This is a genomic window from Amycolatopsis sp. A133 (assembly GCF_031082405.1).
Classification (GTDB): domain Bacteria; phylum Actinomycetota; class Actinomycetes; order Mycobacteriales; family Pseudonocardiaceae; genus Amycolatopsis.
The window spans coordinates 133561-191231 of sequence record NZ_JAVHJU010000036.1; the positions used below are offsets into that span (position 1 = coordinate 133561).

The window sequence follows — 57671 nt, forward strand, 5'->3', positions numbered from 1 at the left end:
AACATCGCGCTGAACAGGAACATCGACCCGAGTCCCCAGGCGCCGGCGACGAGCGCGGGCTTCCACCACGGCTCGCTGTACCAGCCCTGCGGCACCGGACGGCCCGCGACGCGGCCACCCGGGTAGTAGTACGGCGTGTCCTGGCCCGCGTCGGGGGAGGCGGCGTAGTGCTGGCCCTCGACGTCGACCTCGCGGCGCTCGGTGACCTTGCCGGCGCGCTCGCGCTCGGCCTCCTCGGGCAGCTGCGGGCCGGGGTCCATGCCCATCGCGACGCGCGCGGCGCGGACGTAGTAGAGGCCCTCGATGGCGGTCTCCTTGACCAGCCGGGCCTGTTCGATCGTGCGGGCCTGCTCCATCTGCGAGCCGGCCGCGTTGTAGCGCTCGGCGGCGTCGGCCATCGCCTGCTGCGACGCGGTGTCCGTGCCGTTGATGTTGAGGACCTGGCCGCCGAGCCGTTCGAGCAGGCGCCGGGCGTCGGCCTTGGCGTCGTCGAGCTCCCGCTGCCGGGCCGCGGCGCGCTGCCGCGAGAAATAGAGGCCGCCACCGACGATCACGACGACGAGCACGATCAGGAAGATCGCGGTGCCCATGGACCACTCCCAGAAGATTCGGGGCTCGGTGACCGGTGGTCACCTTTGATTCGGACAACGCGGACGCTACGCGGGAGGTTCCCGCCGAGTGATCGGGCCCACCGCGAGACCTGGCCGAAGAAATTAGAACACGTTATAGTTCGTCTCCATGAAGTTCACCCTGTCGATCGCGATGAACCCCCTCGATCAGCTGGGCGAGCTCGCCCGGGCCGCCGAAGAGGCCGGCTTCGCCTCCATTGCCCTGCCCGACTCGCTCTTCTACGCCGAAACGGTGGACACGGACTACCCGTACACCCCCGACGGCAGCCGGTTCTGGACCGCGGAGACGCCCTGGGTGGACCCGCTCGTCGCGACCGCGTCGATGGGCGCGGTCACCAGCCGGATCCGCTTCTACACCTCCGTGCTCAAGCTCGGCTCGCGCAACCCCGTGCTGCTGGCCCGCCAGGTCGGCTCGGCGGCCGTGCTCACCGGCGGGCGGTTCGGCCTCGGGCTCGGCGTCGGCTGGCTGCCGCAGGAGTTCGAGTACTGCGGTGTGCCGTTCGAGCGGCGCGGCAAGCGCGTCGACGAAGCCATCGACGTGCTGCGGCTCATCCTCGACGGCGGCATGGTCGAGTACCACGGCGAGTTCTACGACTTCGACAAGCTGCAGATGAGCCCGGCGCCGCCGAGCCGGGTGCCGTTCTACATCGGCGGCCACACCGAGGTCGCGCTGAAGCGCGCCGCGCGGGTGGCCGACGGCTGGTCGTCGGCGATGATGAAGCTCGAGGAGCTGCGCGGCACCATCGCCCGGCTCAAGGAGCTGCTGGCCGAGCGCGGCCGCGCCGATGACCCGTTCGAGTACCAGGCGGTCTGCATCGACGCCTTCGGCCTGGACGGCTACCGCGCGCAGGCCGAAGCGGGCGTCACCGACGTCATCACCATGCCGTGGGTGTTCGACGGCGTCGGGTTCGACGCGCCGGTCGGGCCGAAGCTCGAAGCGATCCACAAGTTCGGGGCCGAGATCATCGCCAAGTTCGAGGAGTGACTCCCATGGGCGTGCAGGTCAGCTGGGACACCGGGCAGGAGCAGCCGCCCGCGCGGCGCGCGGCGTTCGCGTCGATGACCGCGGTGACGGCGGGGGACAAGGAGGCCTGGCTCGCGCTGTTCGCCCCGGACGCCGTCGTCGAGGACCCGGTCGGGCCCTCGATGTTCGACGCCGAGGGCAAGGGCCACCACGGCCGTGACGGCATCGGCGCGTTCTGGGACATGACGATCGCCAACGTCGAGCGCTTCGAGTTCACCATCCGCGACTCCCACGCCGGCGGCGACGAGGTGGCCAACGTCGGGACGATCACGACGTTCCTGCCGGGCGGCTACCGCGTCGACACCGACGGGGTGTTCGTCTACCGCGTCGGCGACGACGGGCTGATCAAGTCGGTGCGGGCGTTCTGGGAGACCGAGCGCGCGATGGCGACCGCGCGCCAGGTGGAGGGCTAGCTCCCCGCCCCGCGAAGGCCACCCCGCACCCGGGGTGGCCTTCTTCGTGTCCGGAAGACGGTGCGGTGATCGACACATACCGCAACCGGGACGTTGCGGAAAGAGCGCATTCTGGCGATTGTTTGCTCAGCCGTGCTACTTTTTGCTCGTGCAAGCAAAAACGTTCACCGAGAACGCCCGGCGGGCGCAGATCGTCCGCGCGGCGATCGAGACCATCGGTGAACTGGGGTACGCGAAGGCTTCGTTCGGGCAGATCGCGAAACGTGCCGGGCTGAGCAGCACCGGCATGATCTCCTACCACTTCGACGGCAAGGCCGACCTGATCGCCGAAGTCGTCCGGGACGTGCTGGCCACGAGCCTCGCCTACATGCGGGAGCGGATCGACGCGGTGCGGGGACCGGCGGCGGAGCTGCGGGCCTACATCGAGTCGAACCTGGCGTTCATCGCCGAGCACCCGGTCGAACTCGCCGCGCTGCTCGATTGCCTGCGGCACGGCGGTGGCGGCGCCACCACCGCGGGCAGCGACGACTGGTACCACGGCGCCGTCGACATCCTGGAATCCTGCCTGCGCGAGGGGCAGCGCACCGGCGACTTCGGCCGGTTCGACCCGCGCGTCATGGCGATCACCGTCCGCCAGGCGATCGACGGCATCCACACCGAACTGATCCGGCGTCCCGGCACCGACGTCGACGCCTATGCGGCCGAGCTTGTCGCCATCGTCGAACGGGCCACCGCGCACGACTGAACTGGGGAAACCATGGCCACCACGAACACCTCCGCCCGCGTGCTGCGGCCGGTGATCGTCCTGCTCTACCTGAACCTGCTGATCAGCGTCGCGTTCGCGGTGCTCACGTTCCTGAACAAGGAGGGCATCCTCGACTACCAGGTGCTGCACTGGGAGTCGACGGGCCAGGCCAACCCGGCCGACCGGGCGGAGACGCGCTCCTCCCTGGAGAGCGTGCTGTGGATCCGCCCGGTGTCCGTGCTGGTGATCGCGATCGTCTACGTCCGGCTGGCGGGACGGCTCAAGCTCGGCCGCCGCAGCACCTACGTCCGGCTGATGGTGATCACCGTCCTGGGGCTGGCCGGGCTGGTGTACCTCGTCGTCGCCGCCGAATTCCCGGACTGGATGCGGGCCGGCCAGGCCGGGCAGGCGCTGGTGCTGCTCGTGCTGTTCGTGCTGCTGTGCACCAAGAGCGTGCGCGGGTACTTCTCGAAGCAGGGCCGGGTCCGCGAGAAGGTGTGACCCCCGGTCCCGATTCTCGTTCACATTGTGTTCGCCGGGACTTATTTTGGAAGAATCCGGAATACGGGTGACCTCGGAGTAAACGTTACGCAACGGCAAACTGCCTGCGCTCCGCTCACTCGAATGCCCGAACGCGCCCGCGGCGGCTTCCACGGTGAGTGGAAAACCGCCTGCGGGCGTCGCGGGGACCCCTCTTTGGTCGTGCTTTGGCGAACGGGACCAATCGGACATCGGGGTCCGGGTGAACCCCCGTCGTGGCTCGTTGCGGCACGTAGGGGCAGGTGGTAGCTTCTGATCGTTATCTCCTTGCGGCGAACCGGGCGATCAGGGCAGTAATCGCCCAAGCGGGAACCGTGAGGATCTGGGGTCTGGGGAAAGGTTGTCCGATGCACGTTTACCGCGGTCCGTCATAAGGGACGCCGAATAACACTTCACCGCCGGCTCGTGCGCGAGCTGCCGGAACTTTGTCATCACCAGGTGACCGTTGGGGAGCGGCGGGCCCGGTCGATCGACCGTTAAGCATTGCGTGCGGCGGCGATTTGTCCGCCGCGCACGCTGCTGTGCTGGTGATCCACGGAAAAAAGCCGAGTTGGGCCCGTCTGGGGTGGCCGCAACGCGGGCGTGGATCAGACGAATCCAACACGCAACGAATTTCTGGGGGAAGTTCCCGCCATGCTCATCGAACGTGATTTCGAAACGGCGACACTGAGTCAGATGCTCGCCGACACCCACTCCGGCGCCGGCGGTGTCGGCCTGGTCCTCGGCCCGGTCGCCAGCGGCAAGACCGCGCTGCTGGAAGCCTTCGGCAGGCAGGCCGCGGGCACCGGCGCGGTCGTGCTGTCCGCGTCCGGCGCCCGGTCGGAAACCGCCGTCGGGCTCGGCGTCGTCTCGCAGCTGGTCCACACGCCGGGCGTCCGCGCGGACATCGCGGAGCAGGTTTCGGCGTACGTGGAGGACGCCGAGGCCGACGCGACGCTGCTGGACAGCCGGTTCCTGCACCGCCTCTCCGGCGCCGTGATCGGCTGGTCGGCCGAGAGCCCGCTGGTGATCTGCGTCGACGACGCCCACCACGCCGACCCCGCGTCGCTGCAGTTCCTGCAGCACATGGCCCGGCGCATCCGGCCGGCCCGGGTGCTCGTCCTGCTCGCCGAACGGGCGGACCCGGGCGAACGGCGCCCGGTGCGCCACGTCGACCTCATGCGGCGGCCGCACTGCCGCCAGCTGCGGCTGGCGCCGTTGTCCCGCAACGGCGTCGGCGTCCTGCTGGCCGGCAAGCTCGACGAGGGCACGGCCCGCGCGCTGGCCGCGGAGTGCTTCGCGGTCAGCGGCGGCAACCCGCTGCTGGCCACCGCGCTGGTGCACGACACCCGGATCGCCGGCACGGGCGAGGTCGTCGCCGGGGCCGCCTACCGGCACGCGGTGCTCAGCTGCCTGCACTCCAGCGAGCCGCGGGCGCTCGAGCTCGCCCGGGCGCTCGCCGTCCTCGGCGACGACGAGCAGTCGCAGATCTCGCTGGCCGGCGGCATGGTCTCCTTCGCGCCGGCCACCACCGAGCCGGTGCGCCGGGCGCTGGAATCCGCCGGCGTCCTCGACGGGCACCGGTTCCGGCACGCCGAGGCCCGCGTCGCGGTGCTCGACGAGCTCGACCCCGGCGTCCGGTCGGCCCTGCACGGCCAGGCCGCCCGGCTGCTGTTCGACCAGGGCGCCCGCCCGACCGCCATCGCCGCCCACGTGGTGGCGGGGAACGTCGACGAACCGTGGACCGAGCACCTGCTGTCCGAGGCCTCGGAGGCGGCGCTGCTCGAGGACGACGTCGAACTGGCCCGCGCCTGCATCGCGATGGCCGGCCGCTGCTGCACCGACGACCGCGACCGGGCGATCGCCAAGGCGTCCCTGGCGGACATCGAATGGCGGACCACCCCGGCGAAGGCGATGCGCCGGCTGCCGGAGCTGGTGCACGCGACCCGCGCCGGTCACCTGCCCGGCATCCGGGTCGTCGGCATCTTCGAGTTCCTGCTCTGGTTCGGCCGGGTCGACGAAGCCGTCGAGATCGCGAACGCGTTCGGCGACCTCGTCGACGGCCGCGACCGCCGCACCCGCGGCGAGCTGCTGACGTTGGCGTCGTGGCTGACCAGCTCGGTGCCGGGGATGCGGCACCTGGTCGAGCCGATGCTCGCCACGATCACCGGCGACACGACGGCACCGCAGCTCGGGCTCGCGGTGAACTCGCAGCTGAAGGCGATCGACGCGCTGACCAGCGCGGTCCGCGAAGGCCCGTCCGAGGCCGCCGTGCTCGACGCCGAGCAGGTGCTGGAAGGCACCCGGATGACCGACATCACGCTGCGGCACCTGGTGTTCGCGGCGACGGTGCTGATCTACGCCGAACGCCTCGACAAGGCCGCCACCTGGGCCGAGCACCTGGTGGCGCAGGCCGCCGGCCGTCCGGCCCCGACCTGGCAGGCGTCGCTGGCGGAACTGCGCGCGGAAGTCGCCTTGCGGCAGGGCGACCTGCCGCTCGCGGCCCGCAACGCGGAGATCGCGCTGACGAAGATGACGCCGGAGGCGTGGGGCATCGGGGTCGGGGCACCGCTGGCGACCCTGCTGGCGGCGCTGACCGAGATGGGCCGCTTCGACGAAGCGGCGGAGCTGCTCAACCAGCCGGTGCCCGACGCGCTCGGCGAGACCCGGTTCGGCCTGCACTACCTGCACGCGCGTGGCCACTACTACCTCGCGACGGGCCGGCTGCCGACGGCGCTGAACGACTTCCTCGCCTGCGGGGAGCAGATGGCGCGCTGGGACCTGGACCAGCCGTCGCTGGTGCCGTGGCGCTCCAGCGCGGCGGAGGTCCACCTGAAGCTGGGTGACCGCGAGAAGGCCCGGGTGCTGGCCGAGGAGCAGGCCGCGAAGCTCGGCCCGGACTGCGGCGACCGCACCCGCGGCATCACGCTGCGGACGCTGGCGCTCGTGGCCGACCCGGCCCGGCGGCCGAAGCTGATGCAGGAAGCGGTGGACGTGCTCGAGAAGTCCGGCGCCAAGCTGGAGCTGGCCCGGACGCTGGCCGAGCTGAGCCGGGCATGCCAGGCGGGCGGGGACGCCGCCACGGCTCGCACGGCGAGCCGCGACGCCCGGGTGCTGGCCAAGGAGTGCGGGGCGGAGCTGCTGCGGAAGACGCTGCTCGACGGCGGGGACGACGACGTCGTGGTCTCCCTCCGCGGTGCGGTGGCCCCCGCCGACGTCAAGCTGCTGACCGACGCCGAACAACGCGTCGGCTGGCTGGCCGCGCGCGGGCACACCAACCGGGAGATCGCCAGCCAGCTCTACATCACCGTCAGCACGGTGGAGCAGCACCTGACGCGGGTGTACCGCAAGCTGAGCGTCAGCCGGCGGCGCGACCTGGCGGCGGAACCGCAGCTGCGGGTACCGGAGCAGCAGGAGCGCCTGCCGGGGATGGCCCGGCAGGTCGCGGTCAACCACCGGGCGCCGGCGCCCCCGGTGCGCCGTCCACTGAGGCCGGTGCCGCCGGTTCGCTGACCGGGCTGGGGAAAAGGAGCCGGGATCCCGCGCGGGGTCCCGGCTCCTTCCGTTGCCGGGGCCCCTAGGCGCGCCCCTAGGTTTCCCCGCGGGGCCACTGACTTGGCGCCGGATTCATTGACAAAGAACCGGCGCCCCGCAAGCGTGGACCTTGTTGCCGGGCACCGGATTCGGCGCCCACAGCGCGATTTCGCGGCGGCAGGGTTGACCGGAGCTGCTCGCAAGGCGGCCGGACGACGCCACGGCGGGAGCTGCATTCGTGGCAAGGAAGGCACTTTCATGGCGAAGCGGGCGTTGATCACGGGTATCACCGGGCAGGACGGGTCGTACCTGGCCGAGCACCTCCTGGCCGAGGGCTACCAGGTGTGGGGCCTGGTCCGCGGCCAGGCGAATCCGCGCAAGTCGCGGATCAGCAGGCTGGTCTCCGATCTCCACTTCGTGGAGGGGGACCTGATGGACCAGGTCAGTCTCGTGTCCGCGGTGGACATCGTGCAGCCGGACGAGGTGTACAACCTGGCGGCCATCTCGTTCGTGCCGATGTCGTGGCAGCAGCCCGAACTCACCACCGAGGTGAACGGCATGGGCGTGCTGCGGGTGCTCGAAGCGGTCCGGATGGTGTGCGGGCTGGACAAGTCCCGCCCCACGGGCGGCGGCGGGATCCGGTTCTACCAGGCGTCGTCGTCGGAGATGTACGGCAAGGTCGCCGAGACCCCGCAGAACGAGCAGACCATCTTCCACCCCCGCAGCCCCTACGGGGTCGCGAAGACCTACGGGCACTTCATCACCAAGAACTACCGCGAATCCTTCGGCATGTTCGGCGTTTCGGGCATCCTGTTCAACCACGAGTCGCCGCGCCGCGGCGCCGAGTTCGTCACCCGCAAGATCACCATCGCCGTGGCGGAGATCAAACTGGGCCTGCGCGAAAAGCTCTACCTCGGCAACCTCGACGCGGTGCGCGACTGGGGCTTCGCCGGCGACTACGTCCGCGCGATGCACCTGATGCTGCAGCAGGACACGGCGACCGACTACGTGGTGGGCACCGGCCGGATGCACTCGGTCCGCGACGCCGTGGAAATCGCCTTCGACACGGTGGACCTGAACTGGCGCGACCACGTTGTCGTCGACCCGGCCCTGGTGCGGCCCGCGGAGGTCGAGACCCTCTGCGCCGACCCGGAAAAGGCCCGTGCCGAGCTCGGCTGGAAGCAGTCGGTCGACTTCGAGGAGCTCATGCGCATGATGGTCGAGGCCGACCTGCGGAAGGCGTCGAACGAGCACAAGTACAGCGAGCTGATGCTCGCCGGGAGCTGGTGACGGCCGTGGCGCCCATCCTGTTCGCGTCGATCGCCGACGCCGGCATGATCAACCCGCTGCTCGTCATCGCCGGCGAGCTCGCCCGCCGTGGCGTGCCGGACCTGTACTTCGCGTCCACTGAGGACCGCCGGGCCGACGTCGAGGCGATTTCCGCCGACAACCCCGTCCGGTTCGTGTCGTTCGGGGAGCGGCTCGAGCGCCCGCCGGGCGAGTGGGACCCGGACCTCTACGCCGCGGCGACGCGGCCCGCGAAACCCGGCAGCCGCACCGCGCGGCCGCAGAACGTGATCGCCTACCTGAGCGGCGTCACCGACGCGAGCATCATGGTGACGATGTACCAGCGGGCGCTGGCCGTCGTCGACGAGGTGCAGCCGGCGCTGATGGTCATCGACTCCTCGAGCGTCTACCCCACGGACGCGGCGATCGCCCGGGGCATCCCGTACGTCTACAGCGTGCCGATCTCGGTGAGCGAGATCTTCGCCGAGCGCCTGCCGCTGAGCTACCCGAGCCCGAACACCGGATTGCCGCGCGAGCTTTCCGGGCGCCAGAAGCTGGCGAACCTCTGGTTCCGGCTGCGGCTGCTGCACGGCATGCTGACGAAGGTGCCGGCGGTGCAGTTCACCAAGGCCCGCAAGGAAGCCGGCATCCTGAACGCCACCGCGGGCCAGTCCGGCTACGCCGACCGCGCCCAGGCCATCCTGGGCTACTCGGTGTTCGGCATGGAGTACCCGTTCGACGCGGCGCCGTCGCACCTGCGCATGGTGGGCCCGGTCGTGCCGCCGCTGCCCGAAGCGGTGGAGCCGGACCCGGCCCTGTCGGCCTGGCTGGACGAGCACGAGTCGGTGGTGTACCTGGCGTTCGGCACCCACATGCGGCTGACGGCCCGGCAGGTGTCGGCGATCGCCGAGGCGGTGCGGCGGATCGGGCCCGAGCACCACGTGCTGTGGAAGCTGCCGAAGGCCCAGCGCGTCCACCTGCCGGCGGACCTGCCGCCGAACGTGCGCCTGGAGCACTGGGTGCCGTCGCAGTTCGACGTGCTGGCCCACCCGCACGTGCGCGCCTACTACCACCACGGCGGCGGCAACAGCGCGTACGAAGGCATCTACTTCGGCAAGCCGGGGCTGGTGCAGCCGTTCTGGATGGACTGCCACGACCACGCGGCCCGGGTCCTCGACAGCGGGTGCGGGCTGGTGCTCTCGTACGAGGAGACGATCTCCGCGGACGCCATCGTCGCCAAGCTGCGCCGGGTGCTGGAGGAGAAGGAATTCACCGCGCACGCCGAAGAGTGGGCGGACCGCTTCCGCTCGGCGGGCGGCGCCGGCGCCGCTGCCGACACCGTGCTGGCCGCGCTCTGAAGGGAAACGGAATGTCCGTCAAGTATCCGGTCTCGCAGCCGTACCTGAACGGCGACGAGCTGGCGAACGTCACCGACGCCGTCACGAGCGGCTGGATCTCTTCGCAGGGCCCGTACGTGGAGCGCTTCGAGTCGGCGTTCGCGTCGTACAACGGAGTTTCGCACGGGGTGGCGTGTTCGTCCGGCACCACGGCGCTGACGCTGGCCCTGCGGGCGCTGGGCATCGGCCCGGGCGACGAGGTGATCGTCCCGGAGTTCACCATGATCGCGTCGGCGTGGGCGGTGACGTACACGGGCGCGACGCCGGTGTTCGTCGACTGCGGCGACGACCTCAACGTCGACGTGTCGCTGATCGAAGCGAAGATCACCCCGCGGACCAAGGCGATCATGCCGGTGCACGTCTACGGCCGCCGCTGTGACATGGACACGATCATGGAGCTGGCGTACGAGTACAACTTGCGCGTGGTGGAGGATTCCGCCGAGGCGCACGGGGTGCGGCCGGTGGGGGACATCGCGTGCTTTTCGCTGTTCGCCAACAAGATCATCGCTTCGGGTGAGGGCGGCATCTGCCTGACGTCGGACGCGCGGCTGGCTTCGCAGATGAAGCACCTGCGGGGAATGGCGTTCAACCGGGACCACACGTTCCTGCACAAGAAGCTCGGGTACAACTTCCGCATGACGAACCTGCAGGCCGCGGTGGCCACGGCGCAGGTGGCCCAGCTGGACGAGATCCTGGAGCTGCGGGCGGCGATCGAGGCTCGTTACGACGCCGGGTTGCGGGACGTCGCCGGTGTCACGCTCATGCCTCGGCGGGATGTGCTGTGGATGTACGACCTCCGGTGTGAGCGCCGGGACGAGCTGAAGGACTTCCTCGCGTCGGAGGGGATCGAGACGCGGGTGTTCTTCAAGCCGATGAGCCGGCAGCCGATGTACCTCGATCCGGTGTGGACCTCCCTGAAGGCGAACCGCTTCGCCGAGGAGGGGTTGTACCTGCCGACGTACACGTCGTTGACCGAGGCCGATCAGGAGTACATCACTTCGCGGGTGCGGAAGTTCTACGGGTAAGCGCCTTCACCGCTTGAACACGGGGCAGGCCCGTAGCCGGACGGCTACGGGCCTGCACCCCTATCCCTGTCGTACCTTGCTGCTCAGGTAGGTCAGCACCGCCAGCACCCGCCGGTTGTCGTCCTCGTGCTGGGCCAGGTCCAGCTTCGTGAAGATGCTCGCCGTGTGCTTGCCCACCGCGGCCTCGCTGATCGTCATCCGCTGGGCGATCGCCGCGTTCGAGCGGCCCTCGGCCATCAGCTCCAGCACCTGGCGCTCCCGGGGCGTCAACGCGTCCAGCGGGTCGCGGCGGGAACGGCTCGCCAGGAGCTTCGTGATGACCTCGGGATCCATCGCCGTGCCTCCCGCCGCCACCATGCGGAGCGCGTCGACGAACTGGTCCGCGTTCAGCACCCGGTCCTTCAGCAGGTAACCGATCGCGCCCGCGCCGTCCGCCAGCAGCTCCCGCGCGTACGTCTGCTCCACGTGCTGGGACAGCACCAGCACCGGCAAGCCCGGTCGCCGCCGGCGGGCCTCCAGTGCCGCGCGGATGCCCTCGTCGCTGAACTTCGGCGGCAGCCGGACGTCCACCACCGCGATGTCCGGTGCGTGGTCCTCGACGGCCTTCAGCAGCTCCGTCGCGTTGCCGACCGCGGCCACGACGGTGAACCCGTGTGCTTCGAGCAGCCTCGTCATGCCGTCTCGAAGCAGGTAGAGATCCTCCGCGAGGACAACGCGCACGAACCGCTCCTGGGGTTCCGGGCCGGGCGGGGCCGGGCTGGGTGTCCCAACCGTACCGCCGGCGCAGCCGCCCGGTTACCCCGAGTCAGTCCAGCGCGCGCTTCAGGAACCCGGCGATCCCGAACGCGCCGGCGATCACCGTGGCCACCACCATGACCAGCAGCGAAATCCACAGCGGGATCGACGGCACCTGGTCCGGCATCACCAGCCGCCGCAACGCCTCCGACACGTACGTGAGCGGGTTCGCCGCGCAGATCACCTGGAACCACCGCAAACCGGACAGGCTGAGCCACGGGAACTGCCCGGACCCGGTGAAGATCAGCGGGACCAGCAGGATGGTGAACACCAGGTTGATGTGCCGGGGCGGCACGATCGTGCCCAGCACCATGCCGACGGCCGCGCCGGCCAGTGAACCCAGGGCGACGACCCCCGCCACGGCCGGCAATACCGCCGGGTCCCAGCTGACGCCGTCGAGGATGAGCAGGCCGATCGGGATCATCACCAGGCCGGCGATGATCCCGCGGATCGCGCCGAACAGCATCTTCTCCACCGCCACCAAGCGGATCGACAGCGGCGCGAGCAGCCGGTCCTCGATCTCCCGGGTCACCGAGAAGTCCAGCACCAGCGGGAGCGCGGTGTTCTGCAGCGCCCCGGTGAACGCGTTCATCGCCACCATGCCGGGCAGCAGGATCTGGGCGTACCCCGCGCCCGCGTAGCCGATCTGCGACAGCACCTTGCCGAAGATGAACAACAGGAACAGCGGCTGGATGAGCATCTGCGCCAGGAACGGCAGCAGCTCGCGCCCGGTGACGAAGAAGTCGCGGCCGAGCACGGCGAAGAACGCGCGGGCCTGGCCGGGCTGGGCGACGGTGGCGGCGGTCATCGGAGGTCCCGTCCGGTGATGGAGATGAACACGTCTTCGAGGGTGGGCTTGCCGAACGAGATGCCCGTGACCTCGCACCGCTCCCGGCCCAGCACGGCCAGGACACCCGGCAGCAGCGACGCCGGCTCGGCTTCGGTGTAGAGGCGGAACTGGACGGCGTTCTCGTCGGCGGCGGCCCGGCCGGCGGCGGCGAGCCGCTCCACCCGGACGACGGACGGCACCTGTTCCAGTTCCTTGGCGACGGCTTCGGCGGGCGAATCGGCCAGGCCCACGCCCACGGTGAGGGTCGTGCTGCCGGGCAGCGACCGCGTCAGCGCGTCGGTGGTGTCGAGGGCGAGCAGCTTGCCGCGGTCGACGATGCCGACCCGGTCGCACAGCTTGGCCGCCTCTTCCATGTCGTGGGTGGTGACGACGACCGTGACGCCTTCGGCCGTCAGTTCGGCGACGCGCTCGTGCACGAACAACCGCGACTGCGGGTCCAGCCCGGTCGCGGGTTCGTCGAGGAACATCACCTTCGGCTTGTGCATCAGCGCGCGGGCGATCATCACGCGCTGGGCCTGGCCGCCGGACATCTCGTCGACCCGGGCCTTCGCCCGCGGGCCGAGGCCCATCCACTCGATCAGCTCGTCGGCCCGGCGGTGCCGCTGCGCCCGGCCCATGCCGTGGTAGGCGGCGTGGAACAGCAGGTTCTGCCGCACGGTCAGCGACTGGTCGAGGTTGTTGCGCTGCGGCACGACGGCCAGCGCCTGCCGGGCCGCCGTCGCGTGCTTGACGACGTCGATGCCGGCCACCTCGGCCCGGCCGGACGTCGGCAGCGCGCGGGTGGTCAGCATGCTGACCGTCGTCGTCTTGCCCGCGCCGTTGGGGCCCAGCAGGCCGAACACCTCGCCGGTGGCGATGGTGAAACCGAGGCCGTCGACCGCAGGCCGTTCTGCTTTCGGGTACCTCTTCACGAGGTCCCGTACCACCACAGCGTCCTGCACGCCGGTCCTCCAGGAGATCAATGTGGACGAAGAAGAGGTGAGGAAGGGCCGTGGTGCTGGGGGACAACCTCGGCCCTTCCCCACAGGCGGCTGGTTCTGCGAACCAGCGGGTCAGGAGGTGTGCTTGAGGTGCCGCTCGAGCTCGTCGGCGGCGCGGACCGCGCCACCGGAGGCGCGCACCTTCGCACCCATCTCCGCGACGGCGGACCGCACGCGCTCGTCGCCCGCCGTCGTCTGGACGGCGTCGCGCAGCAGCTCCGGCGTGGGTTCCCGGCCGGCCAGGTTCGTCCCGAGGCCGAGTTCGGCGACCCGGTTGGCCACGGCGGCCTGCTCGACGCTCTGCGGCAGGGCCACCATCGGCGTGTCGAAGTACAGCGCCTCCATCGTCCCGCCCATGCCCGAGTGGGTGATGAAGGCCGAAGCGTGGTCCAGCACCGCCAGCTGCGGCACCTGGGCGTGCGCCTCGACGTTCGGCGGCAGCTCGCCGAGCTCCGCCGGGTCGAGCGCGCCGATCGAGAGCACGACGTGCCACTGCTCGCCGGTGAACGCCGCCACGACGGCCCGGAAGAAGTCCGGCCGGTCGTTGAACGCCGTGCCGAGCGAAACCAGCAGCACGGGCTTCCCGTCCGAGGGCGGCTGCCAGCCGCCCTGGAACTTCCGGTCGCCGAGGCACGGGCCGACGAACGCGAAGTGGTCGTCGAAAGTCTCGCCCTGGTACTGGAATTCCTTGGCCACGAACGCGAGCGCGAATTCCTCGCGGCCGATGGCGAAGTCCGACGGCGAGATCGCCGGGACGCCGTGGGCCGCGGTCAGCTCGGCGATCTTCTCGCGGAAGGCGACGCGGGCGGGGTGCTCCTCGCTGAAACCGTTTTCCTCGCCGAGGAACTTCGCCAGCGACCAGTGGTCGTTGTAGGCGAAGGACGGGAACAGCTCCACCGCGGGCACGCCCCACTTCGCGGCGAGCACCCGCCCGGTCGCGTACACGGTCCGGTCGTAGAGGATCAGGTCCGGCACGTCCTCGGCGAAAGCCGCCTCGAACACCGGGATGGTCGCCGTGCTTTCCATGACCAGCACCAGCGGCAGCCAGGCGGCGAAGTCGGCGGGCGGGTCCTCGGTGCGCGGCTTCGGCGTCAGGGACGACTCGTACCGCAGCACCCGCGCCCCGGTCGGCGCCACGAGGTCCGCGAACTGGTCCGTCGTGGCGAAGGTGACGCGGTGCCCGCGGCGGACCAGCTCGGCGGCCACGTCCAGCGTCGGCATCACGTGGCCGTACGCGGGGATGGTCAGCAGCGCGATGTGTGCCATGGGAAAGCTCCTCGGATTGGTGGACGGCCGGGGGCCCTCAGGCACGCAGGTCGTGCTTGCGGGTGTAGTAGGCCATGAAGCCGATGAGCCCGCCGAGGACCACGATCCACTGCACGGTCGTCACCAGGTTGATGTCGTCGAGCGGCAGCGTGTAGGCGAGCACGACGCGGACGACCGCGTCCACGATCATGCCGACGCCGAAGACCACCGTCAGCAGGCGCAGGCCGCGGCGCATCTGCGGCTCGGTGTCCCAGCGGCGCTCCCACACCTCGGCGCCGGCGCCGCCGCGCTTGGTGCGCGCGATGCTGACCCCGGCGTGCAGGAAGAACGGCTTTTCGAAGAACAGCGTGATCAGCATCCAGACGCCGAACATGGCGGTGAGCCAGCCGTCCTTGGCGAAGAAGAACCGCGCGTCGCCCGAAATCAGCGAGACCGCGGTGCCGATGACCATCATCGTCACCATGAAGAGGCCGAGCCCGTCGATCTTGCGGTACCGGGCGAAGACGTACACGGTGCGGACCACCGGGACGATGCCACCGATGATCGCGGCGGTCAACAGCGGGACACCGTTCTGGCGCAGGATGTAGTAGACGGCGAGCGGGACGATCAGGTCGAAGGCCGCGGAAGCGAACAGCGCCAGCCGCGGGTTCCGCGGTTCCCCGTGGGACGGCGCGGCGGCCTGGGTGCGTTGAATGCCGGCTTCGTTCATTGCTGCTCCTGGTGGTTCGCGAGTTCGTTCTCTTTCGCCAACGCCATTCGCTTGTGTCGTGGCGCTGCTCCGGGCACAACGGTAGTGTCGCGATCCCGGTCGGCGTGAGCCTGTTAGGCCGAACATAGGGGTATGGGTAGCTATACCCCTAGGAGTGGGCTTGGCCGATTGTGCGGCCCCTCGGGGCGCCCTCAGACTGGAGCGACCTCGAGTGCGAGCGGGCCGATCCGGCCCCCTGGAGACGATGGGGGACGCGATGAGCCGACCGGGAACACTCTCCCGCGGAGAGTATGATCTGCCGATGTCGACGATTCCACGGCGAAGCGCCTCGGCCGTCCGGCGGGGTGTCGCCGGAATGGCGCGGCTGGTCGTTTTTGTGCTGCTCGCGGTGGTGCAGGTGTGCGTTCTCACGCTGCCCGCGCTGTTCTGGCTCCCGGAATACGTCGCCGCCGCGGGGCTCACCGTGCTGGTGGCCATTCCGGCGTGCCGGCTGCTGCCCGTGCTTTCCCGCAAATCCGCGCCGGTGCTCTACGGCCGCGCCATCGAATCGCCGTACCTGCCGTTGCCGGCGCTGGAACGCACCGAGAACGGCTGGTACTGGAACGGCTACGACTTCCACAAGTTCCGCTGGGTCTCGCTGGCCCAGCGCCGCGGCCGCTGGTTCTTCACCGACCCCGCCACCTGGCGGGACCTGGGCTGGCTGGTGGTCAACCCGCTGACCGGCGGCCTGCTGGCGGCCGCGCCGGTCGCCCTGGCCGGGTTCGGGGCGTTCCTGCTGGTCGCCCCGCTGACCGCGCCGCACCTCGCGGCCGGGGCGTGGTACTTCCCGCTGCCGGTGGACACCCCGGCCGGGATCGCCGCGACGGTCGTCGCGGGACTGGCGCTGCTGGTGCTGGGGCTGGTGGCCGCGCCCGGCGCGGTCGGCCTGCACGAAGCCTGGACGCGGTGGCTGCTGGCGCCCGACGAGCGGGCCCTGCTGGCGCGGCGCGTGGAGCGGCTGTTCGCCACGCGGGCGGCGGCGATCGACGCGCAGGCCGCCGAGCTGCGGCGGATCGAGCGCGACCTGCACGACGGCGCCCAGGCGCGGCTGATCGCGATCGGCATCTCGCTCGGCACCGCGGAGATGCTGCTGGACACCGACCCCGACGAGGTCCGGCGGCAGCTGGCCGGCGCGCGGGAACTGTCGGCCGCGGCGCTGCGGGAGCTGCGCGGGCTGGTGCACGGCATCCAGCCGCCGATGCTCGCCGACCGCGGCCTCGGCGCCGCGCTCGAAGACCTCGCGATGGACGCCCCGGTGCCCACCGACGTCGAGGTCGGGCTGATCGGCCGCCCCGACGCGGCCCTGGAGTCGGCCGTCTACTTCTCCGTCGCCGAGCTGCTGGCCAACGCGGCCAAGCACGCGGCGGCCAAGCGCGTGCGGGTGAGCGTCGCCCACCGGCCGGGCGCGCTGCAGGTCGTCGTCGCCGACGACGGCAAGGGCGGCGCCGACTTCCGGCGCGGGACCGGGCTGGCCGGCGTCCAGCGCCGGATCGCGGCCTTCGACGGCGTCGTGGAATGCGTCAGCCCGCCGGGCGGCCCGACCGAAATCACCATCGTCATCCCGTGTGCGCTGCCGCCGGAAAGCAGTGCCGGATAACCAGGGGGATCAGCATGCGTCGCGCGATTGTGGTGTGCCTGTTCGCCGTGGTCACTTCTCTTTCGGTGGCCGGGTGCGATCACCTGATCGATTTGGGTTGTGCGGAACGGTCCTGTCATTTCAACCTCGTCAGCGGCGGAAAAGTGGACCTCGGCGGGCAGGAATTGGCGGTGCAGAAGGTGGACAACAATTCCGTCACCTTCCTGTCCAACGGCATCAGTGTTTCGCTCTTCCAAGGCGTCGATCTCGATTTCCTGGGGTACCACCTGCACCTCGGGGAGATCCGCGGCGGCGAGGCCAGCTTGGACGTCACGCGGAATTAGCCGCACGTTCACCGTGACCCCGGTTGACCGCCGAACGTGCTGGTCAAGACAGGGGTTACGGTCCGTGCAACAGTCACCTAGGTTGGTCGTCGATTGGACCAACTAGCGGCGGGGGCGACCCTTTCGCGGGTTTCTGGGGTGACTATGCGTAATGATCTTCTACGGGCGCGGCCGCGCGCGGCGGCGGTCGTCCTGGCCGGCGTGCTCCTGGCGTCCGGTTTCGCGGCGACCGGCGCCGCGGCCGACCCGGCCGCGAAGTTCTCGCCCAGGGTGAAGAGCCTCGTCGGCGAGCTGACCCTCGACGAGAAGCTTTCCCTGGTGCACGGCGGAAACGACCCGAACAGCGTCGGCGAAGCCGGGTACGTGCCCGGCGTACCACGGCTCGGGATCCCGGCGCTGCGGCTGGCGGACGGCTCCGCCGGGGTGCGGGTGGACAAACCGTCGGTCGTCATGCCCGCGCCGGTGGCGCTCGCGGCCAGCTTCGACGAATCGCTCGCCACCCGCTACGGCGCCGGTGTCGGCCGCGAAGCCCGCGCGCTGGGCACCGACGTCCTGCTCTCCCCGATGGTCAACACCATCCGGATCCCCTACGGCGGCCGCAACTTCGAGACCTTCAGCGAGGATCCGCTGCTGACGTCGCGGATGGCCGGGGCCGAGGTGCGGGGCATCGCCGGCCAGGGCACCATCCCGGTCGTCAAGCACCTCGCCGGCAACAACCAGGAGAACGACCGGCAGACCGTCAACGTCGTGATGGACGACCAGACGCTGCACGAGGTCGAGCTGCCCGGGTTCGAGGCGGCGGTCAAAGCCGGGGCCGGCGCGGTGATGTGCTCGTACAACAACCTCAACGGGCCGTCCGCCTGCGCGAACTCCGACCTGCTGACCGGGGTCCTGCGCGAGCAGCTGGCGTTCCAGGGCTGGGTGATGTCGGACTGGCGGATGTCGCTGACCCCGGACAGCCTGCCCAAGGGCCTCGACCAGGAGATGCCGGACGGGACGTACTTCGGCGACCGGCTCAAGGCGGCGATCACCGCGGGCACCATCCCGCAGTCCGCTTTGGACACCGCCGTCGGGCGCATCCTCGGCCAGCTGGACCGCTTCCACCTCCTGGACAACCCGGCTCGGCCGTCCCGCGACCTCGCCGGGCTGACGGCCACCGCGCAGGACGTCGCCCAGGCGGGCGCGGTGCTGCTGCGCAACGAAAAGTCGGCGCTGCCGCTGAGCACCGCGCGTTCCGGCAAGGTCGCGGTGATCGGCTACAACGCGAAGACACCGAAGCTGAACGGCGGTGGCAGCTCCCACGTGCTCCCGTCGGCCGTGCCGGCCGCGCCGCTGGACCTGATCAAGCAGCGCGCGGGCAGCACGACGACGTACACCCCGGGCTACGACCCGGCGGGTGAGGTCGTGCCGGCCGGCGCGCTGTCCCCGGCGTTCACCCAGGGCGGCGGGCTGCCCGCCGGCGCGGAGGGCGTGTTCTACAACGGCACGATCACCGCGCCGAGCGAAGGCGACTACAGCATCCAGCTGCAGTCGACCGGCGGTGGCGGGTTCCTCCAGGTGGACGGAACGGCGAGCGGCCTGTTCGGCGACTCCATCGCGGGCGGCTACACCGGGATCACCGTGCACCTGACGGCGGGACCGCACACGTTGCTGCTGTACGGGTTCGCGGACTTCGTCAACCCGCTGAAGGTCGACCTGCACTGGATCACCCCGGCCGCGGCGCAGGCGAAGATCGCTCAGGCGGTGACGGCGGCGAAGGCGGCCACCACCCCGGTCGTCTTCGCCTACGACGACAGTTCCGAAGGCCTCGACCGGCCGGACCTCGCGCTGCCCGGTTACCAGGACGAGCTGATCGACGCCGTCGCCGCGGCGAACCCGCGCACGGTCGTGGTGCTGAACACCGGGTCCGCGGTGAAGATGCCGTGGCTGGCCAAGACGGCCGCGGTGCTGGAGATGTGGTACCCGGGCCAGAAGGGCGCCGAAGCGACGACGGCGTTGCTGTACGGCGACGTCAACCCGCAGGGCAAGCTGACCCAGACGTTCCCGGTGGACGAAGCGCACACGCTCGTCAGCGGCGGCGCGGGGCTCTACCCGGGTCAGGACGGCCAGGTGAGCTACACCGAGGGCGTCGACATCGGCTACCGCTGGTACGCCGGTCACAAGACGGCCCCGCTGTTCCCGTTCGGCTTCGGCCTTTCGTACACGACGTTCGCCTACAGCGGCCTGACGGCGGCGAACGCGCCGGACGGCGGCCTCGACGTCAAGGTGACGGTGCGCAACACGGGCACCCGCACGGGCACGGAGGTGGCCCAGGTGTTCGTCGGCCCGAGCCCGGAGGTGACGGCACCCCAGCCGTCGACGGCACTGGGGGGCTACGCGAAGGTGACCCTGACCGCGGGTGCGTACCGCACACTGACGATCCACATCGATCCGCGTCAGCTGTCCTACTGGGATTCGGCGGCGAAGGCGTGGAAGCGCGGAGCGGGCACACGCGCGATCCGAGCCGGCTCGTCGTCGGCCTCGACGTCCCCGAGCACGCGGGTCGCGGTGCGCTGAGAGGCATCACGCGTGTCTGAAGGGGCATCACGTGTGTCTGGAGGGGCATCACCTGTGATTGGCGGGGCATCGAACGTGATGCCCCGCCAATCACGCGTGATGCCCCGCCAATCACGTGTGATGCCCCGCCAATCACGTGTGATGCCCCGCTGATCACGTGTGTGTCCCCGGACGAACGAACGGCCGGCGCCCTGGTGGGGCGCCGGCCGTTTTTGTTTGCTCGTCAGCCGTTTGTCACCGGTAGGTGGCGAAGGCCGCGGATGATCGCCGAGCGGCGGCGGTGGGCCGGGCCCGTCTGGTGCAGGCCGGGGAGGCGGGTGGCCAGGACGCGGAACGCCACGTCCGCCTCCAGGCGGGCCAGGGGTGCGCCCAGGCAGTAGTGCGAGCCGCCCGAAAAGGACAGGTTGTCCGGGGTGGTCGGGCGGGTGATGTCGAAGCGGTCCGGGTCCGCCCACACCGCCGGGTCGCGGTTGCAGCCCGCCGTCAGGATCACCACCGCCGTGTCCGCGGGGATGACCGTGCCGTCGAGGTCGACGTCCACTGTGGACACGCGGCTGGACTGCTGGACCGGCGCCTCGAACCGCAGCGACTCCTGGGCGGCCTGCGGCGCCAGGTCCGGGTCCGCCACCAGCTTCTCCCACTGGTCGCGCCGCTCGAGCATCGTCTTCACGCCGACGCCGATGAGGTTCACCGTCGACTCCGCACCCGCCAGCGTGAGCAGCTGGCACAGCGACACGAGCTCGTGCGTCGACAGCCGGTCCTCGGCGCGGGCGGTGAGCAGCTTGCTGACCGCGTCGTCGCCGGGGTGGGCCAGGCGCAGCTCCATCAGCTCGGTGAACAGCGCGTCCAGCTCGTCCAGCGACCGCTGCACGCCCGCGATGTGCTCCACCGAGGTGATCTCGTCGAAGATCGTGCCGAACTTCGGCCCGTGCTCCAGGTACCGGCCGAGGAACGGCTCGGGGATGTCGAAGATGGCCGCGACCACGGTGACCGGGATGAGGTCGGCGAACGACGTCATCAGGTCGAACTCCCGGCTCGTGTCGACCCGGTCGAGCAGCTCGTGGCAGATCGCGGTGAGCCGGTCGCGGAAGCCGGCGATCGCCTTGGGGCCGAGGAACGGCGTGGCGAGCTTCCGCAGCCGCGCGTGGTCGGCGCCGTCGGCCCCGAGCATCGAGTTGTCGAACGTCGTGATCACCGGGCTGATCGGGGTGCCGTCGGACTTGAGCACGCCGAACCGGCGGTCCCGCAGCACCTTCGTGGCCGTCGCGTGGTCGACCGTCGTCCACGCCCCGAGTTCGCTGCGGTGCAGCGGGCCCTTCGCGCGGATCCGTTCGTACAACGGATAAGGATCCTCCGGGCCGCGCAGCAGCAGGGCGAGGGGATCGCCGAGTTCGCCGAGGGTCCACAGCACCCGCATCTGCGTGGTCATGTCCCCGGCCGTCTGGACCGACATGGCTTTCCTCCTACGGCTTTCCGGCGGTGATCAGCCCGGCCACGCCCCGCACGGTCGGCGCTTCGAACACCTGGGAGATCCGCAGCTTGACACCGAGGTCGCGGCTGATCCGCGAGCACAGCTGGGCGGCGGACAGCGAGTTGCCGCCTTGCCGGAAGAACGAGACGTCGGCGGCGATCGACGGCACGCCGATGATCTCGCGCAGGATCCGCGCCACCGCGGCTTCGGTTTCCGACAGCGGCGCGGCCTCCACCGGCGCGGCCGCGGTACGCAGGCGCGCGGCCAGTTCGGTCAGCGCGTGGCGGTCCAGTTTCCGGTCCTCCAGCACGGGCAGCCGTTCCAGCCGCTGCACGACGGCGGGCACCAGGTACCCGGGCAGCCGCTCGGCCAGCCGGGCCCGCAGCTCGTCCTCGCCCGGCGCGGAGCCGGACCCGGCGTAGAACAGGCAGAGGTCCTCGTACGCGCCGTCGGCGCCGGTCACCGGCACCACCGCGCAAGCGCCGACACCCGGGACGCGGCCGGCGTTCCGCTCGACGTCGTCGAGTTCGATGCGGTGGCCGCGGATCTTGACCTGGCGGTCGGCGCGGCCTTCGAAGTGCAGCAGGCCGTCGCCGGTCCAGCGCCCGAGGTCGCCGGTGCGGTAGACGCGTTCCGGCCCGGACGGCAGGGCGATCTCGGTGAACTTCCGCGCGGTCAGCTCGTCGTCCTCGAAGTAGCCCAGCGCCAGACCCCGGCCGCCCAGGCAGATCTCGCCGCTTTCGCCGACTTCGCACAGCCGGTCGCCGTCGAGGATGTATGCCTGGGTGTTGGGCAGCGGGACGCCGAGCGGCACCTCGGGGCGGTCCCCGGGCCGCACGCGGTGGCAGGTGGCCGCGACGCTCGACTCGACCGGGCCGTACATGTTGTACAGCGGGATGTCCGGGTACGCCTCGAGGAACCGGGCGGCGTGCCGGGCCGAGAGCCGCTCGCCGCCGGTGCCCACCGCGCGCAGGCCGGCGAAGGCGTCGAGGTCGTTGTCGACCATGCTGTGGAACACCGCGGTGGGCGGGAAGATCGTGGTCACGCCGTGGATCGCGATGAGGTCACGCAGTTTCGTCGCCAGCTCGAGGGTGTCTTCGAGCAGCACGAGGGTGCCGCCGTTGAACAGCACGCCCCACGAGTCGAGGCCGAAGGCGTCCCACGTGGCCGCGAGCGCCTGCGGCATCACCGCGCCGGAGTCCAGCGGCGTGAACAGCCAGTCGTCGAACAGCCGCACGTTGCCGCGGTGCGCGGTGACCACGCCCTTCGGCGTGCCGGTGGTCCCGGAGGTGAAGAACACCGCGCAGGCGTCGTCCGCGCCGACGTCGATCGCGGCCGGCCGGGCGCCGGGGACCGGCCGCTCCGGCGGCGACCACAGCGACGCCCACGAGGCGCCGCGCTCGGCGACGACGAGCGGGCCGTCGAGGTGTTCGATCAGCTCGGCGAGCCGGCCGGCCGGCCACCGCAGGTCGAGCGCGGCGTAGGCGGCGCCGCACTTGAGCACCGCCAGCAGCGTCGCGAACAGCTCGGGGGAGCGGGGCAGCAGCACCGGCACGATCGAGCCGCGCCCGACGCCGCGGGCCTGCAGCTGGGCCGCGTAGGCGTCGGCGGTCTCCGCGAGCTCCCGGTAGGTGGTGTCCCGGCCGCGGTGGTGCAGCGCGGTGCGGTCCGGCCAGCGCTCGGCGCACCACTCGAACAGGCCGTGCATGGTCTCGGCCCGCTCGAACGGCACCGGCGCCGGGTTGAAGGACGTCGTCATCGGGTGCTCCCGCGTTCGGTGATCAGCTCCGCCAGCGCGGCCGGCGTCGGGTGGGAGAAGGCGGCGGACAGCTTCAGCCGGACCCCGGTCTGCTTCTGGATCCGCTGGACGAGCTGGGCGGCCAGCAGCGAATGGCCGCCACTGGCGAAGAAGTTCGTGTCCTCGGTGACGTCGGTCCGCTTGAGCAGCTGCCCGAACATCGCCACGACGGCGCCGGTCGTCGCGTCCGGCGCGGTTTCGGCGGGGGTCTCCGGCGCCGGGGCGGCTCCGGTGACCAGCTCGGCGACCGCCTCCCGGTCCACCGCGTGCGTGGTCGTCTCGGGCAGCGCGTCGACCCGCAGGTACCACGCCGGACGGGCCACGGGAGGCAAGACCGTCTCGGCGTGCCGGGCCAGTTCGGCGGCGAGCTGCGGTTTGTCGGGCGCCTGCACGACGGCGACCAGTTCCGCCGCGCCGGGCCGCACGGTCACCGCGGCCGCGACGACGTCGGTGTGCGCGGTCAGGGCGTCCTCCACGGTGGCCAGGTCGACGCGGGTGCCGCCGAACGTCAGCTGGCGGTCCAGGGGGCCGTGGACGTGCAGGGTCCCGTCGGTGCGCCAGTGCGCGAGGACGCCGGTGGCAGAGCCGCCCAGCTTCAGTTCGCCCCGCACGCCGAGCGGCAGCCGCCGCCCGTCCGGGGCGACGACCTCGGCGCCGAGGCCCGCGACCGGCACGCCGTCGGCGAGCACCCAGCGGCCGCCGAAGGGGAACACGGTGTGGACGTCGGCCTCGAGGGCGCGCAGGGTGCGGACGAGCGGGCCGGGCGCCGGTTCGGCGCCGATCAGCGTGGTGCGCCCGCGGGCGGCTTCGCCGAGGTGCTCGGCCACCCGGGCCCAGACGGCCGGGGTGGCGTGCACGACACCGACGTCGTGCCGGGTGAGCAGCCCGGCGAGCAGGTGGCCGTCCGTGCGGGCCGCGTCCGGTGCCACGACCAGCGGCGCGCCGGTGGTCAGGGCCAAGAGCAGTTCCGGGACAGCGGCGGAGAGCCACAGCACCGGGCGGCCGGCCACCAGCCCCGCGACCGGCCGGACGGAGTCGGCGAGCTCCCGGTGGGTCACGCCGGGCTGCGCGGGGCCGTCCGGGGACACCGCCGAAGCGTCCGGGTCGACGGTCACCGTGACGGCGTAGGAGATTTCCTCGGCGCCCAGCACCGATTTCGCGTCTGTGACGTCCGTGGTGACGGTGGCGCCGGCCAGCCAGCTGCCGAGGATCGCGGCCGCGAGGTCCGGGCCGCGCGGGACGGCCACGGCGACGACGTCACCCGGCCCGGTCCCGGCGTCGGCCAGCAGGGTCGTGACCGCCGAAGCGGCGCGCCACAGATCCCGGTAGGACGTGACGCCTTCGTCGGTGACGACGGCGGGTGCGCCGGGGTTTTCCGTGACGTGCCGGGCGATCGCGGTGAGGACGGTGTCCGTCCCGGCGGGCCGGCCGGGGGTGCCGAGGACGGCGTGGTCGGTGGCGCCCCAGCCGTCCAGTTCGCGCAGCGGCCGGTCCGGCGCGCTCGCCGCCGCGACGAGCAGGGCGTCGTAGCGTTCCAGCAGCAGCTCGACTTCGCCGCGGTCGAGCACCTCGGCGCCGTAGACCGCCTTGACGCGGCTCTCCTCCGCCGAGGGCAGGATGACGAACTCGAGGTCGAACTTGCTGTGCCCGGGGTCGATTTCGACGACTTCGGCGGAGGCGCCGCCGATGCTCGTCGCCGCCCGGCCGCCGAAGGGCAGGTAGTTGAACACGTGCCGGAACAGGGTGGTGCGCCACGACGAACCGGCGCGCGCGACCTCCGGCAGCAGGACGTCCATCGGCACGTCGGCGTGCGCGATCGCCTCGAAGAACAGGTCTCGCACCCGGCGGCTGAACCCGCGGAACGTCTCGGCCGGGTCGATCCGCACGCGCAGCGGGACGATGTTGACGTGGTAGCCGATGGCGCGCTGGGCCTGCTGGCTGCGGACGTTCACCGGGAAGCCGACGGCGAGGTCGGGGCCGGCGCCGTGGGCGTGCAGCAGCAGGTAGTAGGCGGCCAGCAGCACGACGACGTCGGGAGCCTTGAGTTCCTTCTGCAGTGCGGTGACGACGTCCTTGGCCTCGGCCGAGAAGGGACGGACGAGCTGCTCGCCGCGCAGGGTCGGCTGGGCGCTCTCCTGCCCGCCGCACCACAGGCCGGGCCCGCCCGCGTCGAAGTTCCGCAGGTGCTCGCGCCAGAAGGCGAGGCTCTCCGGCTTCGGCTCGGACTCCGGCCAGAGCGGGACGGGCGCGCCGGCGTCCGGGAGGTCCCCGGCCCGCACCGCGTCGTAGGCGGCGGCGAGTTCCTCGAGGAAGATCGACATCGAGGTGCCGTCGAAGATGAGGTGGTGCACGGCCACGCCGACCGAGTCGTGTTCCGGGCCGTGGAACAGGCCGACGCGCAGCAGCGGCGTGCCGTCCAGCACGAACGGCCGGGTGATCAGCTCCCGCAGCCCGGCCTCGACGTCGGCGCAGTCCTCGCCCTCCAGCCGGACCGGGACGGCCGCGAGCACCGACTTGGTGAGCCGGGTGTCGTCGGCGTGGAAGACGGTCCGCAGCGTGTCGTACCGGCGCACCAGCTGCGCGACGGCCTCCTGCAGGACGGCCCGGTCCAGCCGGCCCGCCACCCGCAGCGCGACGCCCGGGACGTTGTTGACACCTTCGCCGGGCACCAGCCGTTCGAGCAGCCAGAGGCCTTCTTCCTTGCGGGTCGCCGGAATCCGCGGCGGGTGCTCAGCGGTCGGCATGGCCGGTCCCTTCGGGGAGGTCTTCGACGGTGACAAAAGCGTGCGGGATCGACTCGGCGGGCAGCCGCGCGGCGAGGTACGCGCGCAGCTCGGCGACGAACGTGCTCGTCTTCGCCGCGCGCGAGGGGGCGTTCGCGTAGGCGGTGAAGGGCCGTCCGGGAGTGGCGGGCGAGGAGGGCACGGTCACCGGTTCGGCGTCGCGGGTGTAGACGACGTCGACCAGGCCGGGGCCCTCGGCCGACCAGGTCACCGCGGCCTGGTAACCCCGGCGGCGGCCGATCTCGTGGAGGTCCTCCGGGTCCGGGGCGGTCACCGCGGCGGGGGCGGTGCCGGTGTCGAGCTTCGCCAACGCGGCCAGTTCCCGGGCGACCCGGCCGTTCGGCACGCCGGTGATCCGCGCGGACGGCGGCCGGACGTCGCTCAGCAGCGTCTGCAGCGCGGCCGGGTGCCAGGCCAGCGTGTGCGCGGGTTCGACGGTCTCCGCGGGTTCCTTGCGCAGCACGGCGTCGTAGCGGTGCCGGCTCAGCTCGTTGTGGTGGCGGGCGCGCTTCAGCCGGACGTCCGCCGCCGCGATCCCGGGCAGCGTCGCGGCCAGTGCGGGGAAGAAGTCCGGGTCGACGAGCAGTTCCTTCTCTTCGAGGACGCTGTTCTCGACGAGTTCCCGTGCCGTTTCGGGGGCCGCGGCCACCTCGCCGGCCAGCACGGCGGTGCGGAAAGCCCGCAACAGCCGCAGGTTGCGGACGTCGCCGACGAACACCGCGCCACCGGGCACGATCAGCGCGGCGGCCTGGCGCAGCACATCCGCGAGGTAGCCGATGTCCGGGAAGTACTGGACGACGGAGTTGATCACCACCGTGTCGAAGTGGTCTTCCGGCAGCGCGGAGAAGTCGTCGGCCTCGCGGTGGTGCAGTGTCACGTGGGTCAGCGCGGGGTCGGCGGCGACCTGGCCGGTGAGCGTCTCGATCACGGTGGCGGAGAAGTCCGTCGCGACGTACTCCTCGCACGACGGCGCGAGCTGGGCCATCAGCAGGCCGGTGCCGACGCCGATCTCGAGCACCCGCCGGGGCCGCAGCGACCGGATCCGCTCGACGGTCGCGTCCCGCCACTCCCGCATCTGCGCGAGCTCGATCGGCAGCCCGGTGTAGGTGCTGTGCCAGCCCACGAAGTTCTCGCCGAGCCCACCGGACTCGGGGAGCTCGCCGTAGACCCATTCGTAGATCAGCTGCCACTCGTCGACGCGCTTGCGGTCGTCGCCGTCTTCGGCGACCGGGTCCCGGGGCACCACCCGGGCGACGAGCCGCCCGGTCCCGGGTTCGCGGGTGACGCTGGCCCGCGCGACGCCGGGGTGCCCGGCGAGCGCGGCTTCGGCTTGGCTTTCCGTGCCGGTGCCCAGACCGGTCGGTGACGTCGGCATCAGCTCTCCTGCTGTCTTGCGGGCGAACGGGCGGTCAGGGGAGCAGGCCGCGGACGGCCTGCGCGACCTCCGGCTGGCTGAGCAGGCCGGAGTGGTCGATGTCGAACCGGACTTCGCGGGCGCCGATCTCGAGGGCGCCGGGCAGTTCGGCGGAGCGGATCACGTCGACGCCGTCGAGGTCGCCGGCGACGGTGAGCTGGGAAGCGGCCACCAGGTAGGTCATGTAGCTGCTGAACCACTCGACGAGCTCGTCGGCGCGGTCGGCTTCCAGGCCGACCCGCTCGAACGCGGTGCTGCCGACCTCGCGGTAGAGGCGCACGAACTCCTTCGTGAGCGTCTCCAGGTCGTCGTGGGTGCGCTGGGCGGCCTCGCCGGCGGCGTGCGCGTCCCGCACCTCGTCCTCGGTGAGGACGGCCGCGAGGGCGTCCACCACGCGGAAGAAGCCGTAGTGCAGCACGGTGAACCCGGTGGCGGCGGTCGGGTCGAACAGGACCACCCGCGGCTTCGCCTGCCAGGTCGCGACGCGCTCGGCGATGGCGAGGGCGAACACGCTGGACGCGCAGTAGCCGAACACCGCCTTGACGTCGGCGCCGCTCGCGCGCAGCTCCGAAGTCCACCGGTCGAGGTAGTCCTCGCCGGTCATGCCGGTCTCGTCGCCGACGGCGGGCGGCAGGCTCTCCCAGATGCCGTACGGCGTCTCGAGGTGCTTCGCGAGCTCGGCGAACCCCGCTTCCGGCCGCCCGGTGACCGTGAAATCAACCGTGATGATTATTTCCTTGTCGTCCGAATTCTCGTCGATCGGGTGCCATGAATGGAGTTCGGCCACGATTGCCCGCCCTTGTTGATTGGCAGAATAAAGATTTCCGCAGTCTGAAGCTAGCAGCGGCCGATCGGACCGGTAACCCCTAGCGCGCCCCTAAGAAAGCGGCCGTTGAGCAGCGGTTCCGGGGGGTTAGGGGTTGGAGTGGTGATCGGCGCCGCCGTAGTGTTCGGCGACGAAGACGGTGCGTGGGATGCCCATTTCCGGTGCCGTTCGAAACCGGGGATGTCCGAGCGGAATGAGGGCGATCGATGGGTGCGGTGACCGTTCTGCCGGACGACGCCCGGTACGCCGATCTCGTGCGCGGGGTCAACCAGCGCTGGGTCGGCAAGCCCGACTACGTCTGCGTGCCGACGTCCACCGACGAGGTGGTGGCCGCGGTCGGCGCCGCGGTGCGCGAGGGCAGGCGGATCGCCGTCCGCAGCGGCGGGCACTGCGTCGAGGCGATGGTCGGCGCGCCGGACGTCCAGGTCGTCATCGACCTGTCCGAAATGCACCGGATCGCTTTCGACGCCGAGCGCGACGCCTTCGTCGTGGAGCCGGGCGCGACCGTGGGCCAGGCCTACCGGACGCTCTACAAGCGCTGGGGCGTCACCATCCCGGCCGGGTCCTGCCCGAGCGTCGGGCTGGGCGGGCACATCGCGGGCGGCGGGTACGGCCCGCTGTCGCGGAAGTTCGGCTACGTCTCCGACCACCTGTACGCGGTCGAGGTGGTCGTGGTCGACGCGCACGGCACCGCCCGCGCGGTGGTCGCGACCCGCGACGCGGGCGACGAAAACCACGACCTGTGGTGGGCGCACACCGGCGGTGGCGGCGGCAGCTTCGGCGTCGTGACGCGCTATTGGCTGCGGATCCCCGGCGCGACCGGCGCACCGGAGGCCCTCCTGCCGTCCCCGCCCGCCCGGCTGCTGGTGCAGCAGGACGTCTGGGTGTGGGACATGCTCGACGAAACCGCGTTCACCCGGCTCCTGCGCAACCACGGCGAGTGGTACGAGCGCAACAGCGACCCCGGCTCCGCGTACGAGGACCTCTACAGCGGCCTGTGGTGCGGAACGCGCGCGTCCCAGTTCGTCGCCATGTCGACTCAGATCGACAGCGCCGCCCCGAACGCGGCCGCCCTGCTGGACGACTACGTCGCCGCGATCCGCCGGGACCTCGGCGTCGCCCCGGCGCTGAGCAGCCGCCAAGAACTGCCGTGGCTGCACGCGACGTCGTGGGGCGGCATCGCCGACAGCGGCGACCACACGCTGAGCTTCAAGATCAAGGCGGCCGACCTGCGCAAGCGCTGCACCGACGAGCAGGCCGCGAAGCTTTATCGGCACCTGCTCCGCGAGGACTACGGCAACCACCGCGCCGGCGTGATGTTCGTCGGCTGCGGCGGGCGGATGAACGCCCTTTCGCCGTCCGAGACCGCGATCGCGCAGCGGGACAGCATCCTCAAGCTCGTCTACTCCACGCACTGGGACGCCTCCGAACAGGCCGAGCCGCACCTGGCGTGGCTGCGGGAGTTCTACGCCGACGTCTACGCCGGAACCGGCGGCGTGCCGGTGCCGGACGAGCGGACGAACGGGTCCTACGTGAACAACCCGGACTTCGACGTGCAGGACGAGCGGTGGAACGGCTCCGGGCTGGCCTGGCACGAGCTCTACCACCAGCACAACTACCCGCGGCTGCAGGCGGTCAAGGCGCGCTGGGACCCGGGCGACGTGTTCCGGAACCCGTTCTCCGTGCGCCTGCCTTGAGCCGGCCGCCCCACCCGGGAGGTAACGAGTGGCCACCCCGACCCTGACCACCGAGCACGAGCACACCGGCAGTGGTCACGACGTCGTGCCGCTGATCGTCTCCGCGGACAGCAAAGCGGGGCTGCGGTCGAAGGCCCACCGCCTCGCGCGGTACCTCGCCGACCACCCGGACACGCCGTTCGAGTCGTTCGCGCGCTCGGTCGCCGCCGAGGACACCGGCCGGGCCCACCGGGTCGTGCTCCTGGCCGGCGGCCGCACCGACGGCCTGCGCGGGCTGGAAACCCTGGCCGCCGGGCAGCACCCGCCCGAGGTGGTGCGCGGCAGCGCCCGGCGCGCCGAGCGGGTCGTGTTCGTCTTCCCCGGCCAGGGTTCGCAGTGGCCGGGCATGGCACTGGACCTGCTGGACTGGTCGCCGGTGTTCGCCGCGGAACTCGCCCGCTGCGACGCCGCGCTCGCGCCCTTCGCCGGCTGGTCCATCATGGACGTCCTTCGTGGACACACCGGCGCCCCGACGCTGGACGACGGGGCCGACGTCGTGCAGCCGGTGCTGTTCGCGGTGATGGTGGCGCTGGCCGCGCTGTGGCGCGCGCACGGCGTCGAACCGGCCGCCGTCGTCGGGCACAGCCTCGGCGAGGTGGCCGCCGCCTGCGCCACCGGCGCCCTCTCGCACGGCGACGGCATGCGCGTGGCCGCGTTGTGGAGCAGCGCCCAGGCGACGCTGTCCGGTCGCGGCGACATGATCTCGGTGCCGCTGCCGGTGGCCGAGGTGCGGGCCCGGCTGGCCGGCCGCGACGGGCTGGACGTCGGCGCGGTGAACGCGCCGACGTGGGTGATCGTCTCGGGCGATTCGGCTGCTGTGGCGGAACTCTTGGCCGACCTGACCGCCGAGGGCGTGCGGGCCCGGCGCATCCCGGTCGGGCTGGCCGCCCACTCGCGCCACATCGACGACATCCGCGACCGGCTGCTCGCCGACCTCGCCCCGCTGAGCCCGGTGTCCACCGTGATCCCGTTCCACTCGACGGTGACCGAAGGCCCGCTGGACACCGCCACGCTCGACGCCGGCTACTGGTTCCGCAACCTGCGCAACCCCGTCCGCTTCGACGAGGCCACCCGCGGGCTCGTCGAGCAGGGCTACGGCGTCTTCGCCGAGATCAGCCCGCACCCGGTGCTGACGGTCGCGGTGCAGGACACGGTCGACGCGCTCGACGGCCGGGCCGCGGTGCTCGGCACGATCCGCCGCCGGGAAGACGGCCCACGCTCCTTCCTCGGCTCGCTCGCCGCGGCCTACGTCTCCGGCGCGAGCGTGGACTGGACCGCGGCCTTCCCCGGCGGTGCGGCGGAACCCCTCTCGCTGCCCGGCGCGGGCACGGACGCCACGGTCGCCGCCGCCGGCCTGCTCGCCGCCGGCCACCCCCTGCTCGGCGCGGCGCTCGAGCTCGCCGAGGACGGCGGCTGGCTGTTCACCGGCCGTCTCTCGGCCGCGCAGCACCCGTGGCTGGCCGGGCACACCGTGCTCGGCCGGACCGTGCTGCCGTCGTCGGTGCTCGTCGAGCTCGTCGTGCACGCGGCCACCGAACTCGGCTGTGCCCGGATCGAAGAACTCACCCAGCACCTGCCGGTCGTCTTTGCCGAGGAAGCGCTGTGCCTGCAGGTGCGGATCGGCCCGGTCGACGACGCCGGCGCGCGCCGGATCGGGGTGTTCGCCCGGCCGGACTCGGTCGGCGCCGCCCAGGGCGGGCCGTGGACGCGGCACGCGACCGGGACCATGGCCGAGACCGCGGGTTCGGCGGGGGGCGAGCCGGTGCCCGCCGAGTGGCCGCCGCCCGGTGCGCGTCCCGAAGACGTCACGACCGTCCGCGACCGCCTCCGCGGGTACGGGATCGAACTCGGGCCGGCGTTCGGCGGGCTCACCGCGGCCTGGTCCCGCGACGGCGAGCTGTTCGCCGAGATCGCCCTGCCGCCGGAGGCCGGCAGCGGGGCCGGTTACGGACTCCACCCCGCACTGCTGGACCCGGCCCTGCAAGCGGTCGCGCTGTTCCCCGCCGCGGCGGAGGCCGACGGCTGGCTCGCGTCCTCGTGGAGCGGGCTGACCCTGCACGCGGCCGGCGCGACGGCGCTGCGGATCCGGCTGCGCGCCACCGGCGCGGACTCGGTGGCCGTGACCGCGGCCGACGGGGTGGGCCGTCCGGTCTTCTCGGCGGAGAACGTCGTCCTCGGCGCGTTGCCGCAGGAGTACGTCCGCGCTCCGCACACCGGGCCGGCCACCCGGACCGAGCCGGACGGCGGGTTCGCCGCAAAGGTGGCCGCGTTGCCCGCGCCCGCCCGCGCCGAACTGCTGCTGGACCTGGTCCTCGACCACACCGCGCAGGCCCTCGGCCTGGCCGGCGCGGCCGGGATCGGCGGCGACGACGCGTTCACCGGGCTCGGCTTCGAGTCGCTGACCGCGGTGGAGCTGCGCAACCGGCTCGCCGAGGCGACCGGGCTGAAGCTGCGTACCACCCTGGCCTTCGACTACCCGACCCCGGCCGCGCTGGCCGGGCACCTGCTGGAAGCGCTGAGCCCCGCGGATTCCGACGTGCTCGCGGACCTCGACCGGCTGGAGGCGGCCCTGTCCGGCGAGCCGGGCGGCCCGCTGCACGGCCGGGTCAAGGTCCGGCTGCGGGACCTGCTGTTCCGGCTGGACGGCGCGGTGGAGGTGCGCGGCCCCGAACCCGGGGACGCCCCGCTCGACGCCGCGTCGGACGACGAAATCTTCGCACTGCTCGATCGGGAGCTCGACCTGTCCTGAGACGGGTCCGGCGTACAAGGCACGGAGTTGACGGCACATGGCGAACGAGGACAAGCTCCGCGACTACCTGAAGCTGGCCACGGCGGACCTGCGCCAGGCCAAGCAGCGGTTGCGGGACTTCGAGGCGCGGGACACCGAGCCGATCGCGATCGTCGGCATGGGCTGCCGCTTCCCGGGCGGGATCGAGACGCCGGAAGCGTTGTGGCGCTTGGTGTCCGAGGGCGGCGACGTCATCGGCGACCTGCCCGCCAACCGGGACTGGGCCGCGCTCTACGACCCGGACCCGTCGCGGCCCGGCACGTTCTCCATGCGCGGCGGCGCGTTCCTGCACGACGCCGACCGGTTCGACGCCGGCTTCTTCGGCATCTCCCCGCGCGAGGCCCTCGCGATGGACCCGCAGCAGCGGCTCCTGCTGGAGACGTCGTGGGAGGCCCTCGAACGCGGCGGCATCGACCCGCGGACGCTGCGGTCGAGCCGCACCGGCGTGTTCGTCGGGGCGATGCAGCAGAACTACGCGCCGAGCTCGCACAAGGTGCCCGAGTCGGTCGAGGGGCACCTGCTCACCGGCACGATCACCAGCGTCGCCTCCGGCCGGATCGCCTACGTGCTGGGACTGGAGGGGCCCGCGGTCACCGTCGACACCGCGTGCTCGTCGTCGCTGGTGGCGCTGCACTGGGCGGTGCAGGCGCTGCGCCGCGACGAGTGCTCGCTGGCGCTGGCCGGCGGGGTGACGGTGATGGCGACACCGGGCATCCTGATCGAGCTCAGCCGGCAGCGGGCGCTTTCGCCGGACGGCCGGTGCAAGCCGTTTTCCGCGGACGCCGACGGCTTCGGCGCCGCCGAGGGCGCCGGGATGCTGGTGCTGGAACGGCTGTCCGACGCCCAGCGCCACGGGCACCCCGTGCTCGCGGTCGTCCGCGGTTCGGCGGTCAACTCCGACGGTGCGTCGAACGGGCTCAGCGCGCCGAACGGGCCGTCGCAGGAGCGGGTCATCCTCGACGCGCTCGCCAACGCCCGGGTGGCGGCGAGCCAGGTCGACCTGATGGAGGCGCACGGCACCGGCACCCCGCTCGGCGACCCGATCGAAGCGCAGGCGCTGCTGGAGACCTACGGCCGCGGCCGGTCGCCGGAACGGCCGCTGTGGCTGGGATCGGTGAAGTCCAACATCGGGCACACCCAAGCCGCGGCGGGCGTCGCCGGGGTGCTGAAGGCCGTGCTGGCCCTGCAGCACGCGACGCTCCCCGCGTCGAAGCACGCCGCCCGCCCGACGTCCGAAGTGGACTGGTCGGCGGGCACCCTGCGGCTGCTGGACGGCGACGTCGAGTGGCCCGAGCGGGACCACCCGCGGCGCGCGGCCGTGTCGTCCTTCGGCATCTCGGGGACAAACGCGCACGCCATCCTCGAAGCCGCGCCCGAGCGCCCCAATGTGGCGTTGGTTGCGTCCAACGCACCGAACGCCGCATTGGGTGCGTTGGACGCACCGAACGCCACATTGGGGCGCTTGGGGCCGGTCGTTCCGTGGGTGGTGTCGGGGCGCACCGCGGAAGCCCTGCGCGCGCAGGCGACGGCGCTCGTGTCCGCGGTGGACGGGCTGGGGCTGCCCGATGTCGGCTACTCGCTGGCCGTGACGCGGGCCCGGTTCGAGCACCGGGCCGTCGTGGTCGGCCGGGACCGCGCGGAACTGCTGCGCGGGCTGACCGCCGTCGCCGAGGGTGCGCCGGACGATTCGGTGGTGTCCGGGGTCGCCGGGAAGCCGGGCAAGGTCGCGCTGGTGTTCCCGGGCCAGGGTTCGCAGTGGGCCGGGATGGCTCTCGAGCTGGCGGAGTCGTCGCCGGTGTTCGCGGCCCGTCTGGACGAGTGTGCGTCGGCTTTGGCGTCCTTCGTAAACTGGTCGCTGCGCGACGTACTGGCCGACGCCGACGCGTTGGCGAGGGTCGACGTGGTCCAGCCCGCGCTGTTCGCCGTGATGGTGTCGCTGGCCGGGCTGTGGCGCTCGTACGGTGTCGTGCCCGACGCGGTGGTGGGGCATTCGCAGGGGGAGATCGCGGCCGCGGTGGTCGCCGGGGCGCTGCCGCTCGAAGACGGCGCCCGGGTGGTCGCGCTGCGGAGCAAGGCGCTCCTGGCCCTGGCCGGGCGCGGCGGCATGGTTTCGGTGGCCGCACCCCTCGAGACCGTCGAGGCGCGGCTGACCGAAGGGCTGTCGATCGCGGCGGTGAACGGCCCGGCCGCGGTGGTGGTCTCGGGTGACCCGGGTGCGCTCGACGCGTTGCTCGCGTCGTGCGAGGCCGACGGCCTGCGCGCCAAGCGGATCCCCGTGGACTACGCCTCGCATTCGGCGCAGGTCGAACAGATCCGCGACGAGCTCCTGACCGTGCTCGCCCCGATCGCCCCGCAAACCGCCGGGACCGGCTTCTTCTCCACCGTGACCGGCGACTGGGCCGACGGCGCCGAACTGGACGCCGGGTACTGGTACACGAACCTCCGCGGCACCGTGCTGCTCGACGACGCCGTGCGGGCGCTGACCGAACGCGGTTTCGGCACCTTCATCGAGGCTTCGCCGCACCCGGTGCTGACGATGGCCATCGGCGAGACGGCGACCGCGCTGGGCACCTTGCGCCGCGGCGACGGCGGCCTCGCCCGGTTCCAGCGGGCCCTCGCCGAGGCCCACTGCGCCGGTGTCGAGGTCGACTGGACCCCGGCGTTCCCCGGCGCGGGCCGCGTCGACCTGCCCACCTACGCCTTCCAGCGCGAAAGCTTCTGGCTGCGCACCGAAGACGGGTACCGCGGCGAGGCCGCGCCCGCCGACGCGCGGTTCTGGGACGTCGTGGACCGAGACGACCCGGCGGATCTGGCCGGCACGCTCGGCGTTGCGGTCGACACCCCGCTGGCGGAGGTCCTCCCGGCGCTGGCCCGGTGGCGGCGCCGCCGGACCGTCGAATCCACTGTGGACTCCTGGCGGTACGGGATCACCTGGCAGCCCGCCGACCTGCCCGCCGCCATGCCGTCCGGGCGCTGGCTGGTCGTGCGCGGCGAGGACGGCACCAGCCAGGACGTCGTGGACACCCTCGCCCGCACCGCCGACGTGGTCACCCTCACCCTGACCGGCACCGATCGCGCCGCGCTGGCCGAGCGCCTCACCGGGCCGTTCGACGGCGTGGTGTCGCTGCTCGCCGCCGACGAACGCCCGCACCCGGAGTTCCCGGACAGCCCGGCCGGGCTGCTCCTGACCCTGGTCCTCGCCCAGGCGCTGGGCGACGCCGGGATCACCGCCCCGCTGTGGGTGCTCACCCGCGGCGCGGTCCGCACCGGACCCGCCGACGAACTTCCGGGCCTCGAACAGTCGCTGCTCTGGGGCCTCGGTCGTGTCCTCGCGCTGGAACACGCGGACCGGTGGGGCGGTCTCGTCGACCTCACCCCGGCTCCCGGCCCCGCGGAGCTGGACCGGCTGGGCCGGATCCTGGCCGCCCGCGGGGACGAGGACCAGCTCGCCGTGCGGCCGGGTGGCCTCCGCGCCCGGCGGCTGCGCACCGCCGGCCGGAGCGAGCGGCCGCGGGACTGGCGGCCCGGGGGCACGGTGCTCGTCACCGGCGGGACCGGGGCGCTCGGCACGCACGTCGCCCGCTGGCTCGCCGCGGAAGGGGCCACGCACCTGGTCCTGACCGGCCGTCGCGGACCGGACGCGCCCGGCGCCCGCGAACTGGCCGCCGAACTGGAGGCGCTGGGCACCCGCGTCACCCTCGCGCGCTGCGACGTCGCCGATCGCGACGCCCTCGCCGCGCTGCTGGCGGACCTCGGCGAGCCGGTCCGCTCGGTGTTCCACGCCGCCGGCACGGTCGAACTGCTGCCGGTGGCCGAGACGACCCTGCCGGGGTTCGCCGAGGTCGTCCGGGCGAAGGTCGCCGGGGCCCGCCACCTCGACGAGCTGCTCGGCGACGACCTCGACGCGTTCGTGCTGTTCTCTTCGATCGCCGGGGTCTGGGGCAGCGGCGACCACGCGGCCTACTCCGCCGCCAACACCTTCCTCGACACGCTGGCCGAGCAGCGCCGGGCCCGCGGCGCGGCCGCGACCTCGATCGCCTGGGGCGTCTGGGCACCGACGGAGATCGAGGGCCGGGGCGGGATGTCCGAGGGCGTCGACTCCGGGCAGCTGGCCCGGCGCGGGCTGCCGCTGATGGACCCGGCCACGGCGATCGCCGCGCTGCACGAAACCCTCGGCCACGACGAGACGTTCGTGGTGCTCGCCGACGTCGACTGGGCCCGGTTCGTCCCGGTGTTCACCGCCGGCCGTGCCCGGCCGCTGTTCGACGACCTGCCCCAGGTCCGGCAGCTGCGCGAAGCCACGACGGCACCGGCCGTCGATACGGCTCCGCTGGCCGCGCAGCTCGCCGGGCTGTCCGGCGGCGAAGCCGATCGGCTGCTCCTCGACCTGGTCCGCGCCCAGGCCGCCGCGGTGCTCGGGCACGCGGGCGGCGACGCCGTCGAGCCGGACCGGCCGTTCACCGACCTCGGCTTCGACTCGCTGACCGCCCTCGACGTGCGCACCCGGATCGCCGCCGCGACCGGCCTGCGGCTGCCCGCGACGCTGGTCTTCGACCACCCGACCCCGCGACGGCTGGCCGTGCACCTGCGGGACGCCGTGCTCGGCACGCGCACCGGGCCGGTCACGGTGACCCGGACGGCGAACGCCGACGACCCGATCGCGATCATCGGCATGGGCTGCCGGTACCCCGGCGGCGTGCGGTCGGCGGACGACCTGTGGACCCTCGTCGCCGAAGGCCGCGACGCCATCTCGGGGTTCCCCACCGACCGCGGCTGGGACCTGGCGAAGCTGTTCGGCGGTGACGCCGACGAGCAGGGGACGTCGACGGTCCGCGAAGGCGGCTTCCTGCACGACGTCGCCGACTTCGACGCCGGCTTCTTCGGGATTTCGCCGCGCGAGGCCCTGGCCATGGACCCGCAGCAGCGGCTGCTGCTGGAGATCGCGTGGGAGACCATCGAGCACGCCGGGATCGACCCGGCCACCCTGCGCGGCGAACCGGCGGGCGTCTTCGTCGGCGCCAACTACCAGGACTACTACACGCGGATGCGGGAGATCCCGGACGGCCTCGAAGGGCACCTGCTCACCGGCAGCGTGTCGAGCGTGCTGTCCGGCCGCGTCGCCTACACCCTCGGGCTGGAGGGGCCCGCGCTCACCGTCGACGCCGCTTGCTCGTCGTCGCTGGTGGCGCTGCACCTGGCCGCGCAGGCCCTGCGCCGCGGCGAGTGCTCGCTGGCCCTCGCTGGCGGGGTCGCGGTGATGGTGACGCCGTCGTCGTTCACGGCCTTCAGCCGTCAGCGCGGGCTGGCCGCCGACGGGCGCTGCAAGGCGTTCGGGGACGGAGCCGACGGCATGGGCATGGCCGAGGGCGCCGGCCTGGTGCTGGTCGAGCGGCTGTCCGACGCGCGGCGCCTCGGCCACCCGGTGCTCGCCGTGCTGCGCGGCAGCGCACTCAACCAGGACGGCGCCTCGAACGGGCTCAGCGCACCCAGCGGCCCGGCGCAGCAGCGCGTCATCCGCGCCGCCCTCGCCGACGCCGGACTGTCCACAACGGACGTCGACCTGGTCGAGGCGCACGGCACCGGCACCGCACTGGGCGACCCGATCGAGGCGCAGGCGCTGCTCGCGACCTACGGCCAGGACCGCGACGAGCCGCTGTGGCTCGGCTCGCTCAAGTCGAACATCGGCCACACCCAGGCCGCCGCGGGGGTCGCCGGCGTGATCAAGACCGTGCAGGCGCTGCGGCACGGCGTGCTGCCGCGGACCCTGCACGCGGGCCCGCCGTCGTCCCACGTGGACTGGGAGAGCGGCGCCGTGCGGCTGCTCGACGAGCCCCGCCCGTGGGAGCCGCCGCGGCCGCGGCGGGCCGCGATCTCGTCGTTCGGCATCTCCGGCACGAACGCCCACGTCATCCTGGAGCAAGGTGACGCCGGCCTCGCGCCCACGCCCGAGCCCGCCGTGGTGCCGTGGGTGTTGTCCGCCAAGTCGCCCGAGGCGCTGCGGGCCCAAGCCGCCGCGCTGCAAGAGCGTGCCGCCGAAGACGGCCTCGCCGACATCGCGTTCTCGCTGACGGCTTCCCGCACCGCCTTCCCCCACCGCGCGGTCGTCACCGGCTCGGGCCGGGACGCGCTGCTGGCCGGGCTGTCCGCCCTGGCCGAGGAGATGCCGGCGCCGAACGTGGTCACCGGAACGGTGGTCCCGGGCCGGACCGCCCTCGTGTTCCCGGGCCAGGGTTCGCAGTGGGCGGGCATGGCCTTGGAGCTGGCGGAGTCGTCGCCGGTGTTCGCGGCCCGCCTCGACGAGTGCGCGGCCGCCCTGAGGTCCTTTGTGGACTGGTCGCTGCGGGACGTCCTGGCCGACGCCGGTGCGTTGGACCGCGTCGATGTCGTCCAGCCCGCGTTGTGGGCCGTGATGGTGTCGCTGGCCGAATTGTGGCGCTCCTTCGGTGTGGTGCCGGAAGCGGTGGTGGGTCACTCGCAGGGCGAGATCGCCGCTGCCGTGGTCTCCGGGGCACTGTCGCTCGAGGACGGTGCCCGCGTGGTGGCGTTGCGCAGCAGGGCCATCCTGGCGTTGGCCGGGGGCGGCGGCATGGTCTCCGTCGCGGCACCCCGGGAAGCTGTCGAGGCGCGGCTGACCGGCGGGCTGTCGATCGCCGCCGTGAACGGCCCGGCCGCCGTCGTCGTCTCCGGCGAACCCGGCGCGCTGGACGCGCTGATCGCCGCGTGCGAGGCGGACGGCGTGCGCGCCAGGCGGATTCCCGTCGACTACGCGTCCCACTCGCCGCAGGTCGAGCAGCTCCACGCCGAACTCCTCGACGTGCTGGCCCCGATCCGGCCGCGGACCGGCGACATCCCGTTCTTCTCGACCGTCACCGGCACCTGGCTCGACGGCGCCGAGCTGGACGCCGCGTACTGGTACACGAACCTGCGCGAGACCGTCCGGCTCGACGTCGCGGTGGCCACGCTCGCCGCGGAAGGCTTCGGCACGTTCGTCGAATCCTCACCGCACCCCGTGCTGACCACGGCGATCGGCGAGACCGACGGCGTCGAAGCGCTCGGTTCGCTGCGCCGCGACGACGGTGGGTACGAGCGGTTCCTCCGGTCACTCGGCGAGGCGCACGTCCGCGGGGTCGCGGTCGACTGGACGCCCGCGTTCCCCGGTGCCCACCGCGTCGAGCTGCCCACCTACGCGTTCCAGCGCCGTCGCTACTGGCTCGACGCGGGCACCGCGGCCGCCGACCCGGTGGATGCCGCGTTCTGGGCCGCCGTGGACGGTCTCGACCTCGACACGGTCGCGGGCACCCTCGACGTCGAACCCGGCAGCACCCTGGCCGAGGTCCTGCCCGCGCTGACCCGCTGGCGCGACCGGGCCCGTATCGGGTCCGAAGTGGACTCGTGGCGGTACCGCATCGAGTGGAAGCCCGTCGCCACGCCGTCCGCGCCGGAGCTGTCCGGCCGCTGGCTGGTCGTCGTCCCGGACGGGCACGACGACGCCGGTGTCCCGGACGCTCTCGCCGCGCACGGTGCCGAGCCCGTCGTGACGTCCGGATTCACCGGCGCCGAGGGATACGCCGGGGTCGTCTCGCTGCTCGCGCTCGACGAAACCGCCGGAGCCACCGCGAACCTCGCGCTGGCCCAGGCCATGGCCGGGAGCGGAACGCCGTTGTGGCTGCTGACCCGCGGCGGAGTCACCGGCGACGGGATCTCTCCCGACCAGGCGATGACGTGGGGCCTGGGCCGGGTGATCGGCCTCGAGCTCCCGGCGATCTGGGGCGGGCTGCTCGACCTGCCCGCCGCAGCGGACGCGGCGACAGCGGCGTTGCTCGCCGCCGCACTGTCCGGAGTGGACGCCGAAGACCAGCTCGCGATCCGGCCGTCCGGGCTGCTGGCCCGGCGCTTGGTCCGCGCGCCCTTCACGCCGGTGGCGCAGCGGTGGAAGCCGCGGGGCACCGTCCTGGTCACCGGGGGCACCGGCGCGCTGGGCGGCCACGTCGCCCGCCGGCTCGCCGCGGACGGTGCCGGGCACCTGGTGCTGACCAGCCGCCGTGGCCCGGCCGCGCCGGGCGCGGCCGAACTCGAGACCGAACTCTCCGCACTCGGGGCGCGGGTGACGATCGCCGCGTGCGACGTCGCCGACCGCGACGCCCTCGCCGCCCTGCTGGCCAGCCTGGACGAGCCGGTGCGCGCGGTGGTGCACGCGGCCGGGCTGCCGCAGGCGACCCCGGTGCTGGACACCACCGCGGCCGAATTCGCCGCCGTGGTCGAGGGGAAGGTCGCCGGCGCTCGCAACCTCGACGAACTGCTCGGTGACGACCTCGACGCCTTTGTGCTCTTCTCCTCGAACGCCGGTGTCTGGGGCAGCGGCGGCCAGGGAGCGTACGGCGCGGGCAACGCCTACCTCGACGCCCTCGCCGAGCAGCGCCGCGCCCGCGGAGCTGCCGCCACCTCGGTCGCCTGGGGCTTCTGGGGCGGTGGCGGCATGGCGGGCGACGTCGAGCTGGAAGACCAGCTCCGCCGCCGCGGCCTCCGCGAGATGGCCCCGGAAGCCGCGGTCGAGGCGCTTTGCCAGGCCCTCGACGCGCGAGAGGTCTTCCTGGCCGTTGCCGACGTCGACTGGGCCCGGTTCGCGCCCGGGTTCACGCTGTCCCGGCGGCGTCCGCTGATCGAAGACCTCCCCGAGGTCCGGGCCCTCCTTTCCGGAGAGCCGGAGGTGGCGCGGCCCGCGCTGGCCCGCCGGATCGCCGGGATGGGCGAGACCGAAGCCCGGCGGCTGCTGCTGGACCTCGTGCGCGGCCAGGCCGCCTCGGTCCTGGGGCACGACTCGGCGACGGCGGTCCCGGCCGGGCGGGCGTTCCGCGAGCTGGGCTTCGACTCGCTGACCGCGGTCGAAGTCCGCAACCGGATCAACGCGGCGACCGGGCTGACCCTGCCCGCCACGCTCGTGTTCGACCACCCGAACCCGGCCGCGCTGGCCGAAGAACTGCACCGGCTGCTGCTGGGCCGCACCGGAACCGCGGTGGTCACCTCGGCCGCGGCCGTCGACGAACCGATCGCCGTCGTGGCGATGGGCTGCCGCTTCCCCGGTGGCGTGCGCTCGCCGGAAGACCTCTGGCGGCTCGTCGACGGCGGCGTCGACGCGCTGACGGCGTTCCCCGCCGACCGCGGCTGGGACCTGACGTCGTTCGGCGACGCGGAATTCGCCGAGGTCGGCGGGTTCGTGGCGGACGCGGCGGAGTTCGACGCGGGCTTCTTCGGCATCTCGCCGCGCGAGGCACTGGCGATGGATCCGCAGCAGCGGGTGCTGCTGGAGACGTCGTGGGAGGTGCTCGAACGGGCCGGGTTCGACCCCGCCGGCCTGCGCGGCAGCCGGACCGGCGTCTTCGTCGGGGCCAGCACCTCCGGCTACGGCGCGCACCTCGAACAGGGACCGTCCGGCTCGGAGGGGTACCTGCTCACCGGCGAGGCCCCCAGCGTGATGTCCGGGCGGCTGTCCTACACCTTCGGGCTGGAGGGCCCGGCGGTCACGGTCGACACCGCGTGCTCGTCGGCGCTGGTCGCGCTGCACCTGGCCGCGCAGTCGCTGCGGCAGGGTGAATGCTCCCTCGCACTGGCCGGCGGGGTGGCGATCATGGCCAAGCCGATGGCGTTCCTGGAGTTCGCCCGCCAGCGCGGGCTCGCTTCGGACGGCCGCTGCAAGGCGTTCGCCGACGCCGCGGACGGCACCGGCTGGGGCGAGGGTGTCGGCCTGGTGCTGCTGGAACGCCTGTCGGACGCGCAGCGGAACGGCCACCCGGTGCTCGCCGTGGTGCGGGGTTCGGCGGTGAACTCCGACGGCGCGTCGAACGGCCTGAGCGCGCCGAACGGTCCGTCGCAGCAGCGGGTGATCCGGGCCGCGCTGGTGAACGCGGGTCTGTCTGCTTCGGACGTCGACGCCGTCGAAGCGCACGGCACCGGGACCCGCCTCGGCGACCCGATCGAGGCGCAGGCGCTGCTGGCCACTTACGGCCAGGACCGCGACGAGCCGCTGTGGCTGGGTTCGGTCAAGTCCAACCTGGGGCACACGCAGGCCGCGGCCGGCATGGCCGGGGTGATCAAGACGGTCGAGGCGCTGCGGCACGGCGTCCTGCCGCGCACGCTGCACGTCGACGCACCGTCGTCCCAAGTGGACTGGTCGGCCGGAGCGGTCGAGCTGCTCACCGAAGCCCGTGCCTGGCCGGAGCGCGACCGGCCCCGCCGGGCCGCGGTGTCGGCGTTCGGCGTCAGCGGCACCAACGTGCACACGATCCTGGAACAGGCCCCGGCCGGTTTGCCGCAACCTGAGCCCGAACCGACGGACGCGCTGCTGCCCTGGGTGCTTTCCGCGCACGACGAAGCTGCTCTCACGGCGTTGACGGCCCAGGTTCGCGAGCTGGACGCGAACCCGGTGGACGTCGGCTTTTCGCTGGCCACCACCCGGGCCCGGCTCGACCGCCGTGCCGTGTTGCTCGGCTCCGACGTCATCACCGGCACCGCCGACCCCGACGCGTTGCTGGCCGTGCTGTTCACCGGCCAGGGTGCGCAGCGGGTCGGCATGGGCCGCGGTCTCCACGACCGGTTCCCGGTCTATGCCGAAGCGTTCGACGCCGTGCTCGCGCACTTCGGCCCGGAGCTGCGCGAGGCCTTCGACGACGCCGAGCTGCTGAACCGCACGGAGTTCACCCAGCCCGCGTTGTTCGCGGTCGAGGTCGCGTTGTTCCGGCTGGCCGAGTCGTTCGGCGTCCGTCCGGATTTTGTCGCCGGGCACTCGATCGGCGAGATTTCGGCCGCCCACGTCGCCGGAGTGCTGTCCCTCGAAGACGCGTGCCGCCTGGTCGCGGCCCGTGCTGCGCTGATGCAGGCCCTGCCCGCCGGTGGCGCGATGGTGTCGATCGCCGCCGCCGAGGCGGCCGTCCTGTCCGCTGTGGACGGTTGTGACGGCGTGTCCGTCGCGGCGGTGAACGGCCCGTCGTCGGTGGTGATCTCCGGGGTCGAAGCGGTGGTGCTGGACATCGCCGCCGGATTTGCCGCGGACGGCGTCAAGACCAAACGGCTCAGCGTGAGCCACGCGTTCCACTCGCCGCTGATGGACCCGATGCTGGCGGAGTTCCGCGCGGTCGCCGAAACCCTGACGCACCACCCCGCCGAGATCCCGGTGATCTCGAATGTGAGCGGTGCTCTCGCAGAGTCGTTCACGGCGGACTACTGGGTCCGGCACGTCCGGGAAGCCGTCCGGTTCGCCGACGGTGTCTCGACCTTGCAGGCCGCGGGAGTCGGGATCTTCTTCGAACTGGGCCCCGACGGAGTCCTCAGCGCGCTGGTCGACGGCACCGCCGTCCCCGCCCTGCGCCGGGGCCGCGACGAGGAGAGGGCACTGCTCACCGCGTTGAGCACTGTTCACGTCCACGGCGTCGACGTCGACTGGGCGGCGTTCTTCCCCGGCGGCCGCCGGATCGCCCTGCCGAGCTACCCGTTCCAGCGCGAACGCTACTGGCCGCGCCCGGTCGCGGCCCGCAGCGACCTCGGCGCGGTCGGCGTGGGCGCGCTCGAGCACCCGCTGCTCGGCGCGGCGGTCGAGCTGGCCGGCGACGAGGGGATCGTCCTCAGTGGACGCCTGTCGCTGGAGACGCACCCGTGGCTGGCCGGGCACGCGCTGTCCGGCACGGTCCTGCTGCCCGGCACCGCGCTGCTCGAACTGGTCGTGCAGGCCGGTGACCAGGCGGGCTGCGCCGTCGTCGACGAGCTGACGTTCGCCGCGCCGCTGGTGCTGCCCGCCCGCGGCGCGGTCACCGTCCAGGTCTCGGCCGGCCCGGCCGGCCCGGACGGCCGCCGCCCGATCACGGTGTCCTCCCGGCCCGCCGGCTCCGGCGCGGACTGGACGCGACACGCCACCGGCAGCGTCAGCGGTCCCGAGCTTTCACGTGAAAGCTCCGCCGAGCTTTCACGTGAAAGCTCCGGCGAGTGGCCGCCGGCGGGAGCCGAGGTGGTCGACGTCGAAGCGCTCTACCCGCGGCTCGCCGCGATGGGCTTCGTCTACGGCGAAGCGTTCGGCGGCCTCACCCGCGTCTGGCGGCACGGCGCCGAACTGTTCGCCGAAGTGGCGCTGCCGGAGCCGTTCGACGCTGAGGGGTTCGCGCTGCACCCGGCCCTGCTCGACGCCGCCCTGCACCCGCTGGGCCTCGGCATCGTCACCCCCGACGACGGTGCGGCCCGCGTCCCCTTCTCCTTCACCCGGGTCGCGGTGCACGCCACCGGCGCCACCGAGCTGCGGGTCCGGCTGTCGCCGGCGGGGGAGAACGCCGTCGCCGTCACCGCGTGGGACACCACCGGCGCACCCGTGGTGACCGTGGGCTCGTTGCTGCTGCGCGCGGTCGCCGCCGCACCGGGCACCCTCCCGGATACGCTGTTCGAGCAGGTCTGGACCGAGGTCACCGCCGATCCCGCGGCACCGCGCGAGGAACTCGTCTTCGCTTCGGTGGCCGGGGACGAGGTGCACGAGACCACCGGCCGGGTCCTGGAACGGCTGCAGTCCTGGCTCGCCGAGGAGCGCACGGGCCGGCTGGTCGTCGTCACCCGCGGTGCGGCCGACGGTGACCTCGCGGCCGCGGCCGCCGGTGGCTTGGTGCGCTCCGCGCAGGCGGAGCACCCCGGCCGGTTCCTCCTGGTCGACGTCGACGACGACCCGCGGTCCCTGGACCTGCTGTCCACTGTGGACACCTATGGCGAACCGCAGCTGGCCTTGCGGGAAGGCACCGCGTCGGCGCCACGGCTGGTCCGCGCGAGCGGAATGCCGCTGACCCCGCCGGCCGGAGGCGCGTGGCGGCTGGTCACCACCGGCACCGGCACCACCGACGGCCTGGCCCTGGCCGAAGCGGCCGAGGCGCCACTGGGCGACAACGACGTCCGCATCGAGGTGCGCGCGGCCGGGCTCAACTTCCGTGACGTGCTCATCTCCCTCGGCATGTACCCCGATCCCGCAGCGCGGCTCGGCTCCGAAGCGGCGGGCGTGGTCGTCGAAGCCGGCTCCGCGGTCCGGCACCTCGCCGCCGGGGACCGCGTGTTCGGCCTGGTCGACGACGCCTTCGCGCCGCGGGCCGTCGCCGATGCCCGCCGGCTGGCGCCGATGCCCGCCGGGTGGACGTTCGCCGAGGCGGCGACCGTCCCGGTCGCCTTCGTGACCGCTTACTACGGGCTGTTCGACCTCGGCGGGCTGCGCGCCGGGCAATCCGTGCTCGTCCACGCGGCCGCCGGTGGCGTCGGGATGGCCGCGGTGCAGCTGGCCCGCTGGACGGGCGCCGAGGTGTTCGCGACGGCGAGCGAAGGCAAGCACGCCGTGCTGCGCGAACTCGGCCTCGACGACGCGCACCTGGCGAGTTCGCGCACCCTGGGCTTCCGGGAGAAGTTCCGGCCGGTCGACGTCGTCCTGAACTCCCTGACCGGCCCGTTCACCGACGCCTCGCTGGAGCTGCTCGCCCCCGGCGGCCGGTTCGTCGAGCTGGGCAAGACCGACGTCCGCGAGGGCCCGGGCCACCACACCTTCGACCTCGGCGACCCCGGCCCGGACCGGATCGCGGCCATCCTCGCCGACCTCCTCGCCGCCTTCGGCCGCGGCGAGCTGACGCCGTTGCCGCTGCGCGCCTGGGAGCTCGGCCGGGCGGCCGAGGCCTTCCGGTTCGTCAGCCAGGCCAAGCACGTCGGCAAGAACGTGCTCACGCTGCCGCGCCCGGAGCCGGTGGGCACCGTGCTCGTCACCGGCGGCACCGGCACGCTCGGCGCGGCCGTGGCGCGGCACCTGGCCCGCCGCCCGGGCGTCCGGCGGCTGGTGCTGGTGAGCAGGCGGGGACCGGACGCACCCGGCGCGGCCGGGTTGTGCGAAGAACTGACCGCGCTCGGCGTCGAGGCGATCGTGGTCGCCGGCGACGTGGCCGAGCCCGGCTTCGCGGCGGACGTGCTGCGGGAGATCCCCGCCGGGCACCCGCTGATCGGGGTGGTGCACGCCGCCGGGATCCTCGACGACGGCGTGCTCGAAGCGCAGACACCGGCCCGGGTGGCCTCGGTGCTTCGCGCCAAAGTGGACGGCGCGTCGGCGCTCGGCAGGCTGGCCCGGGACCACGATCTGGCCTGGTTCGTCCTGTTCTCCTCGGTCGCCGGGATCGTCGGCGCGGCCGGGCAAAGCGGGTACGCCGCGGCGAACAGCGCACTGGACGCGCTCGCCACGCAACGGCGCTCCCAAGGCCTGCCCGCCGTGTCCCTGGCCTGGGGCCAGTGGGCGCTCGGCAGCGCGATGACCGGCAAGCTCGGTGACCGCGACCGCGGCCGCATCGAACGGTCCGGGATCCGGCCATTGTCCACTGAGGACGCATTGGCCGCGCTGGATGCCGCCACCGGGCTCGGCAGGCCGGTCGCCGTGCCGCTGCGCCTGGACCTCGCCGCCCTGCGCGCGGCCGACGACCTGGCTCCCCTGTGGCGCAAGCTCGTGCGCACACCGGTGCGCCGGGCCACGGCGGCCGTCGCCGACGACAGCTGGACCGGTCTGGCCCCCGAAGAGGCCCGGGGCCGGTTGCTGGAGCTGGTCCGCAAGCACGTCGCGGCGGTGCTGGGGCACGCGAGCGCCGGCGCCGTCGACCCGGGGCGGGCGTTCAAGGACGCCGGCTTCGACTCGCTGACGGCGGTGGAGCTGCGCAACCGGCTCGCCACCGCGACGGGCCGCGCGCTGCCCGCGACCCTCGTCTTCGACTACCCGAACCCCGAGGTGCTGGCCGGGTTCCTGCACGGCGAACTCGCCGGAGCGCACCCCGCGGTGGTCCCGGCGGCGCGGGCCGCCGCCGGCGACCCGATCGCCATCGTCGCGATGAGCTGCCGCTTCCCGGGCGACGTCGATTCGGCCGACGCGCTGTGGCGCCTGGTCGCCGAGGGCCGCGACGCGATCGGCGGGTTCCCGGCCGACCGCGGCTGGCCCGTCGAGGAGCTCTACCACCCGGACCCGGCGCACCCGGGCACGTTCTACGCCACCGGCGGCGGGTTCCTGCCCGGCGCCGCCCGCTTCGACGCCGCGTTCTTCGGGATCTCCCCGCGCGAGGCCCTGGCCATGGACCCGCAGCAGCGGCTGCTGCTGGAGGTCTCGTGGGAGGCCTTCGAACGGGCGGGGATCGACCCGGGCACGCTGCGCGGCAGCAACACGGGCGTGTTCGTCGGTGCCGCCCACTCCGGGTACGCGGCGGGCCGGGCGCCGGCCGCGGACGGTGTCGAGGGGCACCTGCTCACCGGCAACGCGGGCAGCGTGCTGTCCGGGCGGGTCGCCTACCACCTGGGGCTGGAGGGCTCCGCGGTCACGGTGGACACGGCCTGCTCGTCGTCGCTGGTCGCGCTGCACCTGGCCGGGCAGGCGCTGCGGGCGGGCGAATGCGACCTGGCGCTCGCCGGCGGGGTCGCGGTCCTCGGCACACCGGACATCTTCGTCGAGTTCAGCCGCCAGCGCGGCCTGTCCGCGGACGGCCGCTGCAAGGCGTTCGCGGACGCGGCCGACGGCACCGGCTGGAGCGAAGGCGCGGGCATGGTCGTCTTGGAGCGGCTGTCGGACGCGCGGCGCAACGGCCACGAGGTCCTGGCGCTCGTCCGCGGTTCGGCGGTCAACTCCGACGGTGCGTCGAACGGCCTGACCGCACCCAACGGCCCGTCGCAGCAGCGCGTGATCCGGGCGGCACTGGCGAACGCGGGATTGTCCACTTCGGACGTCGACGTGGTGGAAGCCCACGGCACCGGCACAACTTTGGGTGACCCGATCGAGGCGCAGGCGGTGCTGGCCACCTACGGCCAGGACCGTGCGACGCCGGTCTGGCTGGGCTCGCTGAAGTCGAACCTCGGCCACACCCAGTCGGCCGCGGGCGTGGCCGGGGTGATCAAGATGGTCCAGGCCATGCGCCACGGCGTGCTGCCGAAGACCCTGCACGTGGACGCGCCGTCGACCCGGGTGGACTGGACCTCGGGGGCGGTCGAGCTGCTCACGGACCAGCGGCCGTGGCCGGTGACCGGGCGGCCGCGCCGGGCCGGGATCTCGGCGTTCGGGATTTCGGGGACCAACGCGCACGCGATCTTGGAACTGCCGGTGGAGCCGGTTGCGGCGCAGGTGCCGGTGCCGGAGCTGCCGGTGGTGGCGTGGGCGTTGTCGGGGAAGGGAGAGCCGGCGTTGCGGGCCCAGGCGCACAAGCTGGCGGCGGCGGCGGGGATTTTGTCGGCCGCGGGCGAGCCGGCGTTGCGAGCCCAGGCGCGTGAGCTGCCCGATGCTTCCCCCGCGGCAGTCGCCGGGGCGTTGCTCACCCGTCCGCGGTTCGACGACCGCGCCGTCGTGCTCGGCACCAACCGCGAAGAACTCCTGTCCGGGCTCCGTGCGCTGGCCGCCGGCGATCCCGCACCCGGGGTCGTCCGCGGCACGGCGGCGTCCGGCAAGCTCGCGGTGCTGTTCACCGGCCAGGGCGCGCAACGGACCGGCATGGGCCGCGAACTCTACGACCGCTTCCCGGTCTACGCGGCGGCGTTCGACGAGATCTGCGCCGAGTTCACCGTGCCCGTGCGCGATGTCGTGTTCGGCGACGCGCCGGGCCTCGACGAAACCGGGTTCACCCAGCCCGCGCTGTTCGCCGTCGAGGTTGCGCTGTACCGGCTCTTCGAGTCGTGGGGTGTGCGGCCGTCGTTCGTCGCCGGGCACTCCATCGGCGAGCTCGCCGCGGCGCACGTCGCCGGGGTGTTCTCCCTCGAAGACGCCTGCCTGCTCGTTTCGGCCCGCGCCGCCCTCATGCAGGCGCTGCCGAAGGGCGGCGCGATGGTGTCGATCGCCGCGCCGGAGTCCGACGTCCGGCCGCTGCTGAACGACCGGGTGGCCATCGCCGCGGTCAACGGCCCGGCGTCGGTGGTCGTCTCCGGCGACGAGCCCGCGGTCCTCGCCGTCGCCGCGGAGTTCGCCGGCCGGGGTGTGCGGACCAAGCGGCTCAGTGTCAGCCACGCCTTCCACTCGCCGCACCTCGACCCGATGCTTGACGAGTTCCGCGCGGCCGCTGACAAGGTCACCTACCACCCGGCGGAAATCCCGGTGCTCTCGAATGTGAGCGGTGCTCTCGCCGAGCCGTTCACGGCGGACTACTGGGTGCGGCACGTGCGGGAGGCCGTCCGGTTCGCCGACGGCGTCGCCACGCTCGAAGCCGAAGGCGCGCGGTTCTTCCTGGAACTGGGGCCGGACGGCGTCCTCAGCTCGATGGCCCGCGACAGCGTCTCGGGGGACGTCGTCGTGGTGCCGTCGCTGCGGCGCGACCGGCCGGACGGCGAGGCGGCGCTGACCGCGCTGGCGACGTTGTTCGCGAACGGCGCGGCCGCCGACCTGGGCGCGGTCTTCGGCCCCGCCGGGCGCGTGGAGCTGCCGACCTACGCGTTCCAGCACGAGCACTACTGGCTCGAACCGGCCGCTCCCGCGCCCGCGGCGGACACGGCGTTCTGGTCGGCGGTCGAACGCGAGGACGTCGGCGAGCTGGCCGGGGCGCTGGCGATCGGCGAAGACCAGCGCCCGTCCCTGACCGCGTTGCTCCCGGCGCTGTCGTCCTGGCGACGGCGCCGGGACGAAGAGTCCGCTGTGGACGGTTGGCGGTACCGGATCGCCTGGGAGCCGGCGCGCGAGACCGGTTCGGTCCCGCCGGGCCGGTGGCTGCTGGCCGTCCCGGCCGGCGAAGCCCGCCTGGGTGACCAGGTCGCGGCGGCTCTCACCGTGCGCGGTGTTGCGTTCACCCGGCTCGACGACCCGAGCGAGGAGGCTCTCGCGTCGGCTGCGCCGGGTGTGGACGCGGTCCTGTCCCTGCTCGCGCTCACGGAGGGAGCGGGAACCGTCCCGGCCGGGGTGGCGGCGACGCTCGCCTTGCTCCGGGCGGTGCCGGACAGTCCGGTGTGGACGGTCACGAGAGGTGCCGTGGCCATCGGCCACCCCGACCCGGCCCCCGACGCGACCCAGGCCCAGGTCTGGGGCCTCGGCCGCAGCGCGGCCCTCGACCGGCCCCAAGCCTGGGGCGGCCTGGTCGACCTGCCGGCCGGCGAGGCCCCCGCCCGAACCGAAGTCCCGCCTGTTCCGGCGGGCCTCGGGGGCCGGGGCGGCGAAGCCCCGCAGGCTCCAGCGCATTCCGGGGCCCAGGCCGGCGAAGTCACCGCCCGAACCGAAGTCCCGCCCGTTCCCGCCCTCGACGCCCGCATCGCCGACCTCCTGCTCCAAGCCCTCGCGGACCCGGCCGAGGACCAGGTCGCCCTGCGAACGGACGGCCGGTTCGTCCGGCGGCTCGTCCCGGTCACCGGCGTCCCCGCCGGGCGGCCGTGGCAGCCGCGCGGCACGGTGCTCGTCACCGGCGGCACGGGCGCCCTCGGCGCGCACGTCGCCCGCTGGCTCGCCGCCGCGGGTGCCGAACGGATCGTCCTCACCAGCCGCCGCGGCACACGAGCGCCGGGCGCGGAAGACCTGCTCGCCGAGCTGGCCGGCGCGGGTGCCGACGTCACGATCGCGGCCTGCGACGTCGCCGACCGGGCCGCGCTGGCCGTCGTGCTCGACGAGATCGGCGACGACCTGACCGCCGTCGTCCACGCGGCCGGGACCGGCGGCGCGACGCCTCTGGACGACCCGGACCTCGGGGCCTTCGAGACCATCCTGTCCGCCAAGGTGACCGGCGCCGAAAACCTCGACGCGCTCCTCGGCGACACCGAACTCGACGCCTTCGTCCTGTTCTCTTCCATCGCCGGGATCTGGGGCAGCGGCGGCCAGTCCGCCTACGCCGCGGCCAACGCCCACCTCGACGCGCTCGCCCGCCGCCGCCGGGCCGCGGGCCGGGCCGCGACCGCGCTGGCCTGGGGTCCGTGGGCCGACGGCGGCATGGCGGCCGACCACAACGCCGAGGACTACCTGCGGCGCCGCGGCCTCACGCCGCTGCGGCCCGCGCTCGCCGTCCGCGCGCTCGCCGGCGCGGCCGGGCGGGACGAGACCACGCTGACCCTGGCCGACGTCGACTGGACGCGGTTCGTGCCCGCCTTCACCTCCGCCCGCCCGAGCGCGCTGCTCCTCGGCGTGCCGGAAGCGCGGCAGGTCCTCGAAGCGGAGGTCCCCGGCACCGACCTCCGAGACGAACTGGCCGGGCTGTCCGAGGCCGAAGCCGAACGGACGCTGCTGGGCCTGGTCCGCTCCGAAGCGGCGGTCGCACTCGGGCACCGTGGCGCCGACGCCGTCGCCGCGGCCCGGCCGTTCACCGAGCTGGGCTTCGACTCCCTGACCTCCGTCGAGTTCCGCAACCGCCTGGCGGCGGCCGCCGGGGTGGCCCTGCCCGCGACGGTCGTCTTCGACCACCCGACCCCGGCGGCGCTCGCCGCGCACCTCCTCGGTGTCCTGCGGCCCGGCGCCGCGGCCGATCCCGAAGAGGCCCGGATCCGGGCGGCGCTGACCACCGTGCCGCTGGCCCGCTTCCGCGACGCCGGCCTTATGACGGCGCTGCTGGAGCTGGCCGGGCTCGACGCGGCCGAAAGCAGCGACCCGGACGCCGTCGACGACCTGGACGCCGAAGCGCTGGTGCGGCTGGCGCTGGACGGTACCGATTCCCGATGACCCACTCCTGGAGCTGAACCATGGCCACGCCCGAGAAGGTGCTCGACGCGCTGCGCGCCTCCGTCAAAGAGGCCGAGCGGCTGCGGCGGCAGAACCGGCAGCTCGTCGAGGCCGCGACCGAGCCGATCGCCATCGTCGCCATGGCCTGCCGGTTCCCCGGTGGCGTGCGCTCGCCGGAGGGGTTGTGGGACCTGGTGGCCCGCGGCGGGGACGCGGTCTCGGCGTTCCCCGCCGACCGCGGCTGGGACACCGCGTCGCTGTTCGACGACGCGGGCGGCCGCCCGGGCACGACGTACGCGCGGGAAGGCGCTTTCCTGCACGACGCCGGCCTCTTCGACGCGGGCTTCTTCGGCGTCTCGCCGCGGGAGGCCCTGGCGATGGACCCCCAGCAGCGGCTGCTGCTGGAGACGTCGTGGGAGGCCTTCGAGCGCGCCGGGATGGACCCGGAATCGGTCCGGGGCAGCCGGACCGGCGTGTTCGTCGGCTCCAACGGCCAGGACTACGCCACGCTGCTGCGGTCGTCGGCCGAGGACGTCGAGGGTTACCTCGGCACCGGCAACGCGGCGAGCGTCGTCTCCGGGCGGCTGGCGTACCTGTTCGGGTTCGAGGGTCCGGCGCTGACCGTCGACACGGCGTGCTCGTCGTCGCTGGTCGCCCTGCACCTGGCCGCGCAGGCGCTGCGACAGGGCGAGTGCGACCTCGCGCTGGCCGGCGGGGTCACCGTGATGGCCACGCCGGGCACGTTCGTCGAGTTCAGCCGTCAGCGCGGCCTCGCCCCGGACGGCCGGGTCAAGGCGTTCGCCGAGGCGGCCGACGGCACCGGCTGGGGCGAAGGCGCCGGCGTGCTGCTGGTCGAGCGGCTCTCCGACGCCCAGCGCCACGGCCACCAGGTCCTGGCGGTGGTCCGCGGCTCGGCGGTCAACCAGGACGGCGCGTCCAACGGCCTGACCGCACCGAACGGCCCGGCCCAGCAGCGCGTGATCCGGGCGGCCCTCGACAACGCCCGGTTGTCCACTTCGGACGTCGACGTCGTCGAAGCGCACGGGACCGGGACGACCCTGGGCGATCCGATCGAGGCGCAGGCCCTGCTGGCCACCTACGGCCAGGAGCGGGAAACACCGCTGTGGCTGGGTTCGGTGAAGTCGAACATCGGCCACACCCAGGCGGCGGCGGGCGTGGCCGGGGTCATCAAGATGGTGCTGGCGATGCGGCACGGCGTCCTCCCGCGGACGCTGCACGTCGACGCGCCTTCGTCCCACGTGGACTGGTCGGCCGGCTCGGTGCAGCTGCTGACCGAGGCCCGGGAGTGGCCGTCCGGTGACCGGCCGCGGCGGGCCGCGGTGTCTTCGTTCGGCGTCAGCGGCACCAACGCGCACACCATCCTCGAAGCCGTCCCGCCCGCCGAACCGGTGCCCGCCGAGGCGCCGGCCGGCACGCTCACGCCGTGGGTGCTGTCGGCGAAGAGCCCGGAAGCGTTGCGGGCACAGGCCTCGCAGCTCGCCGCGGTGACGGCCGATCCCGTGGCCGTCGCCCGGACGCTGGCCACGACCCGGACGGCGTTCGAGCACCGCGCCGTCGTCCTCGACCCGCCCGGGGCGACCGTGGTCACCGGGGAGGTCCGCGAGGACGCCCGGCTGGCGGTGCTGTTCACCGGACAGGGCGCGCAGCGGATCGGGATGGGCCGGGAGCTCTACGAGCGGTTCCCGGTGTACGCAGGCGCGTTCGACGAGGTGTGCGCGCACTTCGCCGTGCCGGTCCGCGACGCGATCTTCGGCGCCGTGCCCGGGTTGGACGGCACCGGACTGGCCCAGCCCGCGCTGTTCGCGGTCGAGGTGGCGCTGTTCCGGCTGGTCGAGTCGTGGGGTGTGCGTCCGGACTTCGTGGCCGGGCACTCCATCGGCGAAATCTCGGCCGCGCACGTCGCCGGGGTGCTGTCGCTGGAGGACGCGTGTCGGCTGGTGTCGGCGCGGGCGTCGCTGATGCAGGCCCTGCCCGCCGGGGGCGCGATGGTGTCGATCGCCGCGCCGGAACGAGACATCGTCGTGACCGAGCGGGTTTCGATCGCGGCGGTGAACGGCCCGGAATCGGTGGTGCTCTCGGGTGACGAGGCCGCGGTGCTGGCGATCGCCGCGGACTTCGCCGGGCGGGGCGTGAAGACCAAGCGGCTGGCCGTGAGCCATGCGTTCCACTCGCCGCTGATGGACCCCATGCTCGACGAGTTCCGCGCGGTCGCGGAAACGTTGACGTACCACCCGGCGGAGATCCCGGTGCTCTCGAATGTGAGCGGTGCTCTCGCCGAGCCGTTCACCGCGGACTACTGGGTCCGGCACGTCCGCGAAGCCGTCCGGTTCGCCGACGGTGTCGCCATCCTCGAAGCCGAAGGGGTCCGCACCTTTCTCGAACTCGGCCCCGACGGGGTCCTCAGCGCGATGGTCGGCGGCGCCGCGGTCCCCGCGCTGCGCCGCGACCGGCCGGAGGAGCGGACCCTGCTGACCGCCCTCGCCGGGGTGTGGGTCCGCGGCGGCGCCGTCGACTGGGCCGCGTACCTGCCCGCCGGGCCGCGGATCGACCTGCCCACGTACCCGTTCCAGCGCGAACGGTTCTGGCCCACGCCGGCCGGGGGCGTGCTCGACGACGCCGACCTGCCCGCTCTCGCCGCCGAACTCGGTCTGCCCGAAGACACCCTGCGTCCCGCACTGACGGCCGTGCGGCAACGCCGCGCCGAGGTCGCCGGCCGGTACCGCGTCACCTGGACCCGCTTGGCGCCCGGGCCCGCCCGGACCGCGGGGAGCACGACGCTCACCGGTGAGTGCCTCGTCGTCGACCCGTCTCCGCAGCTGGAAGCCGTCCTGGCCACCTGGGACGGCCCTGTCCGGCGGCTCGACGGGCCGATCACCGCGGAGACCGTCGGTGCGGCGGATCCGGTCGTCGTGCTCAGCGGTGCCGGGCTGGAACGCACCGTCGAACTGGTCCGGGCTCTCGGCGACGCCGGGATCGAGGCGCCGCTGTGGTGCGTCACCTCGGGTGCCGTGCGGGCCACCGCCGCGGACCCCGCGCCGGATCCGGACCAGGCCGCCGTCTGGGGCCTCGGCCGCGCCGCCGCGCTCGAACTCCCGCAGCGCTGGGGCGGCCTGATCGACCTACCGTCCACAATGGACACCAAGCTCGCCGCCCGGTTCGCCGACCTGCTGACCGGCACCGGCGAAGACCAGGTGGCGTTGCGCGCGGAAGGCTCCTTCGGCCGCCGGCTCGAGCACGCCCCGCCGTCCGGCGGTCCGGCGTGGACCCCACGCGGCACCGTGCTCGTCACCGGCGGCACCGGTGGGCTGGGCACCCACGTCGCCCGCCGCCTCGCCCGCGAAGGCGCCGAGCACCTCGTGCTCGTCTCCCGCCGGGGCGCCGGCGCGCCGGGCGCCACCGCGCTGGGCGAGGAGCTGGCCGAGCTGGGAGCTCGGGTGACCTTTGCCGCCGGCGACATCGCGGACCGCGGGTTCGTGGCGGACCTGCTCGACCGGATCAGCCCCGGGCTCACCGCCGTCGTGCACACGGCGGGCGTCGTCCGGTCCGCGCCGCTGTCCGAAGTGGACGACGTCGCCGGGCAGTGGGCGGCCAAGGCGGCCGGTGCCCGTCACCTGGACGAACTGCTCGCCGACACCGACCTCGACGCCTTCGTCCTCTTCTCCTCGATCGCCGGGGTGTGGGGCAGCGGGCAGCAGGCGCTCTACGGCGCCGCGAACGCCTACCTCGACGCGCTCGCCGAAGCCCGCCGCGCCCGCGGCCTGGCCGCCACCGCGGTCGCGTGGGGCCCGTGGGCGGACGGCGGGATGGCCGCCGACAACAACGCCGAGGACTACCTGCTCCGCCGCGGCCTCCGCGCGCTGGACCCGGGCGCGGCCGTCTCGGCCCTCCTGCGCGCCGCGGGCGGCGACCCGAACGTCACCGTCGCCGACGTCGACTGGCCCCGGTTCACCGCCGCCTTCACCTCCCGGCGGCCGAGCCCGCTGCTGGCCACGATCCCCGAAGCCGTCCTCGACGCCGCACCGGCGGCCGAGCCCGGCGGCCTCGTCACCCGGCTGCGCGGACTGTCCCCGGCCGTCGCCGAAGATGTGCTGCTCCAGCTGGTCCGCGACCAGGCCGCCGCGGTGCTCGGCCACCCCAGCGCGGCCGCCGTCGCGCCCGACCGCGCCTTCCAGGAAATCGGCTTCGACTCCCTGACCGCGATCGAGCTGCGGGACGCCCTGCGCGCGGAAACCGGGCTCGCACTGTCCGCGACCCTCGTCTACGACTGGCCGACGCCGGTGGCGCTCGCCGGGCACCTGCGGGCCGGGGTCCTGGGCGACGCCGTCGCCGAAGCCACTACGACGGTAGCCGCTCGTCCCGACGAGCCGATCGCCATCGTCGCGATGAGCTGCCGGTACGCGGGCGGCGTCGCTTCGCCGGAAGATCTGTGGCGCCTGGTGTCCGAAGGCGCGGACGCGGTCTCGGGCTTCCCGGCGGACCGCGGCTGGGACCTGGAGAACCTGTACGACGCCGACCCCTCGCGGCTCGGCTCGGTGACCGTGACCGAAGGCGCGTTCCTCGACTCGGCGGGCGGGTTCGACGCCGGCTTCTTCGGCATCTCACCGCGCGAAGCGCTCGCGATGGACCCGCAGCAGCGGCTCCTGCTGGAACTCGCGTGGGAGGCCTTCGAGCGCGCGGGCCTCGACCCGGCGACCGTGCGGGGCAGCCGGACCGGCGTCTTCGCCGGCACCAACAGCCACGACTACACGACCCTGCTCCTCGGCTCGGCCGACGTCCTCGAGGGCCACCTCGCCACGGGCAACGCGGCGAGCGTCGCCTCGGGACGGCTGGCCTACACCTTCGGGCTGGAGGGCCCGGCCGTCTCCGTCGACACGGCGTGCTCGTCGTCGCTGGTCGCGCTGCACCTGGCCGTCCAGTCGCTGCGGCTCGGCGAGTGCTCGATGGCCCTGGCGGGCGGGGTCACCGTGATGGCCACGCCGGGCACGTTCGTCGAGTTCAGCCGGCAGCGCGGACTCGCCGCCGACGGCCGCTGCAAGGCGTTCGCCGAGGCCGCGGACGGCACGGCGTGGGGTGAAGGCGCGGGTTTGCTGCTGCTGGAACGGCTGTCGGACGCCCAGCGCAACGGGCACCGGGTCCTGGCCGTCGTCCGCGGCTCGGCGGTGAACCAAGACGGCGCTTCGAACGGCCTGACCGCGCCCAACGGCCCCGCTCAGCAGCGAGTCATCCGGGCAGCCCTCGACAACGCGGGCCTGTCCGCTTCGGACGTCGACGCCGTCGAGGCGCACGGCACCGGCACGACGCTCGGCGATCCGATCGAGGCCCAGGCTCTGCTGGCGACCTACGGCCAGGAGCGGGAAAGGCCGCTGTGGCTGGGTTCGGTGAAGTCCAACATCGGCCACACCCAGGCGGCGGCCGGGGTCGCCGGCGTGATCAAGATGGTGCTGGCGATGCGGCACGGTGTGCTGCCGCGGACGCTGCACGTCGACGCGCCTTCGTCCCACGTGGACTGGACGGCG

Annotated in this window: 26 protein-coding genes (2 of these 26 only partly in view); 15 read left to right on the forward strand and 11 right to left on the reverse strand. The window is 73.2% G+C overall.

What is annotated here, in order from left to right; genetic code table 11:
• Positions 1-590, reverse strand: the 5' portion of a protein-coding gene (locus Q5425_RS23940; RefSeq protein ID WP_308674528.1) for a hypothetical protein. Its footprint begins 202 nt before the window's first position; 590 of the gene's 792 nt are visible here — the first part of the coding sequence; it begins with the start codon at positions 588-590; its stop codon lies off the left edge, out of view.
• Between the two features lie 148 nt (positions 591-738).
• Here Q5425_RS23940 and Q5425_RS23945 point away from each other — a divergent pair, with 148 nt between their 5' ends.
• From Q5425_RS23945 to Q5425_RS23980, 8 genes are all read left to right on the forward strand, one after another.
• Entirely contained in the window at positions 739-1614 is an 876-nt protein-coding gene (locus tag Q5425_RS23945; RefSeq protein WP_308674529.1) for a TIGR03619 family F420-dependent LLM class oxidoreductase, read from the forward strand.
• Between the two features lie 5 nt (positions 1615-1619).
• A complete protein-coding gene (locus Q5425_RS23950; protein WP_308674530.1) occupies positions 1620-2066 on the forward strand; it encodes a nuclear transport factor 2 family protein in 447 nt (148 codons plus the stop codon).
• A 148-nt stretch (positions 2067-2214) separates the two neighbouring features.
• On the forward strand, positions 2215-2811 hold the full coding sequence (locus Q5425_RS23955; protein WP_308674531.1) for a TetR/AcrR family transcriptional regulator: 597 nt from the start codon (positions 2215-2217) through the stop codon (positions 2809-2811).
• 12 nt (positions 2812-2823) lie between these two features.
• Positions 2824-3312: a hypothetical protein gene (locus Q5425_RS23960; RefSeq protein ID WP_308674532.1), complete on the forward strand. Its 489-nt coding sequence runs from the start codon at positions 2824-2826 to the stop codon at positions 3310-3312.
• A gap of 672 nt (positions 3313-3984) precedes the next feature.
• Positions 3985-6843: an AAA family ATPase gene (locus tag Q5425_RS23965; RefSeq protein ID WP_308674533.1), complete on the forward strand. Its 2859-nt coding sequence runs from the start codon at positions 3985-3987 to the stop codon at positions 6841-6843.
• 279 nt (positions 6844-7122) lie between these two features.
• On the forward strand, positions 7123-8154 hold the full coding sequence (locus Q5425_RS23970) for a GDP-mannose 4,6-dehydratase (protein ID WP_308674534.1): 1032 nt from the start codon (positions 7123-7125) through the stop codon (positions 8152-8154).
• A 5-nt stretch (positions 8155-8159) separates the two neighbouring features.
• Entirely contained in the window at positions 8160-9509 is a 1350-nt protein-coding gene (locus Q5425_RS23975; RefSeq protein WP_308674535.1) for a glycosyltransferase, read from the forward strand.
• Positions 9510-9520: 11 nt separating this feature from the next.
• Positions 9521-10573, forward strand: coding sequence for a DegT/DnrJ/EryC1/StrS family aminotransferase (locus Q5425_RS23980; protein ID WP_308674536.1), 1053 nt, complete (start codon positions 9521-9523; stop codon positions 10571-10573).
• A 60-nt stretch (positions 10574-10633) separates the two neighbouring features.
• On the opposite strand, the gene Q5425_RS23985 is transcribed toward Q5425_RS23980, so the two are convergent.
• The 5 genes from Q5425_RS23985 to Q5425_RS24005 form a co-directional block, all read right to left on the reverse strand.
• Positions 10634-11293 carry a response regulator transcription factor gene (locus Q5425_RS23985; RefSeq protein WP_308674537.1) on the reverse strand — a complete coding sequence of 220 codons (660 nt, stop codon included), beginning with the start codon at positions 11291-11293 and terminating at the stop codon, positions 10634-10636.
• A gap of 85 nt (positions 11294-11378) precedes the next feature.
• Positions 11379-12176: an ABC transporter permease gene (locus Q5425_RS23990; RefSeq protein ID WP_308674538.1), complete on the reverse strand. Its 798-nt coding sequence runs from the start codon at positions 12174-12176 to the stop codon at positions 11379-11381.
• Positions 12173-13159, reverse strand: coding sequence for an ABC transporter ATP-binding protein (locus Q5425_RS23995; RefSeq protein ID WP_308674539.1), 987 nt, complete (start codon positions 13157-13159; stop codon positions 12173-12175). The genes Q5425_RS23990 and Q5425_RS23995 overlap by 4 nt, the downstream gene beginning before the upstream one ends.
• 111 nt (positions 13160-13270) lie before the next feature.
• A complete protein-coding gene (locus tag Q5425_RS24000) occupies positions 13271-14464 on the reverse strand; it encodes a macrolide family glycosyltransferase (RefSeq protein WP_308674540.1) in 1194 nt (397 codons plus the stop codon).
• A 37-nt stretch (positions 14465-14501) separates the two neighbouring features.
• Complete coding sequence (locus tag Q5425_RS24005) at positions 14502-15173, reverse strand: VC0807 family protein (protein ID WP_308674541.1); 672 nt, start codon at positions 15171-15173, stop codon at positions 14502-14504.
• Between the two features lie 301 nt (positions 15174-15474).
• Between Q5425_RS24005 and Q5425_RS24010 the strand changes: the two genes are divergently transcribed.
• The 3 genes from Q5425_RS24010 to Q5425_RS24020 all read left to right on the forward strand — a co-directional run bounded on the left by Q5425_RS24010 (position 15475) and on the right by Q5425_RS24020 (position 19688).
• Positions 15475-16809, forward strand: a complete 1335-nt coding sequence (locus tag Q5425_RS24010) for a histidine kinase (protein WP_308674542.1) — start codon at positions 15475-15477, stop codon at positions 16807-16809.
• Between the two features lie 14 nt (positions 16810-16823).
• A complete protein-coding gene (locus tag Q5425_RS24015; protein ID WP_308674543.1) occupies positions 16824-17132 on the forward strand; it encodes a hypothetical protein in 309 nt (102 codons plus the stop codon).
• A gap of 144 nt (positions 17133-17276) precedes the next feature.
• Entirely contained in the window at positions 17277-19688 is a 2412-nt protein-coding gene (locus tag Q5425_RS24020; RefSeq protein WP_308674544.1) for a glycoside hydrolase family 3 C-terminal domain-containing protein, read from the forward strand.
• A gap of 223 nt (positions 19689-19911) precedes the next feature.
• Here Q5425_RS24020 and Q5425_RS24025 read toward each other — a convergent pair whose 3' ends face one another.
• The 5 genes from Q5425_RS24025 to Q5425_RS24045 are packed head-to-tail and all read right to left on the reverse strand — an operon-like array spanning position 19912 to position 27941.
• Positions 19912-21141, reverse strand: a complete 1230-nt coding sequence (locus Q5425_RS24025; protein ID WP_308674545.1) for a cytochrome P450 — start codon at positions 21139-21141, stop codon at positions 19912-19914.
• A gap of 10 nt (positions 21142-21151) precedes the next feature.
• Positions 21152-22918, reverse strand: coding sequence for a non-ribosomal peptide synthetase (locus Q5425_RS24030; RefSeq protein WP_308674546.1), 1767 nt, complete (start codon positions 22916-22918; stop codon positions 21152-21154).
• On the reverse strand, positions 22915-25701 hold the full coding sequence (locus Q5425_RS24035; protein WP_308674547.1) for a condensation domain-containing protein: 2787 nt from the start codon (positions 25699-25701) through the stop codon (positions 22915-22917). The genes Q5425_RS24030 and Q5425_RS24035 overlap by 4 nt, the downstream gene beginning before the upstream one ends.
• Positions 25688-27115 carry a methyltransferase gene (locus Q5425_RS24040; RefSeq protein ID WP_308674548.1) on the reverse strand — a complete coding sequence of 476 codons (1428 nt, stop codon included), beginning with the start codon at positions 27113-27115 and terminating at the stop codon, positions 25688-25690. Before Q5425_RS24040 ends, Q5425_RS24035 begins: the two co-directional genes overlap by 14 nt.
• A 34-nt stretch (positions 27116-27149) precedes the next feature.
• Entirely contained in the window at positions 27150-27941 is a 792-nt protein-coding gene (locus Q5425_RS24045) for a hypothetical protein (protein WP_308674549.1), read from the reverse strand.
• A 245-nt stretch (positions 27942-28186) separates the two neighbouring features.
• Between Q5425_RS24045 and Q5425_RS24050 the strand changes: the two genes are divergently transcribed.
• The 4 genes in view from Q5425_RS24050 to Q5425_RS24065 are tightly spaced (at most 37 nt apart) and all read left to right on the forward strand, a layout consistent with a single transcriptional unit that may run on beyond the window.
• The gene (locus Q5425_RS24050; RefSeq protein WP_308674550.1) at positions 28187-29677 is read left to right on the forward strand and encodes an FAD-binding protein; all 1491 of its coding nucleotides are present in this window, start codon (positions 28187-28189) and stop codon (positions 29675-29677) included.
• 28 nt (positions 29678-29705) lie between these two features.
• Entirely contained in the window at positions 29706-32465 is a 2760-nt protein-coding gene (locus tag Q5425_RS24055) for an acyltransferase domain-containing protein (RefSeq protein WP_308674551.1), read from the forward strand.
• 37 nt (positions 32466-32502) lie between these two features.
• Entirely contained in the window at positions 32503-52134 is a 19632-nt protein-coding gene (locus tag Q5425_RS24060) for a type I polyketide synthase (RefSeq protein ID WP_308674552.1), read from the forward strand.
• Positions 52135-52154: 20 nt separating this feature from the next.
• Positions 52155-57671 carry the 5' portion of a type I polyketide synthase gene (locus Q5425_RS24065; RefSeq protein ID WP_308674553.1) on the forward strand. The gene runs 9408 nt beyond the window's last position, so the window shows 5517 of its 14925 coding nt (coding positions 1-5517); its start codon is at positions 52155-52157; its stop codon lies beyond the right edge, outside the window.

What these genes read in the sequence shown, in the direction of transcription:
- Q5425_RS23945 (WP_308674529.1), top strand. Translation starts at nt 739, where the DNA reads ATGAAGTTCACCCTGTCGATCGCGATGAACCCCCTCGATCAGCTGGGC.
- Q5425_RS23950 (WP_308674530.1), top strand. Translation starts at nt 1,620, where the DNA reads ATGGGCGTGCAGGTCAGCTGGGACACCGGGCAGGAGCAGCCGCCCGCG.
- Q5425_RS23960 (WP_308674532.1), top strand. Translation starts at nt 2,824, where the DNA reads ATGGCCACCACGAACACCTCCGCCCGCGTGCTGCGGCCGGTGATCGTC.
- Q5425_RS23965 (WP_308674533.1), top strand. Translation starts at nt 3,985, where the DNA reads ATGCTCATCGAACGTGATTTCGAAACGGCGACACTGAGTCAGATGCTC.
- Q5425_RS23970 (WP_308674534.1), top strand. Translation starts at nt 7,123, where the DNA reads ATGGCGAAGCGGGCGTTGATCACGGGTATCACCGGGCAGGACGGGTCG.
- Q5425_RS23980 (WP_308674536.1), top strand. Translation starts at nt 9,521, where the DNA reads ATGTCCGTCAAGTATCCGGTCTCGCAGCCGTACCTGAACGGCGACGAG.
- Q5425_RS23990 (WP_308674538.1), bottom strand. Translation starts at nt 12,176, where the DNA reads ATGACCGCCGCCACCGTCGCCCAGCCCGGCCAGGCCCGCGCGTTCTTC.
- Q5425_RS24000 (WP_308674540.1), bottom strand. Translation starts at nt 14,464, where the DNA reads ATGGCACACATCGCGCTGCTGACCATCCCCGCGTACGGCCACGTGATG.
- Q5425_RS24005 (WP_308674541.1), bottom strand. Translation starts at nt 15,173, where the DNA reads ATGAACGAAGCCGGCATTCAACGCACCCAGGCCGCCGCGCCGTCCCAC.
- Q5425_RS24010 (WP_308674542.1), top strand. Translation starts at nt 15,475, where the DNA reads ATGTCGACGATTCCACGGCGAAGCGCCTCGGCCGTCCGGCGGGGTGTC.
- Q5425_RS24015 (WP_308674543.1), top strand. Translation starts at nt 16,824, where the DNA reads ATGCGTCGCGCGATTGTGGTGTGCCTGTTCGCCGTGGTCACTTCTCTT.
- Q5425_RS24020 (WP_308674544.1), top strand. Translation starts at nt 17,277, where the DNA reads ATGCGTAATGATCTTCTACGGGCGCGGCCGCGCGCGGCGGCGGTCGTC.
- Q5425_RS24025 (WP_308674545.1), bottom strand. Translation starts at nt 21,141, where the DNA reads ATGTCGGTCCAGACGGCCGGGGACATGACCACGCAGATGCGGGTGCTG.
- Q5425_RS24030 (WP_308674546.1), bottom strand. Translation starts at nt 22,918, where the DNA reads ATGACGACGTCCTTCAACCCGGCGCCGGTGCCGTTCGAGCGGGCCGAG.
- Q5425_RS24035 (WP_308674547.1), bottom strand. Translation starts at nt 25,701, where the DNA reads ATGCCGACCGCTGAGCACCCGCCGCGGATTCCGGCGACCCGCAAGGAA.
- Q5425_RS24040 (WP_308674548.1), bottom strand. Translation starts at nt 27,115, where the DNA reads ATGCCGACGTCACCGACCGGTCTGGGCACCGGCACGGAAAGCCAAGCC.
- Q5425_RS24050 (WP_308674550.1), top strand. Translation starts at nt 28,187, where the DNA reads ATGGGTGCGGTGACCGTTCTGCCGGACGACGCCCGGTACGCCGATCTC.
- Q5425_RS24060 (WP_308674552.1), top strand. Translation starts at nt 32,503, where the DNA reads ATGGCGAACGAGGACAAGCTCCGCGACTACCTGAAGCTGGCCACGGCG.